Source organism: Neisseria sp. HMSC065C04 (genome assembly GCF_001815375.1).
Taxonomy (GTDB): Bacteria; Pseudomonadota; Gammaproteobacteria; order Burkholderiales; family Neisseriaceae; genus Neisseria; species Neisseria flavescens_D.
Window position 1 is genome coordinate 1 of sequence record NZ_KV820384.1, and the last position, 50,937, is coordinate 50,937.

Genomic DNA, 50,937 nt, shown 5'->3' on the forward strand with positions numbered 1-50,937 from the left:
GGATAGATGGAAAAAAGGCCGTCTGAAAGGTAATAAATCCAGTTGATTTTAATCCCCTTATCAACAAACCTTAAAACTCTCTCCAATTAAATTTTTAAGAAATTTGCGTGAATCAACTTCTAAATATAACTATTTTTTTAATAACTATACCGTCCGCTTATTTATGATACCATCCACTCATTTCTAATGAAAAAAGTACAAATTTAATGGAAAATACACACCTTCAAACTTAATTGCCTTTAAAAAAACGAATGCGCTCCTTTCTCCACATCCTCAAGAAAATCGGCAAAATAGCGCTGATTATCCCTATTTTTGCCCTATTGTATTTTTTATCTGCTTGGATGATGGCTTCGTTGCCTCTTAATGAAGAGCAGCCTAAAGGGGAAATTACTTTATTTTTAGTCAGTAACGGTGTGCATACTGATGTAGTCATGCCGCTGAAGAATGATATTTTTGATTGGTCGGATGTCGTCAATCCAAAAGACACGCTCACTGCTGATCCTCAGATAACGCATATCGGTTTAGGCTGGGGGGAGCGCAATTTTTATTTATACACGCCTGAGTGGAAAGATTTGACTTTCTCCAATGCGTTAGGTGCATTAAGCGGGCTGAACCGTACGCTGATTCATGTTACTTATTATCCTTTTGAACCACGAGAAAATAGCCACGTCGTCAAATTTTTGGTCACGCCTGAGCAATACAGGAATTTAACAAAATCGCTCTTGGCCGGTTTTCAACAAGAAAATGGGCAACCCATCTTGCTAAAAGGAATCCATCATCAGTCTAACGATGCTTTTTACGAAGCCAAAGGACGCTATCATTTATTCAATACTTGTAACACTTGGTTGAATGACAAATTGGTTGAAAGCGGCCTTAAAGGTGTGTATTGGACTCCTTTCTCTTCGCCCTTGCTGGAACAATACCGATAGCCTTCACGCTTCTCAATTTTTGGTCTATGTAAGACTTCAGGCCGTCTGAACATTTTCAGACGGCCTGTATTTTGATAAAAACCCAAAGCCCTTTATTATATAAATGAAATTTTTTAATAGCATTAAATATTAATTTTTACAAATAAACTAATTTTAAATTCTATAAAATAATTAAAATAAAGAAATTTTAGAATAAAATTGCTAAAACAAAAAACTAAGCCTTGTTTAATTCTGCTAAAACCTGTAACCTGTATCAAAAATAAACAAGAGAGTTCATCATGTCCCAACACCACCCTACCGACGATATTAAGATCAAGGAAGTCAAAGAGTTACTTCCCCCAATCGCACATTTGTATGAGCTGCCTGTTACGCCTCAGGTTGCCAATTTGGTTTATAAAACACGTCATGAAATTGCGGATTTGGTTCACGGCCGCGACAACCGTTTGCTGGTCATCATCGGCCCATGTTCAATTCACGATACCAAGGCGGCGGTTGAATATGCGCAAAAATTGCTGCCCTTGCGCAAAAAATATGAGAAAGAGCTGCTGATTGTAATGCGCGTGTATTTTGAAAAACCGCGTACAACCGTTGGCTGGAAAGGTCTCATTAACGATCCGCACTTGGACGGTACGTTTGACATCAACTACGGCCTACGCCAAGCGCGTCAGTTGTTGCTGACTTTGAACGAAATGGGCATGCCTGCTTCGACTGAATTCTTGGACATGATTACGCCGCAATACTACGCCGACCTGATTTCTTGGGGCGCGATTGGTGCGCGCACGACTGAAAGCCAGGTACACCGCGAATTGGCCAGCGGCCTCTCCTGCCCTGTCGGTTTTAAAAACGGTACGGACGGCAATCTGAAAATCGCCATCGACGCCATCGGCGCCGCCAATCATCCGCACCACTTCCTGTCTGTAACCAAAGCCGGTCATTCCGCGATTGTCCACACCAGCGGCAACCCTGACTGCCATGCGATTTTGCGTGGCGGTAAAGAGCCTAATTACAGCGCGGAACACGTTAAAGACGCGGTGGCACAGCTTCAAAAAGCCGGCGTGAGCAGCAACCTGATGGTGGACTGCAGCCATGCCAACAGCCGTAAAGACTTCCGCAAACAAATGGACGTGGCGCGCGATGTTGCGGCGCAACTGAAAGCCGGTGAAAAACACATTATGGGCGTGATGGTGGAAAGCCACTTGGTTGAAGGCCGCCAAGACAAGCCTGAAGTTTACGGTCAAAGTATTACGGATGCCTGCATCGGTTGGGATACGACTGAAGAATTGCTGGCCCTGCTTGCCGAAGCGAAAGGTTATCAAGCGTAAGTGCGACATCATTAAAAAGACCGGATATGTTCCGGTCTTTTTTGTGTCTGTCATTTTGATTTCTTCACTCGAGATACCGAGCAAATTTTAGTCAGGTTCAACATTAAAACAATATGAGAAAAAATTCAGGCCGTCTGAAAACCCGAACATTCAGGTTTTCAGACGGCCTCTCCTACTTTTCTTTTCAATTAAAACGTATGTTTAACCGTCGCAGTCACACTACGCGGCGTGCCGTAGACGTGAATATCCGGCATGGTGCGGTAGCGTTTGTTGAACACGTTTTCAAAGTCTAAACCGATGCGGGTGGATTTGCCGATTTTGTAATGCGCGGTCAAGTCCAGCGTAGCGTATGGGCGTTGGGTCAATGCAGCGGCGGCGGCCGGATTGATGTCTGCCGGGTATTCGTCCAGTGTGTGGCTGCGGCTTTGCCAGTTGACGTTGGCCCCCAGGTTCAAACGGTCGGTCACGTCATACGCGGTAAAGAGTTTGAACAAATGAACCGGATAAGACGGATGCAGTTGAACCCCTTCGCTGTCTTTGATTTTAGAACGTGCATAAGACGCATTCAGCAGCCATTTATCGCTCAGGCGGCCGCCGACAGAGAGTTCCACGCCTTTTGTTGTGGTGTTGTCGGCTGCACGGTAGTATTCCTCGCCATTCGCGAATTTGCCTGCGACAACGCCCAAATGGTCGCGTTTGTTCATAAAGACGGAGGCGGAAGCATTCAGACGGCCGTCAAACCATGAGGCTTTCAAACCGGTCTCGTAGGTTTTGCCTCGCTGCGGTTTGAGCGCTGCGCCGTCTTTGGTCAGGTAACGCACTTGCGGACGGAAAATGGTGGTGTAAGACGCATAGGCAGTCAGATTGTCGCCGATGTCGTAGGTTACGCCTAAATAAGGAATGAAAACATTTTGTTTGTGGCTGCTGTGTGCGAATTTGTTACGGCTGGTGCTGTAACGGTAACGCCAATCCACAAAACGGCTGCCGCCGATAAAGGCGAGCTTGTCGGTCAGTTTGAAACGGGTCGAGCCGTAAACCGACAGGTTTTTCATGCGTGAAAAACCATCGCGAAGATATGGCATATCGGGTTTGGCGATATTGCCGTTAAAGAGGCGCAAATCAGGAATCATCGACTCGCCCTCTTCATAGAAAGACAGGTTTTCTTTGTTGTCCTGATAGCTGATGCCGACATTGAACTCGTGCGAGCGGCCCAACGCCGGATAATGGCCGTCCAAGGCCAATGAAAAATTCTGGTCGCGGTATTTGCTGCGGTCGCGGTCGGATGTGAAAAGCGCAGAGTAATTGGTATTGATTTCGTATGTACCGGCAATGCCTGAAACGATGTCGTTTTTACCCGAAACATGGCTGTAATCACCAGTTAGTTTCCAGCCGTTGTCAAACTCATGGCTGAGGGAAGTGAATACTTCGGCACTGGTGTCTTTGCCGTATGCCCAGCGTGCGGAAGAATTGCTGCGCGGCGAAGACTCAAACGGTATGAATCCAGTACGGCGCGAACCTGCTGCGGTCAGATAGCTGAAACGCGAGCTGCCGGTATTGCGGAAACGGTGTATTTCCGTACCGAGGCGCCATTGGGTTTGCGGCGTAAGGTCGTAAGACAGAATGCCATAGAAAGTGTGATTATGGCGCGATGTGTTCGGCAGGTAATCGCCGCCGTGGTCGCTGACCAAAATGGCGCGGCCGCGCAAGGTATTGTCGGCATTCAGAGGATGATTGGCATCAAGGACGAAACGGTAGTGGTTCCACAAACCGACACCGGCTTCCACGCTGATGGCTGGCTTGGCAGTCGGTTTTTTACGTTCCAACGCAACCGTACCGCCCGGCTCGCCCATACCGCCGTTGGACAAACCGCTTGCGCCGCGCACTACTACGACTTGTTCGTACAATGCGCTGTCCAGATTGTTGGTGCCGCGGCGGATGGCTTTACCGTCGTAAAGGAATTTGGGCGCGCCGTCCACGGAAATGCTGTCAATCGCCTGACTGCGCGAAATAAATTGGCTGTGGCCGGAGACGTTGTTGCCCATTTTGCTGTGGAACACGCCCGGCGTTTGTTTCAACACGTCCTGCAAGGTATCCAAACCTTGGTCGTCCATTTGTTTTTCGGTAACGACAGACAAGGACTGCGGCGTTTCGCGCTGGGTCAGGCGGATGCCTGTCGCGGCGGAAGAAGCGGGAATGGTGTAGTTGGAAGTAGTCTGTTTTCCGACACCTTGGACGGTAACTGTCGGCAAATCGACACGTTCTTGCGGCTGGTTATTTTCTACTTCGGTTGCGAAAGAATACGCCGAACACAAAGCCAGACTGACGGCAAAGCTTAATTTGCCATAGGGAAATACGGGTAGTGACATAGCTTCTCCAGTTAGCTGATGTTTTAATTTGGTGGCAGATTCTATCAAAAAGATGTAGTCCGATGAAACTATGTTTCAATCCCTATTTTCTAAGTAGTTTGTTTAATTAGAAATATTTATTTGTTTGCTAGTTATAAATAACTAAAAAGGCCGTCTAAAAACTGAATCATCAGGTTTTCAGACGGCCTCAATCTTTTTATTACAAAAAATCAGTCTGCCAATTTTCGTGCCAATTCTGCCAAACGTTTACCTTGTGCAAAGGCAATGTCGTTCTCTTCGGCGGTCAATGCCGGCTTGCTGTCGTGGCCGGAAACATGGCTTGCGCCGTAAGGCGTACCGCCGCTTTGGGTATTGCTGAGCGCGGACTCGGTATAGGGAATGCCGCTGATGACCATGCCGTGGTGCAACAGGGGCAGTATCATGGTCAGCAGGGTAGTTTCTTGGCCGCCGTGCAGCGAAGATGTGCTGGTGAATACGGTGGCAGGCTTGCCGACGAGTTCTGCGCCGAGCCAAAGGGGAATGGTGCCGTCGATAAAGTATTTCATCGCGGCGGCCATATTGCCGAAACGTGTCGGGCTGCCGAGCGCGAGACCGGCGCAATTTTTGAGGTCGTCGGCAGTCGCGTAGGGCGCGCCTTCGTCGGGAACGGCTTTTTCAACGGCTTCGCAAACGGTGGAAACTTTGGGCACGGTACGCAATACGGCTTCGCAACCGTCCACGCTTTCGATACCGCGTGCGATTTGGCGGGCAAGGTTGCGCGTGCTGCCGTTTTGGGAATAAAAGAGGACGAGGATTTTCAGGGGATTTGGGTTCATTTGGGGTTTCCGTTACAATGCTGTCAGGTTTCAGACGGCCTTTTGAATACTCGGGCCGTCTGAAAAGAAAAATTTCTATTCAAAAGTGGGAAAAGGTTATGCCGTTTTCGCAATGGTGGCAAGATTTTTTGAAAAGTAAGGGCGTGGCGTTTGCTTGGTTTGTCGTGCGCCGTTTTGATGACGAGCGTGTGCCGCAGGTGGCGGCAAGCATGACGTTTACGACGCTTTTGGCTTTGGTGCCCGTATTGACGGTGATGGTCGTCATCGCTTCGGCCTTCCCCGTTTTCGACCAATGGTCGGGGGAATTTGTCTCTTTTATCAACCGCACCATTGTGCCGCAGGGTGCGGACATGGTGTTCGACTACATCAATGCGTTCCGCGATAAGGCCACCAAGCTGACGGCCATCGGCAGTGTGATGTTGGTCGTAACCTCGCTGATGCTGATTCGGACGATAGACAATGCGTTCAACCGGATTTGGCGCGTCAATTCGCAACGGCCCTGGATGATGCAGTTTTTGGTGTATTGGGCGTTGCTGACGTTTGGGCCTTTGTCTCTGGGCGTGGGCTTGTCGGTCGTGATCGGTCAGGTGCAAGTGGTGGGCGGCTCGGAATGGCTGAGGGTTATCACTACGGTTTCATTTATTACGCTGCTGCTGTGGGGCTTGTACCGCTTTGTGCCCAACCGTTTCGTGCCTGCCAGCCATGCTTTGGTCGGCGCGGCTGTAACGGCGTTTTGCTTGGAAACGGCACGCTTTTTGTTCGCTTGGTACATGGGCAACTTTGACGGCTACAAATCAATTTATGGCGCATTTGCCGCTGTACCGTTTTTCCTGTTGTGGCTCAACCTGTTATGGACGCTGGTATTGGGCGGCGCGGTTTTGACCTCGTCCCTGTCCTACTGGCGCGGCGAAGCGTTCCGCCGCAGTCTGGATGCGCGCGGCCGCTTTGACGATGTATTGAAAATCCTGCTGCTGCTCGATTCTGCCCAACAAAACGGCAAGGCATTGCCGGTGCAGGAGTTCAGACGGCATATCAATATGGGCTTCGACGAATTGGGCGAGCTTTTAGAAAAACTGGCGCGACACGGTTATGTCTATTCCGGCCGTCAGGGCTGGGTCTTGAAAATGGGGGCGGAGTCCATCGACTTGGCAGAGCTGTTCAAACTCTTCGTCTACCGTCCGCAAACGCTTAATAAAGACAAGGTCAATCAAACGGTTGACCACATTATGCAGCCCTGCTTGGAAACCTTGAATATGACGCTGGCCGAGTTCGGCGCCCATACGAAAAAACAATCCTCTTAAACCTGACGCCGTCTGAAACCAAAAATATCAAGTTTCAGACGGCCTTTGCTATAATCGGCACACTACTGAATACTACATTCGACCTACAAGGAAAAATAGATGAAAACACCAGCCCTACTCTCGCTGCTTGGTTTGATTCCATCTGCCGCCTTTGCCGCCCACGGCGTAGGCCTTGGCCAACCACCCAAATATCCGGCCAACTTCACCGCTTTCGAATACGTCAATCCCAACGCCCCAAAAGGCGGCTCATTTACCACGCCTTTCCTCGGTGCTTTTGACACGCTCAACCCCTTTACCCTCAAAGGCAATCACGAATACGGCATCAGCATGCTGACGCTCGACACCCTGACCGAGCAAAGCATGGACGAACCTTACGCCGTTTACGGGCTGATTGCCGAAGACATCGCCCTGGCGCCGGACGGCCTTTCCGTTACCTTCAAAATCAACCCCAAAGCCAAATTCCACAACGGCGACCCCGTTTTAGCCAAAGACGTTGCCGCTTCATTTAACATCCTGACCAAAGACAAAGCCGCCGCCCCCATGTACCACTTCTACTGGAGCGACGTGGCCAAAGTGGAAACGCCCAACGACCGCACCGTCGTGTTCCGCTTCAAGCAGCGCAACTCAGAATTGCACATGATTCTCGGCAGCCTGCCCGTCTTCTCGCATAAAAGCTATCCCAAAGGCCTGGCAGCCGCGCCCAACAGCCTGCCCATTGGCTCCGGCCCCTACCGTTTTGCCAAAGCCGAAAACGGCCGCATCAGCGAGTTTGTCCGCGACAAAAACTACTGGGCGCAAAACCTGCCCGTGCGCAAAGGCCGCTACAACTACGACCACATCCGCATCAAATACGTCAAAGACGAAGTTGTCCGCATCGAAGGGCTGAAAGGCGGCCAATATGACTTCGTACAAGAAAACGTCGCCCGCAACTGGGCGCGCGCCTACTCCGACGAAGTCCTCAAAAAACGCAATCTGTCCAAACACGAATGGGTACAAAACAGCACAGCCGGCATGCAAGGCTTCGTCATCAATATGCGCCACAAGCCCTTGGACAATATTTACGTCCGCCGCGCCTTGATTGAAAGCTTCGACTACGAAAGCGTCAACAGCCGCATCTTCTACGGCGCATACCGCCGCACCGACAGCTTCTTCACCAACAGCACCATGGCCGCAACCGGCAAGCCTGACAGCGCAGAAACTGCATTACTCAAATCATTGGGCACCAAGCTGCCCGACGGCGTATTGGATCAAGACGTCCCTATGCCGCCGGTTACCGACCCCAAACTGGGCGTGCGCCCGAACCTGCTCAAAGCACGCGCCTTGCTTGAAAAAGGCGGCTATCAATACAAAAACGGCAAAGCAGTCGACAAACAAGGCAAACCGCTGACCTTTGAATTCCTCGCCCCAAGCAAAAACTACGAACGCATTACCGCCAAATGGCAGCGCGACCTTGCCAAAATCGGCATTACCATGAACGTGCGCACCGCCGATTCCGCCGTGTACCAAAAACGCATGAACGACTTCGATTTTGACGTAACCACCGGCTACTACGGCAACAGCGAAAGTCCCGGCAACGAGCAATACGACTACTTCAGCTGCGCCGCCGCCAAAACCGAAGGCAGCCGCAATCTATCTGGCGTCTGTCATCCTGCGGTCGAAAAACTGCTGACCCATTTCAACAGCTTTACCAACCGCCAAGAGCTGCAAACCACCTCGCGCGCACTCGACCGACTGATCCGCCACCAATACACCATCGTTCCAAACTGGTTCGCCGACCGCTACCGCGTCGTGTACCGTAACGATGTAGGCATTCCGTCCAAGCTGCCGAAATACTACGACCCCATCACCTTCGCCATGACCGCAGGCTGGAAGAAAAAGTAGTTGCATTTCGACAACACGTACAAGCGTCTGACAAGCCCTTAGTGTGTAGTCCTAAGCATATAATCATAAAACCTTGTTGTTTGTTTAAAAACAATCAATCGACTGATTTCAAACAAACATAAAAGAAAAAAACAACTTAAAACCAAATCAAAGGCCGTCTGAAACATCCGTCAGCAAAATCATCTGCAACGGAACATTTCAGACGGCCTTTTCGTCTCTTTTCAATCCATTTTCGCAACCGAAGCAAAATATCGAAAATGAACAAAAAAATTGTAAAACAATGCCCTCAAATTTTACAAAACCGTGTACACTTCAAGGTAAGGATTTGAATTATAAGGTTAATCTTAATAAAAACTACAATCATCCAAATTTAACCTAAATCAAGCATTCATATAACAGACAAAAGGAACAATAATATGGAAATCAAGCGTCTCTCTACCATTCTCAAACTGATTGCCAACCCCGAACGTATGGCCATCCTTTTTCTACTGCTTGACGGCGACCGCAGCATTACCGAACTGGCACAAGCGCTCGACTCCTCCCCAACCGGCATTGCCAACCACCTCGCACGCCTGCGCACCGAAGGCATCATCGATTTCACGCGCTACCACCGCATCATCGAATACCGCATCATCTCCGAAGAAGCCACCACCATCCTCAATACCCTGCGCACGCTCAAAGACCAAGCCGAATAAACAAATTATTCCACATCACAACATCAAGGCCGTCTGAAACATCAGCTTTCAGACGGCCTGCCCCTTTCAGCCCATATCGAAAAATAAACCAATCCGCTATACAATACCGCCCATGCCCACAGGCGCAATCCGCCGCCTTCCCACCCAACAGCACACACGGAAACATCATGAAAATCGCCACTTGGAACGTCAATTCCCTCAACGTCCGCCTGCCCCAAGTACAAAACTGGCTGGCCGACCACCAAGCCGACATACTCGCCTTACAAGAACTCAAACTAGACCAAGACAAATTCCCGGCCGCTGCCCTGCAAATGATGGGCTGGCACTGCGTCTGGAGCGGCCAAAAAACCTACAACGGCGTCGCCATCATCAGCCGCTACGAACCACAAGACGTACATTGCGGCCTGCCCGCCCTCCCCAACGACCCGCAACGCCGCGTCATCGCCGCCACCATCAACGGCGTGCGCGTCATCAACGTCTATTGCGTCAACGGCGAAGCCCTGGACAGCCCAAAATTCCAATACAAAGAACAATGGTTTGCCGCATTGACCGAATTCGTCCGCGCCGAAATGGCCGCCCACCCCAAACTCGTCCTGCTCGGCGACTTCAATATCACCCCGGCCGATGCCGACTGCTACGACCCCGAAAAATGGCACGAAAAAATCCATTGCTCCTCCATCGAAAGACAATGGTTTAAAAACCTGCTCGACCTCGGTCTGACCGACAGCCTACGCAAAATCCACCCCGAAGGCGCGTTCTACACATGGTTCGACTACCGCGGCGCCATGTTCCAACGCAAACTCGGCCTGCGCATCGACCATATCCTCAGCAGCCCTGAACTTGCCGCCACCCTTACCGACGTCACCGTCGACTTAGAAACCCGCGCCCAAGAACGCCCCAGCGACCATGCGCCGGTAATTGCAGAGTTTGACTGTTAGATTTTGAAGCAATATAGACAATAAGGCCGTCTAAAAACTGGATTTCAGACGGCCTTGGTATTGTGCACAATAAAATATAGATTGAATTCTCAAATCTATTTGTTTTTGAGATTACAATAAGAACAAAGTTTGAAGATTTAGGAGTACATATGTTACTAGATATTAATGAGGATTTTAAATTAGTCTATGATCTTTCTATTGAAATAGAAAGAGATCCAAGCTTTATGCATCTGGTTCAACAAGTAACCCTAGACCCCAATAAGCCGCATGTTGGTTTAAAAGGGAATTTAGGGTTATATGGATCTGAACTCTGGTGGGAAAATATAAAAAACAAAGTGATGAAAACAAATATTATTAGAGGAGTAATAAAAAGATGCTATAAAGCAGGCCAAGATAGCCAAGACTCAGTTAATTCATTCGAACTGATATTGCCTGATGGCCGAACATGGAATGAAAGTATCTATACAAATAACAGAAAAGATATTAACCTTTTTAAAATTGGTCATGAAGTTATTATATTTTATGCACATGATGAAATAAAACCATCTAATGGTATTAATGAACAAATAAGATATGCTGATACAGTTATTGAAATGGCTATATCAAAAAATGTTGTTATGGGCTACGCTGATAAATCTAGGTTTGTAAGATTTTTAATGTCTTTACGTCTATTGAAAACCAAAATATGAAAAAAGGTCGTCTGTTAATATTCAGACGACCTTCTTATTTTTACCTTTCAGACGGCCTTTAATATCACCCATCAACCCAACGTTACCATCTCAATCTGCTCCATACTTCTGCCTAAGAAGCGTTCGCCGATGGTGCGGAAACGCAGTGGGATGTCGCTGACGTAGAAGCGGTAATCCGGATTGTCGTTTTCTGTATTTAGCAAACCTGCTTGCGCCAAGGCTTTGGCGGTGGCTTCGGCAGTGGTGATGGCGGAATCGACCAAGGTGACGTTTTGTGCTTCGCGGCCGATAAGCGGTTTGAGCAGTGGGAAGTGGGTACAACCCAACACCAGCGTGTCGATGTCGTCGGCCAAGAGTGGCTTCAGGTACTCGCGTACGGTCAGGCGGGTGACTTCGTGATCGAGCCAGCCCTCTTCTACCAATGGCACAAGCAAGGGCGCGGCTTGTGTGCGCACCAGCGTGTCATTGTTTTTCGAATGGATAGCGCGCGCGTAGGCATTGCTGTTGACGGTGGTATTGGTCGCGATAATGCCGATTCGGTTGTTTTTGGTGGTTTGCAAAGCGGCTTCCGCACCGGCTGAGATAACGTCCAATACGGGCATATTGCCTGCTTTTTGGCGGATTTTTTGTCCGGCAACGGCGGCGATGGTGTTGCACGCGATGACGAGTGCTTTGACATCGTTTTCCAGCAGGAAATCGACAATCTGCATGGCGAAGGTTTCGATGGTAGCGCGGGATTTGGTGCCGTAGGGAACGCGTGCGGTATCGCCGAAATAGATGATGTTTTCCATCGGCAGGCGTTCCATCAGGGCGCGGACGTTGGTCAAGCCGCCGACGCCGGAATCGAATACGCCGATGGGGCGTTGTTTGCTGGTACTCATGGTTAATTTCTTCAATATAAAGTTGAGGCCGTCTGAAACCGTTTTTCAGACGGCCTGAAGGTTAAACATATTCTTTTTTATCGTTTTCTACCCAAGCCTGATGCGAGCAAATCCACAACAGCACGATACCGCATATAGTCGAACTCAACATCATACCGGCCATTACCAAGGCAGAACCATTATGCAGCCAAGTCGTTGCCATGCCAACCGATGCGCCGATGAGGGATTGGAACACGCCTAAAACCGCATTTGCGCTGCCGCCCTCTGCACTGAAATAGCTCATAAAGCAGGCTTGAGTGTTCGCACCGACCAAGCCTTGCGTACCGACTGAAAACATCACGCACAGCACCAAAGCCCACAAAGGCGGCAAAGACAGCGACAACACCAAAACCGCCATCAGCAGATTGGCGGTAAATTGGACAATAATGCCCCATTTGAGGATGTTTTGCGGATGTGTACCGGTTTTCAAACGCCATGCGGTAATGCGGTTAAACGACATCATGGTAATGATATTGAGCGCAAATATCCAAGCATATTGGTTTGGTGAAACATGATACAGTTGTTGGTACACAAACGACGATTCGGTCAAAAAGGCAAACATCGAACCGAAACTGAAAGCTTGGAAAAACAAATAGCCCATCGCGGCGCGCGTCCTCAAAACGCGTTTAAACCTGCCGGCCACCACGCCGAACACGTCCATGCTGATTTTGCCTTTTTGGTGCGGCTTAGGTAGGAAATACCACATCAAACCCCAAAGCAGCAGCGAATAGCAGGCCAGAAAACCGAAAATCATGCGCCAGCCGCCCAAATTCTGCAAGCCTGCACCAATCATCGGCGCCAGCAGCGGCACAATCATCAGAATAATGCCGATTAAGGCAAACATCTGCGCGGCTTTGCGTCCGGAATAATAATCGCGCACCATCGCGCCGGAAATCACCACGGTCATCCCCGCGCCAAATGCCTGCAAGGCACGCAAGTTAAGCAGCTGCTCAACATTATTCACCATCGTCAAACCGACAACGGCGGCAAAGTAAATGCTCAAGCCCACCAAGGCGACAGGTTTGCGGCCTTTAATATCCGAAATCGAACCGCCGACCACCTGACCAAACGCCACGCCAAACATAAAAAAGCTCAGGCTTTGCTCAATACGGTGGATGTCCGAACCCAGCGACTTCGCCATTTCGGGAATCGCAGGCAGATAAGCATCGACAGAAAACGGCATCAGCGCGACCAACATCGCCATCAGCACGGCCATGGTTTTTTCGCCCAAAGGGGCTTGTTGTGCAGTCATTCCGACTTTCGCTTTCGTAAAAAATATTCAAAAAACAAAGAAAACAACCGCCTTGTCAGACGGTTGCAGATTGGATGGAATTATAGCAGATTTCAACCTTGTCCAATCACTGCAAAAAAACCTTTGCAAAACTTAAGGCCGTCTGAAACTTTGCTTGGTTGAATCCCCTCGCCGCAAACGTTAAAATGCTTGTTTTTTAAGACAACAAATTGTTTCACATCACGGATTCTAAGGAATAATCATGACTACATTTCAAATTGCGCGTACCGACGGGAAAACGCTCGAAATCCAAGGCAAAATGGCTAACCGCCACGGCTTGATCGCCGGCGCGACCGGTACGGGTAAAACCGTTACCCTGCGCCGCATGGCGGAAGCCTTCAGCAGCGAAGGCATCCCTGTATTCTTGGTCGATGTCAAAGGCGATTTGTCGGGCATCGCTCAGGCCGGTGCAAACAGCGGCAAAGTGGGCGAACGCATCGCCGAGTTTGGTTTGGGCGAACAATGGCTGCAAAGTTTCCCCGTGCGCTTTTGGGATGTTTACGGCGAAACCGGTATTCCGGTGCGCGTGACTGTTTCCGAAATGGGCCCTATGCTTTTGGCCCGCCTGATGAACCTGAACGACACGCAGGAAGGTCTGTTGAACCTCGTGTTCAAAGTTGCCGACGACAGAGGCTGGCACATTCTGGACTTGAAAGACCTGCGCAGCATGCTGAAACACGTTTCCGACCACGCTTCGGAATACCGCACGCAATACGGCAACGTCTCCGCCGCCAGTATTGGCGCGATTCAACGCCAACTGCTGACTTTGGAAAACGAAGGCGCAGAAAAATTCTTCGGCGAACCTTCCCTCAACCTGCAAGACTGGATGCAAACCGACAACGGCAAAGGCATCATCAACATCCTCAATTCCGAAAAACTGATGCGCTCGCCGCGTATGTACAGCGCGTTTTTACTGTGGATGCTGGCAGAATTGTTTGAAACCCTGCCTGAAGTCGGCGATTTGGACAAACCAAAATTCGTGATGTTCTTCGATGAAGCGCATTTAATGTTCGACAATGCCGCCAATGCACTGGTCGAACAAATCGAACAAGTCGTGCGCCTGATCCGCTCCAAAGGCGTGGGCGTCTATTTCGTCACCCAAAACCCGCTCGACTTACCCGACACCATTCTCGGCCAACTGGGTAACCGCGTACAACACGCCCTGCGCGCCTTCACACCGCGCGACCAAAAAGCAGTCAAAGCTGCTGCCGAAACCTTCCGCAGCAACCCAAACATCAAAGTTGCCGAAGCGATTGCCGAACTCGGCGTCGGCGAAGCCCTCGTTTCCTTCCTTGATGAAAAAGGTATGCCCGAGCCGGTAGAACGCGCTCTCATCCTGCCGCCGCAATCTTCCTTAACCCCGCTTGCCGCAGAGGAACGCAACCGCTTGTTCCAAAACGACGATTTGTATCCAACCTACAAAGACATGGTGGACAACTACTCCGCTTTTGAAGCATTGGCCGAAGCAGACAGCCAGGCTGCCGCTGAAAAAGAAGCCGCAAATGCCGCTAAAGAGCAGGAAAAAGCACAAAAAGCCGCAGAAAAAGAAGCTGCCAATGCCGATCCCGGCATCCTCGGCGGACTGATCGGCGGTTTGAGCGGCGGACGTAAAAAATCCGGCCAAGGTTTGGGCTACAACGTTGCCGACGCCATCGGCAGCCAAATCAACCGCCAAGTAACCAACGCCATTTCACGCAGCGTAATGGGCATTATTAAAAATATGTTCAAATAATCAGCCTGCAAACATACTGCCTTTATTGCAATAGCCGCAAGTCGGATACTTGTATCCGACACCTTGCTTTCAGACGGCCTCAAAGCAGCCTGAAAACAAGCCAAGTGCCCGCCAAACAGGAAAACACGCCATGCCCCAAACCGTTACCCTTGTGCTGTACGACCCCGCACACGCCGCCGATTTGGACTACCGTCTGCACGGAGAGCAAGCACAATACTCGGTTTCGCCCCAAGAGCGGCTGCAAAACGGCCGGTTCGCCGCGCCCGACTGTTTGGCCGTAACCATTTTGTGCCAAAACCGCCCCATCGGATTTTTCATCCTTGATAAAGGCAGCGACCGCCTTACTTACAGCGCCAACCCCCGCGCCGTATTGCTGCGCTCGATGTCGGTCAACCCCGCATATCAGGGTCAAGGCTGCGCCCGCGCGGCGCTGGCTGACGATAAATTGGCGCCGCTCATCCGCAGCATATTGCCCGACTGCGACGAAATCGTGTTCGGCGTACACCACGCCAACCGCGCCGCCATCGGCCTGTACCAAAGCTGCGGATTTGCCGATACGGGGCGAACCTTTATGGGCACAAAGGGGCTGCAATATATTTACAGCAAAACGATTCGGTAAAAGGCCGTCTGAAAAACTGAAAACGACCGGTTTCCAACTCCCTCTCCTGCGCTCGCGCGGGGGAGGGTTGGGGAGGGGGTGGCGTTTCACAGAAACGCTTTGCCGCCGCCTCGTAATGTTCCCGAAGCCGCAAACGCCCCCACCCTAGCTCTCCCCCGCAAGCAGGAGAGGGAACGAATAGGCCGTCCGCACCCAAAAGACCCCAAAAATGACCGCTAAAACCCTGTTCAAAGCCATCAAAAAACGCCTGCAAACGCTGCGCATCCGTGCGGGCAAGGCGTGGCTCAACCGTGCGCCGGTGCCGTCTGAAAAGCCGCTTGCGCCGGAGAATATCGGCGGCATTCTGTTTTTGCGCCAAGACGGCAAAATCGGCGACTACATCGTCAGCTCGTTTGCCTTTCGCGAAATCAAAAAATCCGCGCCGCACATCCGCATCGGCGTGGTCTGCACCGAGGCCAACCGCAGCCTGTTTGACGCCAATCCGCATATCGACGCGGTGCATATTGTCCAAGCCAAAAGCAGCCGCTCGTATCGGGAAACCGGCCGCTCGATTGCAGGGCAATATGATGTCGTTATCGATCCCACCGTATTGGTGCGCAACCGCGATTTGGTTTTAATCCGCAGCATCAGCGCGCCCTACAACATCGGCTTTGCCAAAGAAAACTACCACATTTTCAACCGCAACATCGCCGATAAAAAACAGCATTAAAGGCCGTCTGAAAATCAATTTCAGACGGCCTTTTATTTATCAATCCAATCAGTTTTTCATCGATTGAACCGGAGCCGGGATTCTACCGCCTCGGTTGACGAACACTTCGCATGAGCCTTCTTTGACCGGCATTACAGGCGCGTAGCCCAACAGGCCGCCGAACTCAACGCTGTCGCCGACGGTTTTGCCGGTTACCGGAATAATGCGCACGGCAGTGGTTTTGCTGTTGATCATGCCGATGGCGGCTTCGTCGGCGATGATGCCGGAAATGGTATGAGCAGGCGTATCGCCGGGTACAGCAATCATGTCTAAACCAACGGAGCAGACAGCGGTCATTGCTTCGAGTTTATCTAACGTCAGCACACCGGCTTCGGCAGCGGCAATCATGCCCTCGTCTTCTGAAACGGGGATAAATGCGCCGCTCAAACCGCCGACCGCACTGGAAGCCATCATGCCGCCTTTTTTTACGGCATCATTCAGCAAGGCCAAAGCCGCTGTCGTGCCATGCGTACCGCAGACGCTCAAGCCCATTTCTTCAAGAATGCGCGCCACCGAGTCGCCGACGGCGGGGGTTGGTGCCAACGATAAATCGAGAATACCAAACGGGATATTCAACATTTTTGAGGCTTCGCGGCCGATAAGTTCGCCCACGCGGGTAATCTTGAAAGCGGTTTTCTTCACAACTTCCGCAACTTCGGTCAATGTCGTTGCATCTGAATTTTCCAACGCGGCTTTTACGACACCCGGGCCGGATACGCCGACATTGATAACGGCATCCGCTTCGCCCGAACCATGAAACGCACCCGCCATAAACGGGTTGTCTTCCACCGCGTTGCAGAACACGACAATTTTAGCACAGCCGAAACCTTCGGGCGTGATTTCGGCCGTGCGTTTGATGGTTTCGCCTGCCAGCTTGACCGCATCCATATTGATACCGGCGCGCGTGCTGCCGATATTGATGGAGCTGCACACGATATCGGTGGTTTTCATCGCTTCGGGAATGGAACGGATCAGCACCTCATCCGAAGGCGACATGCCTTTTTGCACCAGCGCAGAAAAGCCGCCGATAAAGGACACGCCGATGGCTTTGGCAGCCTTATCCAAAGTTTGCGCCACGCTGACATAGGAATCGGCATGGGTGGCCGCCGCGATTTGGGCAATCGGCGTAACGGAAATGCGCTGATTCACAATCGGTACGCCGTATTTGGCAGACAGATATTTTGCCGTCTCCACCAAATCTTTGCCGACGGTGGTGATTTTGTTGTAAATATTTTGGTTCAACACATTGATATCGCTGCTGATGCAGTCGTGTAAATCAATGCCGATGGTAATGGTGCGCACGTCAAAATTCTGGTCGGCTACCATTTTGACGGTTTCTAAAATCTCGCCGGATTGAATACTCATGACTCTCCCTCCGACTTAAATACGGTGCATGGCTTGGAAAATTTCTTCGTTTTGCATACGGATATCAAGCGCGAGTTTTTTGCTCTCCTCCGCAAACAAATCCAAAACTTCTTGACGTGATTTGGTGCATTTTGAAGTGTCTACCAAAATAATCATGGTAAAAAAATCGTCCATCAGCTGTTGGCTGATGTTGAGAATATTGATTTGGTTTTCCGCTAAAATTTTGGAAACGTCGTACACAATGCCCACACGGTCTTTGCCGATGACGGTGATGACTGAATTGTTCATAACGCTGTTTCTCCTCATAGGATATTTGAAAAGTGTTGACAATTATAACACTCAGGCCGTCTGAAAAACTGTTTCAGACGGCCTGAGTATTCAAATTTCAATTTTGATTATCGCCCTGCTTTCAAAGCCTGCCACAGGCGAACGCTGAGTTTGCTCGCATCGGTTGACTTGGGAGAGACAATGAAACTTTTTTCCATCAATTCTTTATTCGGGAAAATCGATTCGTCAGAGGTGTACTTTTCATCCATCAAATCACGCGCCGGACGGCTGGCCGGAGCATAAGTCACATAGTTGCCGTTTTTGGCCGCTGTTTCCGGATTGAGCGTGTGATTGATGTATTTGTGTGCATTGGCCACGTTTTGCGCATCACGCGGAATCATCAGCGAATCCACCCAAATACCGACGCCGCTTTTCGGCGCCAATACTTCGACTTCGACGCCGTTTCCGGCTTCTTTGGCACGGGTTTTGGCAATATTGAGGTCGCCGCCGTAGCCTACCGATACACAAAGATTACCGGCAGCCATATCATCGATATAGCCGGACGAGGTAAAGCGTTTGATGTCGGGACGCACTTTTTTCATCATATCGACAGCTGCTTTGATGTCGTCAGGATTTTCGCTGTTCGGGTCTTTACCCAAATAATGCAAAGCCAAAGGAATCTGCTCGATGGCGCTGTCGAAATAGCTGATGCCGCAGGATTTCAGTTTTTGGGTGTATTCAGGGTTAAACACCAAATCCCATTCATTTTCAGGCAGCTTGTCCGTACCCAAAGCCTTTTGAACCTGCTGTTTGTTAATCGCCAGCGTATTGATGCCCCAGAAATAAGGGACGGCATATTCGTTGCCCGGATCGACGGTTTCCATCATTTTCAACAAATCGGGATCGATATTGGCGTAATCGGGAATTTGCGATTTGTCGATTTTTTGATACGCGCCTGCTTTAATCTGACGGCCGACATTAGCAATAGACGGCGCAACCAGGTCATAACCCGACTTGCCGGTCAGCAGCTTGGCTTCCAGCGCTTCGTTGCTGTCGTAGTAATCGTAGCGGACGTTGATATGTGTTTTGTTTTCAAACGCAGACAGCGTGGCCGGATCGACATAATCCGACCAGTTGTAGATATTGAGTTTATCGGTTTGGGAAGAGGAGGTTTGAGATGCGGAAGATTCTGCGGCGGTTCCTTGTCCGCCGCCGCACGCAGTCAAGACGAGGCTCACGATTGCCGCCGCCATCAAAGATTTTTTCATGGTTTCAGACCTTTTGTTCGGGGGGTAAAAATATTGCAGCGGTGGCAGATGCCACTTACAAAAGGGAAACTGTGGGGGCGGCCGGCATGTGTCCTTTGCCCTTGATTCAGCAAGGTTTGCATTAAACGGCAAAAAGCTTTTGAATGCAAGACCTTAAAGCAGAAAAAATTCTCCCTTTTCAGACGGCCTGAAGCTATGGTTTTATTCATAAACAACATTTTTTGAAAAACGGTTTCATGCCGTCTGGAAAAAACTGTGGGCTTATTCAGACGGCCTCAAGATTTGTCAAAACCGCCCAATTTGTGGGAAAATTGCACGATTGAATTTAATGAAGGGCGACACCGTGTTAGACAGAGAAGGCTATCGCCCCAATGTCGGTATTATCCTGATTAACGAACGTAACGAAGTCTTTTGGGGCAAACGCGTACGCGAACATTCATGGCAGTTTCCGCAAGGCGGCATCAAGCCAGGCGAAAGTCCTGAGACCGCCATGTACCGCGAATTGTACGAAGAAGTCGGCCTGTTGCCGCAACACATCAAAATCGTTGGCCGTACGCGCGACTGGTTGCGTTATGACGTTCCTAGTCATTGGGTGCGCCGCGAATGGCGCGGTTCGTATCGCGGACAAAAACAGATTTGGTATCTTTTGCGTTTGGTCGGCCGCGACAGCGACGTCAACCTCCGCGCCTGCCATCATCCTGAATTCGACGGCTGGCGCTGGCACCAATACTGGGCGCCGGTTGACGAAGTCATCGACTTCAAGCGCGGCGTGTATTTGGACGCATTGACCGAACTCTCCCGTTTCTTGCGCGGCATAGAAAGCTATGAAGACTTTATCCGGCGCAATCCAATAGAAAACCTATAACCCAAACGCTTTCAGGCCGTCTGAAAGCGTTGTTTTTCATCCTTTCAGACGGCCTTTACATTATTCCTATGGCTAAAAACAATCAATACAGCGAATCCAGCATTACCGTCCTCAAAGGCTTGGAGCCGGTCAAAGAACGTCCCGGCATGTACACCCGTACCGACAGCCCGACCCATATCTGTCAGGAAGTGATTGATAACGCGGCGGACGAGGCGTTGGGCGGTTTCGCTACTGAAATTGACGTACAAATTCATGAAGACGGTTCGCTTTCCGTCCGTGATAACGGTCGCGGTATTCCCGTCGGCCTGCACCCTGAAGAAGGCGTACCCGTAGTCGAACTCGTCTTCACCCGTCTGCACGCAGGTGGCAAGTTCAACAAAAAAGACGGCGGCAGCGCCTATGCCTTTTCAGGCGGTCTGCACGGCGTCGGCGTATCTGTTACCAACGCCCTTTCCACCCGCCTTGAAGTAACGGTCAAACGCGAAGGCAAAGTCCACCGCATCGTCTTTTCCGGTGGCGACGTCATTGAGCCATTGACTGAAGTGGGCAAATGCGCCGTCAAAGACAGCGGTACCGAAGTGCGCGTGTGGCCGGACGGCAAATATTTTGAAAGCCCGAATTACAGCATTCCCGAACTCGAACGCCTGCTGCGCGCCAAAGCCGTATTATTGCCGGGCGTACGCGTTTCACTGACCCGCCCAGTCAAAGGCGAAGACGAAGCACACACCCAAACCTGGCACTATCCAGACGGCCTGAAAAGCTATTTGACCGATCTGATTGCCGACGCTCAGGAAGCCGTACCTATCTTCTCTTGTGAAAACTACATTTCAGACGGCCACAACGGCGATTTCAGCATTGGCGAAGGTGCCGCGTTTGCCCTGACTTGGCTGGAAGAAGGCTCGTGTGCCAACGAAAGCTACGTCAACCTGATTCCCACCCCTTTGGGCGGCACGCATGAAGCAGGCTTGAAACAAGCCGTGTTCAACGCCGTAAACAACTTCATCAATCTGCACAACCTCTTGCCGCGCGGCGTGAAAGTGCAAAGCGACGACGTGTTCGGCAAAACCGCCTTCGTCCTCTCCGCCCGAGTCCTCGACCCGCAGTTCCAAGGTCAAACCAAAGACAAGCTGACCAACCGCGACGCGCTGAAACTCGTTGCCACCGTATCGGGCGACCCTTTGGAATTGTGGCTGAACCAAAACGTGGACTACGGCAAAAAAATCGCCGAACTCGCTATCCGTCAGGCACAAGCGCGGATGCGTTCGGTTAAAAAGATTGAAAAGAAAAAAGGTAGCGGCGTCGCCGTCCTGCCCGGCAAGCTAACCGACTGCGAAAGCGAAGACATCCGCGAAAACGAACTCTTCCTTGTCGAAGGCGATTCCGCCGGCGGCTCAGCCAAACTTGCCCGCGACAAAGCCACGCAGGCCATCCTGCCCTTGCGCGGTAAAGTGCTTAACAGCTTTGAAGTCCACCCAGACCAACTCTTCGGTAACGCCGAAATCCATGATATTTCCGTCGCCATCGGTGTCGATCCGCACGGCATCAACGACAATCCCGATTTAAGCGGCCTGCGCTACGGCAAAATCGCCATCCTATCCGATGCCGACGTGGACGGTTCGCATATTCAGGTTTTGCTGTTGACCCTGTTCTACCGCCACTTCCCGAAACTGGTCGCTGACGGACACATCTACGTCGCCCAGCCGCCGCTGTTCCGCGTCGATGTCAACGCACAAGGCAAAAGCAAACCCGCCCGCAAATTCTACGCCCTCGACCAAAACGAACTCGACAGCATTTTGGAGCGACTACAAAAAGAAGGCGTTAAAGAAACTGCTTATTCCATCAGCCGGTTCAAAGGCTTGGGCGAGATGAACCCCGATCAGCTCAAAGACACCACCATGCACCCTGACACCCGCCGTCTGTTGCAGGTACAAATCCCAGAAGGTGCAGATGACGAAACACGCGACATCTTCGTTAAACTGATGGGCAAAGGCGAAGCCGCCGCCCGCCGCGCATGGATGGAAAAAGAAGGCGATACGGCAGAATTGGATATTTAATCTATTGTTTCAATAGACTAAAGGCCGTCTGAAACTTTAAAAGTTTCAGACGGCCTTTTTTAAATCATAAGAAACTAAGGTTAAACAGTATTTCAATACCCCGTTACTTACCTATTCCTATTTTTGTAGCTTGATTGAGTTGTTAAGACAAATAAAAAAGCACTGATATAATCAGTGCTTTTTAAATAATGGCGCGGCGGACGGGGCTCGAACCCGCGACCCCCGGCGTGACAGGCCGGTACTCTAACCAACTGAGCTACCACCGCGCATCCACTGTCAAAGACAATGAAAGGAAACTTGGTGGGTGATGACGGAGTCGAACCGCCGACATTCTGCTTGTAAGGCAGACGCTCTACCAACTGAGCTAATCACCCGATAAGCCGACATTAAATCAAAAAATCAGGCTAGGCGCAAGGTTTTTATTTAAATAAAAATATATCCCATTGAAAGAATATAGAATATTTTATTTGCCCGCAAAAATTACTGTTATACCGTTCTATCAATCGAAAATCAAATGCCCCAATTTATCCGCTTTAGTATGCAGATAACGTTCATTTTCCACATTTTCGCCGACATGTAATGCAATCCGTTCGACCACATTAATACCGGAATCTTTCAACGTTTGGATTTTTTCAGGATTATTGGTCAACAATCTGACCTCACGAATATGCAGATAATCATAAATCTGCTTGGCCAAAGTAAAGTCGCGTGCATCAACAGGAAGACCGAGCGCTACATTGGCCTCAACCGTATCCAAGCCCTGATCTTGCAGACGATAAGCACGGATTTTGTTTATCAAACCAATGCCCCTGCCTTCTTGGCGCAAATATACGATAACGCCACGCCCTTCTTTCTGAACGGCCTGCATCGCCGCTTGAAGCTGAGGGCCGCAATCACATTTCACTGAAAATAAAGCATCGCCGGTCAAGCACTCGGAATGAATACGCGACAACACCGGCAGGCCGTCTGAAACATCGCCCATCGTCAATGCGACATGTTCCTGCCCGCCCTCTTCTTCGAAGCCGTGCATGGTAAATTCGCCCCATTCCGTAGGCAAACGGCATGACGCGACAAACTTCAACGCGTTACTCATTTTCCGCTTCCTCGTTTTCAGCTACGCCCAAGAGGTTTTTCAAAGGTTCTGCCAAGGCTAATGCAAGGGCAATCCAGGCCACCAACACTTCGTCAGGCGCACCGTCCTTGACATCAAATTCAGCATATACCACGCCTAAAACTGCACCGCTGGGCATACAGACAGGAACAGAAATCTGGCTCAAACCGGGATGATTGCGTTCGGCCGACAATTCACCAATTTCCTGCCAATACGCCACATTCTGACAAACATTCATCCAACCGCTTTGCGCCGTACGCACAGCCAAAAAAGCCTGTCCGGCCTGCTCGTCGATTGGAATCACATTTTCCAACGGCACGCCCCAACGGCTCAGTCGAACCAGCGACAACGCACCATCTTTCGGAAACGCAGTATAAACGGTTGCGCTTTTCAAATGCTCGGTGCGCTCGGCAACCGAATCCAAAGCCATAAAAATCTGTTTCAGCAACAATTCATGTTCGGCATCGACATAATCCGCCAACTGCCAACCATTTTCAGACGGCCACAAAATCGAACGCTCAACCGAAGCATTGCCCATTTTAATCACAGCCTGGGCAGTCAAATAAGCAACATGTATCTCATCCGCAGGCAGCTTCAAACCTTGCGTCTGCAAAAAATCTTTAATTAATAAAGCAGGCATCTGCCCTTCCTCACCAATAGTAAAGTTGAGGCCGTCTGAAAACAAACCCTGCTTTCAGACGGCCGGAATAAATCATTATATAAGGGATAAACCGAAAAATTCAAGCAAACAAGACTTTGCGCCCCCATTAATCTTGTGTATAATCCACGATTCAAATTAGTGCGGACGTGGCGAAATTGGTAGACGCACCAGATTTAGGTTCTGGCGCCGCAAGGTGTGAGAGTTCGAGTCTCTCCGTCCGCACCACACTCAAAATGAGCAGCTTTCGGGCTGCTTTTTTTACATCTATTCCACTATATGCCCTATTCAAAATCAAAACTGCTTTTAATTTTTTGACCTTTGCAAAAAAGGGGTTTATTTGGGGGTATAACAGACGTTTCCATTTTATCTTTCAGACGGCCTATCATTTATGTTGAATCCATCGCAAAAACTTGTCGAATTGGTCCGTATCCTTGAAGAACGTGCCTATATTTTTCCGGGAGATCCTGTGCAGGCGACGGAAGCGTTGCGACATATTGATGGCAGCAATGAGGAAAAACTGATACGCCGCGCCCAAATTATCGACCGCGACCAGCATTTGAAATATGTGTTGCAACAAGTGGAGACAGGCTCGTTTTGGCTTTGGATTGTTGCGGCGACGTTGTTGTTTACGGTCGGTTTTTCCAGCACTTATCTTTTGATGGACAATCAGGGGCTGAACTTTTTTCTGGTATTGGCCGGGATTTTGGGCATGAATACAGTCATGCTGCTGGTGTGGCTGGCGACTTTATTCCTGCGTTTGAAAAATGTGCACTTTATCAGCAGTCCGACAACTTGGTTCCGAGGTAAAGACCCGGTCAATCAGGCAATTTTGCGGCTTTATGTGGATGAATGGCGCAAACCGCAAACGCGTTGGCTGATTGGTGCAACTTCACACGGCCTGTGGCTTTGCACGCTGTCGGGAATGTTGGTTTCTGTTTTGCTGCTGCTTTTGGTGCGTCAATATACGTTCAACTGGGAAAGTACGCTTTTAAGCAATACGGCATTGGTGAAAACGGTTGAGGCTTTGTCATGGCTGCCGGAACGTTTGGGCTTTCCTGTTCCTGACAGTCAGGCTGTGATTGCAGGCCGTCTGAACAATCATATCGAAGATGCACGCGCTTGGGCGGGTTTACTCATCGGCAGCATTATCTGCTATGGCATTCTGCCGCGCTTGCTTGCTTGGCTGGCTTGCAAGATTACTTTAAAAACCCTTCGCGAACGTTTGGATTTGAATCAGCCCTACTATCAAAATATTCTCCGCACATGGCAAACGAAGATTGTTGATGCCGATGATTTTCAGGAAAACATCGTTCCCGTTTCATCTAAAATTACGCTGAATAATGCGCCCAAATGGGCCGTTACACTGGAAACGGAATGGCCTGAGCCGCTTTGGTTTTCCGGCGTTTTGGCGCAAGAGTGGATAGACAAAGGCGTAGTCGCCGGCAGAAAAGATTTGGAACAATTGGAAGCCGAATTGAAACAAACTCCGGTGCAACTTCTCATCGGCGTACGCACGCAAACGGTTCCCGACCGCGGCATTTTGCGTCAAATCAGCCGCTTGGCCGAAGCCACGGATGGTGGTGTTATCATTCAGCTTTTGAATCAAGACAGTTTCTCTGAAGATTTGGATACCAAACTGGATTATTGGCGCGATGCGCTGGCAGAAAGAAACATTGCCTGGCTGGAGCCGACCCGTTTGGCACAAGAAAAACGGCAAAGCGCTATTTGACAGATAAACCGAAGGCCGTCTGAAAACTGATGTTTGGGTTTCAGACGGCCTTATATATTGTTGAGGATTCATCTTAATGAGGTTCGTGGCGATGCTCTTGATGATGTTTGGGCTTGGCTGCGTGGTGTTTGGCTTTAGGTGCAGGTTTTTTCATTTTGTGCGGTTTGGCTTTTTCGTGCATACGCTCTTGTTTCGGATGCATGTCGTGCCTGCCATACGCAGAAGCGACTGGAGTCAAGACCAAACCTGCAGCGGCAACCATCAAAGAGGTCATTTGAATCATTTTTTTCATATTTATCTTCTTTCAAGAGGTTGATTTGAGGTAAAAATAAGCATTTATTCGCACTCAAGCGATGGACAAATATTAATGGCTTTGACTGTCAGCTGCTGTCAGCATTCGGCGAAATCTGTTCAAAATTCAGTAATAGAAGTATGACAACGCGATGATGTAGCAAGGTTTTGAAAGTTTACCGTTAATTTTGACAAAGCGTCTTTACACATTCCCCAAACAACAAATTGCAAAACACCCTTGTCCACACTGGCATGTAGCTACTGCCAAAATGGATAGAAATCTTATTCAAAAAAGAAATAATGGGAATCGTACATTTTCTTGGGAGCAATACAAAGATAATGTAACCTTACAACATAGGAAATAGTATCATGACAACTTTAGAAGATAAGATCTTTACTTTAAAACAGAATAATATAATGAAAAAAATGAAAGAAATTCATTTTTTAAATAATTTAATTTCAGATTCTGAAAAAATCATTCCATATCCACTCTCATGTAAAATAATAATTCGTACTTTTATACCCTATAGAAATATAGAATTATCAAAAGAAAATTTTAGTTTATCGATAAAAAATGAAATATTAAATTTTTTTACACCAGAGGAAAATGATATTGCTTATGTATACTTTTATGGAGGCATAAATGATTCGGCTGAAATACCAATAGAATTATTCCCCTTGTTTATTATCAAAATAAAAAATATTAGCAATTGGCTAGAATTAATAAACAAACCTAATTTTTATTGTTTAAAATTATTTAGTAATAAAATAGATAAAGTTATCGATATATCTCTACTCGACAATGAGGAAGATGTGTTATCTATTTCTATTGGAGTGAACGCTTAACTATTTTAAAAATAAATAAACTATTCCAGCAGAAGCTAGCTTTGTATAACTGAAAGGTATTTAGCATGAAAGAATTATTAGAAAAACTTGAAAAAGCGCGAACCTTTCGATTCGCGCTTTTTTTCAGACGGCATCAATTATTTTTTGTCGTCTTTTACTTCTTCAAAGTCGGCATCTACAACGTCGTCGTCTTTCTTAGCAGAAGATTCGGCTTGTGCGCCCTCGCCTGCTTGTGCTTCGGCTTGCGCTTGAGCGTAAACCATTTCGCCCAGTTTTTGGCTGGCTGTACCTAAAGCTTCGGCTTTAGCATCGATAGCGGCTTTGTCGTCGCCTTTAACGGCTTCTTCAGCCTCTTTCAACGCAGCTTCGATTTTTTCTTTCTCTGCCGCATCGAGTTTGTCGCCGTAGTCGGCCAAAGATTTTTTCACGGAGTGAATCAGAGCTTCGGCTTGGTTGCGTGAAGCGACCAATTCAGTCAGTTTTTTATCTTCTTCAGCGTTGGCTTCGGCATCTTTCACCATGCGTTCGATTTCTTCTTCGCTCAAACCTGAAGAACCTTGGATGGTGATGTTGGCGGCTTTGCCGGTGCCTTTGTCTTTGGCAGAAACGTGCAAGATACCGTTGGCGTCAATGTCGAAAGTAACTTCAATTTGAGGCATACCGCGTGGTGCAGGTGCGATGTCGGTCAAGTTGAACTGACCCAAAGACTTGTTGGCAGAAGCGCGTTCGCGTTCGCCTTGCAGTACATGGATGGTTACTGCGCTTTGGTTGTCTTCGGCAGTAGAGAACACTTGAGACGCTTTAGTCGGAATAGTAGTGTTCTTTTGAATCAGCTTGGTCATCACGCCGCCCATGGTTTCGATACCCAAAGACAGAGGAGTTACGTCCAGCAGCAATACGTCGCTACGGCCGCCGCTCAATACTTCGCCTTGAATCGCTGCGCCTACGGCAACAGCTTCGTCAGGGTTCACGTCTTTACGAGGCTCTTTACCGAAGAAGGCTTTAACGGCTTCTTGTACTTTCGGCATACGGCTTTGACCACCGACCAAAATCACGTCGTCGATGTCGCTGGTGCTCAAGCCGGCATCTTTCAATGCGATTTTGCAAGGCTCGATAGAACGTTGGATCAAATCTTCAACCAGGCTTTCAAATTTGGCACGGGTAATTTTCATGGCCAAGTGTTTAGGGCCGGTTGCGTCCATAGTGATGTACGGCAGGTTGATTTCGGTTTGCTGGCCGCTGGACAATTCGATTTTGGCTTTTTCAGCAGCTTCTTTCAGACGTTGCAGAGCCATTACGTCTTGTTTCAAATCAATGCCTTGTTCTTTTTTGAACTCGTCAATGATGTAGTCGATCAAGCGTTGGTCGAAGTCTTCACCGCCCAAGAAGGTATCGCCGTTGGTAGCCAATACTTCGAATTGTTTGTCGCCGTCGAGGTTAGCGATTTCGATGATGGAGATATCGAAAGTACCGCCACCCAAGTCATATACGGCTACTTTGCGGTCTTTGTTGTCGCCTTTGTCCATACCGAATGCCAAAGCGGCTGCGGTTGGTTCGTTGATGATACGTTTTACTTCCAAACCTGCGATACGGCCTGCGTCTTTAGTCGCTTGACGTTGGCTGTCGTTGAAGTATGCAGGCACAGTAATCACAGCTTCAGTGACTTTCTCGCCCAAGTAAGCTTCAGCGGCTTCTTTCATTTTACGCAAAACTTCTGCGGAAATTTGAGGAGGAGACAGCTCTTTACCTTGCGCTTTCACCCATGCGTCGCCGTTGCTGGCTTTGATAATTTCGAAAGGCATAGATTCGATGTCGCGTTGAACTTCTTTGTCTTCAAATTTGTGGCCGATCAAACGTTTGGCGGCGTAAATAGTGTTTTTAGCGTTGGTTACCGCTTGGCGTTTTGCAGGCGCGCCGACGAGGATTTCGCCACCGTCCAAATAAGCGATAACGGAAGGAGTGGTGCGTGCACCTTCTGCATTTTCGATCACTTTGGTTTGACCATTTTCAGAAATGGCCAAACAAGAGTTGGTTGTACCTAAGTCAATACCGATTACTTTTGCCATATTATGTTGCTCCTAATAAATAAACTTTTCTAAATTAATATTCCTGTGGAACATTTCGTTCCGATGGCTTGTAAATAAGGTTGCTTCATTTTTTTTCAAGGCTTAATTTGAATTTTTTTTAAAATTAAATTCAAGTACTTGATTTATTTATCCACAAGCTGTTTATTCTTTTTTCAGACGGCCGGTTTTAATTTTCCGATTCCGGTTTATCGGAATGATTTTCCAATAGCGGAACATCAGGCTTTGAAACCGGATAAGGCCGTCTGAAGATTTTATGCTTGATAAACTTTATCAAGCGGTGCCTTCAACCTTCTTTTTTCGCCACGACAACCATCGCAGGACGCAGCACGCGGTCGGATAATGTGTAGCCTTTTTTCATTACGCTGACGATGGTATTCGGCTCTTGCTCGCTGACGACTGCCTGCATCGCTTGATGTTGGTGCGGATCGAGTTTGTCTCCCGGCTGTGGGTTGATTTCTTTAATGTGTGTGGCATCAAATGCTTTTTGCAGCTCGTTCAAAGTCATTTGCACGCCCATTTTCAGCGCATCGAAATTACCGCTTTGGTCGAGCAGCGCCATTTCGAGATAATCTTTAACCGGCAACATTTCTGCTGCAAATTTTTGTCCGGCGAATTTATGGGTGTCGGCGATTTCCTGCTGATGGCGGCGACGCAGGTTTTGCTCATTTGCCAAACCGCGCAGCTCGCTGTCTTTGAGCTGACCTTCCAACTCGGCGACACGCGCCTGAAGCTCTTCGTAAGTCGGTTCTGCTTGTTCGGTTTCAACGGTTTTGGCAGTTTCTACGGCTGCCGCTTCTTCTGCTTCGTGTTGATGTTGTTCGTTATGCTCCGTCATTTCTGACATCCTTTTAGCGTGTTGATATTCGATGTTTCAATATATAAGGCCGTCTGAAAAAACTTCAAGCATTTGAACGTCGATTATCAAATACCTTGTTAAAAGACGTTGGAAAACGGTAAGATAGCCATCTGATTTTATTCTTCAGACGGCCTCGAATATGAAAAAAGACCATTTGAATTCAACCGATTTTAATCTGTGGCACACCATCCGCGAAGAAACCGAAGCGGCCGCCGCGGCCGAACCGATGCTGGCAAGCTTCCTGCATCAAACCGTGTTGCGCCACGATTCGCTCGATTCGGTACTTGCCTACCATCTTTCCAGCAAACTCGGCAGCCCGATTATGGACGTGCGCGCGCTGTTTGAAATTTATCAGCAGGCTTTGAGCGTGGACACCCGTATCAGCAAATGTGTCGAGGCCGACTTGAAAGCTATTTACGAGCGCGACCCGGCTTGTGATGAATATTCACTGCCGCTGTTGTATTTCAAAGGCTTCCACGCCGTACAGGCACACCGCATCAACCACTGGCTCTATCAAAACGGCCGTAAAACGCTGGCGTATTTCCTGCAAAACCGCATGTCGGAAGTGTTCGGCGTCGATATCCACCCGGCCGCCCGTTTCGGTCATGGTTTGATGCTCGACCATGCCACCGGTTTTGTTGCCGGCGAAACCGCTGTCTTGGGCAACAATATTTCCATCCTCCACGGCGTAACGCTGGGCGGCTCGGGCAAAGAAAGCGGCGACCGCCATCCGAAAATCGGCGACGGCGTGATGATTGGTGCGAACGCTTCGATTTTGGGCAACATCCGCATCGGCAAAAATGCCAAAATCGGCGCAGGCAGCGTGGTGGTTGCCGACGTACCGTCTTCGATTACCGTCGTCGGCGTACCGGCCAAACCGGTCGGCCGCTCTTCCAAAACCCCGTCTGCCGATATGGATCAAAGCATTCAATTATCATCTACGGATTTTGTGATTTAAACCGTCTGTCATTAAAAAGGCCGTCTGAAAAAACAAATCTTTCAGACGGCCTTTTAATGGTTTAAAAATTCATGGAAATGATGAAGTGGTAATCTGATTTTATAGAGAAAAATAATTCTTTGCTGGGAGAAGATAAAGAAAATGGAAGAAATTCTCGTATTGAAGGGGTTTTACGAACAGGCAAAGGCATATGTTTTGAGATACTATGTCCATAAAACTAGTTGCTCAATAAAAGTGGTATAAATAAGGTAAAAAGGCGGTTTGATTATGATAGATTATTTTTTGATTGGGATAAAATCGATGATGAAAAGCTCGGTTTTGACTTTTGCTATTTACTTTGTGTCCTTCCTTCTTTTACTGATTCTATGGCGCCGTTATATCATTGTGCGTCAAAGTGGTGGAAACTTTTTTGCCCCATTTCATATTGCTAAGGGAAGATTTTATATCCATAATGCTTATGTTTTTAGAAAGCGAATTATACCACTGAATAATATTAAAAAGATTGAGGTCCATTTTATTCCAAGTGTTAAATTGAATGGAGCTAGATATTTTTTGAGTATCCAACAAAAGAACGGAAAAGCTCTGGCCTTTTTCTTTGGCCAATCAAAAGAGAATGATAAGCTTGTCAGAAATCTAAAAAATGAAACGAAAAACTATCATATCAAAGTCATCATTCACTGACAATTCCAAATATTGGAGAGGGATAAAGATGGATAGGCTACAAATAATCAGAAATAATCAGCATTTAAAAAGATTACTTTTAGATGAGTGTGATATTTACTTTTATGATCACATTAGAGAGGTGCAGTTTTCTAACAACGATGAGGAATATTCTCTAGCTTGTCAGGCCTTTGCCCAGGACGGTAGTGGGGGAGAAATTGGCTTTATAGGGAGTGAAGGCCAAGTTGGTCGGGATGAAAACAGGCTTGAACTTCTATGTTTTGAATCTTGGCGTCAACCGCGTTTGCGCAAGGCTTCCAAATGCGTTTTAACCTGCTTGACTTTCTCTTCGGTAAACAGCTTGGCAATGTTTTTCCAAATGCTGTGATAACCGTAAGGACCGTGTTGCATTTCGGCTTTTGTCTCTTCCACCGGCCAGCCTTGATAAATGATGCGGTACATTCCGGCAATCAAACCGGTACGGTCCGCGCCGTGATAACAATGGATAAGCACTGCGCCGTTTTGCTGTTGTTTTTCAATCAGGTATAGGATTTCCGCAATCTCTTTCGGCTTAATGCTCCATGACAGTAACGGACGGTTTAGCAAGGTCAAACCATACGCTTTCAAATGGTCGTCATCGTTGCGGTCGAAAAAGCGCAGGTTGATCACGCTTTGAATGCCCAGCTTGACGATGGCTTCGCCATCTTCGGCAACAGGCTGCTCGCTGCGGTAAAGCTTGTCGTCGATGCGATAAAGGTTGGCATCGTGTTTGACAGGCGTTGCCCAGCGTTCGGACTGAACGGCTTTGTTGCCGTTATCCGGCGGCGCGGACGAACAAGCGATGGGCAAGCCGGAGGCGAGAAGGCACAATAAAAGACGGCGCATAAAATTCCTGTATGAAAATCAATTGGAAATCAAAATATCATGCGATTCTATCAAAACCCGTTCGGATATTCTATCCGCGCAAACCGCGTTACAATAAAGCCTCTTTTTTCAGACGGCCTTTCATCATGACCTGCCTTGCTTGGAACACCACACCCACCCTTGCCGACCTTTGCCGCGCCATCGAACAACATACCGCGCCGCTTTATTTGATTGTCTGCCTGCCTGAAAACCATATTCCCGATTTTCCATTATCGAATCATCCCTCCGAGCTTGAAGGCCGTCTGAATAACCGCCTCGTTCAAGCCATGAAATGCCTTCAGTTCAACAGCGTCAATGTTTTAGAAAACCTATTGCCTGATGTACATCTCTGGCTGGTTCCGCCACACCGCGCCGACCGCTTACACGAACATTTCCATCATATCGAATGGCAAACCGAAGCCATACCCCAATCCACCCCAACTCCCCTAAAACCTTGGTTCAGACGGCCTGAACATCAAGCCGCGCCCGAACACGTCCTGATTATCGGCGCAGGCATTGCCGGCGCAGCGACCGCACGCAAACTGGCGGAACACGGCGTACGCGTTACGGTTTTGGAGGCCGGAAAAGCGGCGCAGGCAGGCAGCGGCAACCGCCAAGGCTTGCTCTACGCCAAAATCTCGCCACACGATACCGAACAAACCGAGCTGCTGCTGACAGGCTACGGCCACACGCGCCGATTGCTGGAAGACTTACTGCCCGATTCCGACGCATGGGGCGGCGACGGCGTATTGCATTTAAACTTTGACGACAGCGAACGCAAACGCAATCAGGCCTTGGGTTTGCAACACCAGCATAAACACCTTTACCGCAGCGTATCCACCGAAGAAGCCGCACACATTGCAGGCATGGACGTATTTTCAGACGGCCTTTACTGGCCGCAAGGCGTATGGCTGAATCCGCCCGCCGTCGTGCATGCCTTATTGAACCATCCGCTGATCGAGTTACACGAACACTCGCCGCTGACCGCCGTATCGCATGACGGCGCACAATGGATAGCACACACGCCAAACGCACATTTCAACGCCAGCCATATCGTTTACTGCATGGGCGCGCACAGCCCGACTGCCGCCGACACCAACGTCTCCGCCCTGCCTTTCCGTCAAATCCGCGGCCAAACCGGTGTTGTGTCCGCCAGCCCGTTTTCACAAAAACTGCGTTGCGCCATTTCCGGCGAAAGCTACATCAGCCCAAGCTGGCAAGACCGCCACTGCTACGGCGCGACATTTGTCCTCAACAGCAACGATGAAACTTGGTATCCAAACGAAGAAACCGAAAACCGCGCCGCTCTGCAACAGCTCAATCCCCCATTGGCACAATCCCTATTTGAGCAAGATTCGTTTTCAGACAGCCTTCAAGACACACAAGGCCATGCCGCCCTGCGTTGCGACAGCCTCGACCACTTGCCCGTTGTCGGCGCACTCGGCCACATCGTCGCCATGCAGTCCGCTTACGCCAAGCTGGCATTGGACAAAAACTACCGCCTCGACAATATCCCCTGCCCTTACCTGCCCAATGCCTACATCAATACGGCACACGGCACGCGCGGACTGGCGACAGCCCCCATCTGCGCCGCCGCCATTGCGGCCGAAATACTCGGTTTGCCGCATCCACTATCGCAAAGGCTGAGAACCGCGCTACACCCCAACCGCGCCATCATCCGCGCGATTGTTCGGCAGCAGCCGTTGTTATCCGTTTAAAGATTTCGTTTTAAATAAAAAAGGCCGTCTGAAAGTCATCAAAACTTTCAGACGGCCTTTAGCTATCCGTTAACTGCTTAGAATTTCCATTCCAGCGATACAGCGTAATTGCGGCCTGGGGCGCGGTAGCGGTCTAAGCCTTTGCCATCGCGGTCAACGCCGTTGGTGGTGCTGTAGCTGTACAGACCGCGCAGGGAATCCCAAGTGGTGTATTTGCGGTTGAACACATTGTACACGCCGGCACGCAAAGTCAGGTTTTTAGCCGGTTTGTAGAAGCCGTACATATCAAACACATAAGCCGATTTGTTCAGCCATGGGTAATCTACTACTTTTTCTTGCAAAGGCGTACCCCAACCAGTGTTTTCAAACACGGTATATTGAGCGTCTTTGGCTTTTTTCGCACCCAAATAAGTCAGGCGGGAGAACACACCCCATTTTTCGCTCGGGCTTTCGTAATCGACACCGGCAATCACTTTCAGAGGCTGAGTGGACAGCAGGCTGTTGTTGCCTGACAGTTTGCTCTTCGCGTAACCGACAGAACCAAACAATTTCCAGCCTTCAGGTACAAAAGAAACCACTTGACCTAAATTCAGACGGCCTGTCAGCTCAAGACCACGGATTCGGGCCTTGTCGATGTTTTGCATCTGCCATTCCAGTTTTTCGGAATAAGGATTGCTACAAATACCATAGTAGTAATTCATCTGAGTACAGCCGACATCGCCACTGGTGGTCAGCTTCTGCTCTTCAGACAAGAAGTTGCGGTAATTGCTTTGATACAGGTTGGCATCCAAAGTACCTTTTTCGCTGCGGCCTTGCAGAGAAAGGGTATGGGTGGTGCTGCGCTCGGCTTTCAGGTTCGGATTAGGCAACCAGGTACCTGAGCCGTGGTTGTAAGTGAAATACACTTCAGACGCATTCGGCACGCGGAAACCGGAAGTTACATCGTAACCCAAACGCCATGTCTGACTCAGCTGTGCAGCCAAGCCGACAAAACCGCTCCAGCCTTTATAAGTGTTGGCTGCAGGTGGTGTTTTGTCACAAGCATGACACTCGGCATTCAGTTGCTGCGGCGTCATTTTGGTGTAGTCGTAACGGATACCTGCGCGGCTGCTGAACACATCGTTCCATTGGATTTGGTCAGACAGCGAGAAACCGTAGTTGTTGGTTTTCACTGGATGCTGAATCGTGCTGGACGTGCGTAAAATACGGCCGCTGAAGTAGTAGTCGTCGCGGTTTAAGTTTTCAAACTCACGCTGGCTGGCGAAAGTTTTAAACGACAAGCGATGTTGGCCGCCTATTTGCAATGGTTGACTGTCCATACGCAATGTAATGCGTTTGAAGGTTGTATCCATGCTGCGGTTGTAGATTTCGTCCAAATCCTTCTGATTGTAGTTGCGCGTCCAGGTAGAATAATCCATCGGGAACGAGCCTTTGTTGTTAACCGCCGCTACTTTGGTTTTCTGATAATCGAAGTCCGCTTTCAACAACGACAACCAATTCGAATCGGGCGTCCACTCGTAAAACAGGTTAGCATTGCGCCGTCTGTTTACGTCATCGGCTTCGCGCCAAGAAGAAGCGGTCAGGTTATAAGACTCTTCGATCGTGTAATTGTGGCCCTGCTGACCGTTGAGAGATGCGCCGATACGATGGTTGTCGTTGATTTGATAAGCAATCTTACCCAAGAAGCTATGGTATTTGTGTTTGGACGGATCAGGAATACCACGCGCAGAACCACGGATATTCGCTCCGCTGCCGGCGCCCTCTACCGGATAACCACGCTCGCCCGCGCTTTCAGTCTCATGACCGCGACGTTGCGAATACAGCAAAGCGGCATCCACGCGGTCGTTGTTCAAACCGAACCCAAGTGTATTTGTCCATTCGCGGTTGCGGCTGCTGTAACCGTTTTTCATCATCACGCCGAACTGACGCTCAGGCAACAGCAAATCATGACCTTGCAGGGTTTGGTAATTTACGCCGCCACCCAATGCACCGCTACCGGTATTGAAAGAGTCTGCGCCCTTCACGATTTCGATGTTGCGCACGAGTTCGGGGTCGATAGACAGACGCGAGCTGTTGAAGTTGCCATAACGGGCATACAGCGAGTTTTCTTCGGAATCAGGCAGGTTTACGCCGTCAATGCTGACGCCGACACGGTTGCCTTCCACGCCGCGTACGGCAAAGCCTTTTTGATGGCGGCCACTGTCGCTCAAGCCAACGTCGGTGGAATAACGTACCAAGTCTTTGTTGTCACGTACCATTTCTTGTTGGATACGGCCAAGGTTGACACGTTCCACGGCTGCAGGCGCATTGCGCTGACCTTTAACGCGGACTTCTTTTATCTCTGCTTTAACGGGTGTGGTTTCAGTTGCAGCTTCATCTGCTGCCAAGACTGGATTGCCGAAAATACTGCCGACCAGCGCGGCAATAGGGAGCATTTGTAATGGTTTCATATTATCAACTCAAGATGTAATGGATTGTTCATCCATCAGTTAATGCATAAAAAATTTCTGATAATCATTAATGATTAATAAGACAGCAACCCGTTCAAACAAAACTTTGTTGTGTAATTAAAGGTCCCTGCAAACATCTACGCTGAGACCTTGTCTGTTTGATTTAATTATTTTTTAGAGTCTGTGCGGCGTCATACCTTCAGGCGCTTCCGCACCTTCCGGCAAACCGAAGGTTTCACGCAGAATCACTTTATAGAATTCAAAAGCTTCGCGCGCGCCTTGAATGGCTTCCGCCTCGGCTTCCGGAGTCAAGTTCAAAGCATTCAGATGCTCGACAAAAGCGCGCCAGTGTTTGCCGCGGCCGTTCGGATGAGGAGCCAGGTGGCGTGCGCCGAATTCGCCGGTGTATTCGAGTTTTTGAGCGTGTTTGAACAAGAATGCCGCGCCCAAATTAGAACCTTCGGCGCAATACAGCCAGCCGATGGCTTTATTACCGGTTTCGTGTGGCAATTCTTTGTCAAATTTGTAAGGCTCTTCGCCCAAGTCTTTCAAGTCTTGAGTCACGGCATCATAACGCGCCATGTATTCAAGCTCTGGAATGGCTTTGTTCAATTCGGCATCTTTATAGATGTGATCGACAGCCTTGTGGAAAACAGATTGAAGTTTCAAGAATTTGATGTAGTTTTCTTTGCTGGAAAAAGGTTGAACGGACATAACCAAGTTATCAACGCTGTCGTGCGTTGTCGTGGTTTGCTCTTTCAAGCGTTTGGCGAAAGTCAGCTCTTGTGTTTCACTCATGATGTTTCCTTTGAATTAAAAGACTAATGGTTTCAGACGGCCTTTATGTTTAAAAATCCGTCTAATTTGAAAAGAATTGTTTTAAAAACAAAGAAGATAATTTTTAGCCTACTTCAGGTTCGTTGACCGTGTACCTTCCACAAATCTACAAGGATTATCGTGTTTTTAAATATTGAGAATATATCTTATTTTTAATATAATAACAATAAACCAAACTAAGACCTATTAATAAAATTTAACAGCCCATAGCAATAACCTTCTAAACCCTTTTCAAACTTTTCAGACGGCCCAAACCTTATTAAGCAGCCGCCATTCAATCAAATATCGACCTAAATTTGGGCTATCCTTCTGTTTTCCTTTATAATGCAACACTCTTTGCACCTTCTTTATCCCCTGCCGAACCATGAAACGGATTCCTGCCTACCATCGCTGGTGGCGCTACAAGTCTTATCTTCCTGATGCGACGCTGCCTGCACATACGGTGGAATGCCCGGATTGCGGCTGCCGTATGGATATTCCGCGCCTGCGTCAGGGACAGGAAGCGCATTGTCCGGTGTGCAACCATGAAATTGTGGAGGTGGAAAACAATCCGTATATCGCGCCAATTGCCTATGCGCTGACAACCTTGATTCTGATGGCGTTCGCGTACAATATGGTGTATATCCGCGTCGATTTGTTCGGCGTGACATCGATTTTGTCGTTGCCGCAAATGATGCGCCTTTTAATTTCGCTGGATTACGGTTTTCTGGCGGAAGTGATGTTTATCCTCACCTTTGGTGCGCCTTTACTGTTTTTACTGCTCTGCCTGTATGTTTATACGGCTTTGATACGCGAAAAGGCCTACCCTGCGCTGCGCTTTGCGACGCGTGTATTGGTTCGGCTGCGTCATTGGATTATGGTGGATGTGTTTTTCATTTCCACTTTGGTGGCATATATCAAGCTCTCGTCCGTTGCTACAGTGGAATTCGGCTCAGCGTTTTATCTGATGTTTCCGTTGTCGGTCATGCTAATTCGGACTTCGGTATCGATTCCGCAGCATTGGGTTTATTATAAGATTCACCGTTTAACCGGCGGCCATGCGGTTCAGACGGCCACTGAAAACAAAATCTGTTGCAGCCGCTGCCTGTATTTCCGCAATAAAGACGAGCAGCCTTGCGGCGTATGCGGCGCAGACTTATACCGCCGCCGCCCGAAAAGCCTGAGCATTTCGCTGGCATTTTTAATGGCGGCGTTTATCCTGTATTTCCCTGCCAACATCCTGCCGATTATGATTTCGTCCAATCCGACGGCTTTGGAGATCAACACGATTTTTAACGGCATTGTTTATATGTGGAACGACGGCGACAGGTTGATTGCGGTAATTATTTTCAGCGCCAGTATTATGGTGCCGGTATTGAAGATTATTGCGATGGCGGTTTTGATTTATTCCGCATACTTCAAACCCGTGATGAGCGCGGACAAAATGTCGGTTTTGTATCGGATTACCGAATCCATCGGCCGCTGGTCGATGATTGATATTTTTGTGATTATTATTTTGATGAGTTCGTTCCACACCAATATGGCGCGCGTCGTGCCGGGTGGTGCGGCGATTTACTTCTGCCTGGTCGTTATTTTGACCATGCTTTCGGCCTATTATTTCGATCCCCGTCTGATTTGGGACAAGCAACAGCAGCTTTCAGACGGCCTTGATTCTGAGCAGACCTTAAAACAATGAAAAAACACGATTCTTCACCCAATTATCACGCCCCGGCGCGTGTCAAGAAAACCAATGTCTTCACTTCTATCGTGTGGCTGATTCCGCTGATTGCGCTGATTGCCGGCGGCTGGCTTTTGATTAAAGACATCCGCAACCGCGGCCCTGTCGTTACGCTGTTGATGGACAGCGCCGAAGGCATCGAAGTCAACAACACCGTTATTAAGGTGTTGAACGTCGATGTCGGACGCGTTACCCGCATCAAATTACGCGACGACCAAAAAGGCGTGGAAGTCACTGCTCAGCTCAGCGCCGACGCCAAAGACCTTATCCGCAGCGATACCCAATTTTGGGTGGTCAAACCGCGTATCGACCAAAGCGGCGTTACCGGCTTGGGAACCTTGCTTTCCGGCTCATATATTGCATTTACACCGGGCAAAAGCCAAGAAACCAAAGATGTATTTGTCGTCCAAGACATTCCGCCGATTGCCGCCATCGGTCAAAGCGGCCTGCGCCTGAATTTGATCGGTAAAAACGACCGCATCCTCAACGTCAGCAGCCCTGTTTTGTATGAAAACTTTATGGTCGGTCAAGTAGAAAGCGCGCATTTTGACCCGTCCGACCAAAGCGTGCATTACACCATTTTCATCCAAAGCCCCAACGACAAACTGATTAATTCCGCCAGCCGTTTTTGGCTGGAAAGCGGCATTAATATCGAAACTACGGGCAGCGGTGTCAAACTCAATTCCGCTCCGCTTCCTGCCCTGCTGTCCGGCGCGATTTCGTTTGATTCGCCTAAAACAAGCGACAGCAAAAACGTCAAGAGCGAAGACAGCTTCACGCTTTATGACAGCCGCAGCGAAGTGGCCAATCTGCCTGACGACCGCTCACTGTATTACACTGCATTCTTCAAACAATCCGTACGCGGCCTGACTGCCGGTTCGCCTGTCGAATACAAAGGCCTGAATGTCGGCGTGGTTTCCGATGTCCCTTATTTCGACCGCAACGACAGCCTGCATTTGTTTGAAAACGGTTGGATTCCCGTACGCATCCGCATCGAGCCTTCCCGTTTGGAAATCAATGCCGACGAACAAAGCAAAGAACATTGGAAACAACAATTTCAGACGGCCCTAAACAAAGGCCTGACTGCCACCATCTCCAGCAACAACCTGCTGACCGGCAGCAAAATGATTGAGTTGAACGATCAGCCTTCCGCCTCGCCTAAGCTGCGACCGCATACCGTTTATGCAGGCGATACCGTTATCGCAACCCAAGGCGGCGGCTTGGACGATTTGCAGGCAAAAGTGGCTGACTTGTTAGACAAGTTCAACAATCTGCCATTGGATAAAACCGTTGCCGGCTTGAACGGTTCGCTTGCCGAACTCAAGTCCACACTCAAATCTGCCAATGCCGCCCTAAGCTCCATTGACAAACTGGTCGGCAAACCACAAACGCAAAACATTCCGAACGAGTTGAACCAAACTCTGAAAGAGTTGCGTCAAACCCTGCAAGGCGTATCGCCTCAATCGCCTATCTACGGCGACGTACAAAATACGCTGCAAAGTTTGGACAAAACCTTAAAAGACGTTCAACCCGTGATTAATACTTTGAAAGAAAAACCCAACGCACTGATTTTTAACAACAGCAGCAAAGACCCTATCCCGAAAGGAAGCCGATAATGCGCCTCTTCCCGATTGCCGCCGCCCTGACGCTTGCCGCCTGCGGTACTGCGCAAAGCACACAATATTTCGTTCTGCCCGACAGCCAGTACATCCGACCTGCTGCGCATGGCAACGAAATCGCGGTCAAAGTCAACCTTGCCGAACCGCTTGCCAACGGCGGCCTCGTTTACCAAACCGATGCCTATCATGTGAATCTGGCGAAAAACCACCTGTGGGCGGCACCGCTCGATGGCGCGTTGGCAGCAAATCTCAGCAACAAGCTCAACCGCCTCAATCCGCATCGCACCTTCGTGCCTGCTTCACGCAGCCAAAGCAGCCAAACCCTGAAAGTCTATATCGAAGCCTTCCAAGGCAGCTATCAGGGGCAGACCACCATCAGCGGTTATGCACAATGGCCGGACGGACGCAGCAAACCGTTTAACGCCATCACGCCGCAGCAAGGCGACGGCTATACCGCCATGCTCGAATCGTTGGAAAACGGTTTGTCACAGGTTGCCGATACGATTGCCTATTAAACCAAAAGGCCGTCTGAAAAAACTTTCAGACGGCCTTTTTTATGTTTCAAACATTCATTACAACGCGCGGTCAAAATACAAAGCCACGCCGGAACTCTCGCTCATCGCCAACAAATAATCCATCAATTTTTGCGGCCATTGAATACCGCGCACAACAGTCAGGTTGCGCAAAATAGGGAACGTCAGGATATCTTCCAAACTGATTTCACCGCCCAAGCCCTCGCCTTCGCACACCAGCGCTTCCAGTTCGGCCAAGTCTTGATGCAGACGCGCCAGATATTGCGCCGTTTTATTCAGATTAGTCTCGAAATTGCCGATACTTTTCTCTTTTTTGTCGATAAAGTATTTTTTCGCTTCATCGGTCTCAAATTCGGGCAAACCGATTTTGACCATGCGCGGCTGTACCAATTTGTTATTGTATTCGCCCACTTTATCCAACCAAGCCTGCACTTCAGGACGAACTTCTTCTTTCAGACGGCCTTGATCGATGTAACGGACAATATCCAAACTCTCGCCCATAAACGAACCGTCTTCTTTTTGCAAAATCGGCACTTGTTTTGAGCCAATCATACCAATAGGCGTAGCTTCGTCATCGTTTGCCAAGACAACTTCTTCCACCGCCACATCGCGCAAGCAGAAAATCATCCGCGCACGGACGCAAAACGGGCAATGGTCGTAAATATACAGCTTCATCAAAATGTTCCTTAAAATTTCAAAACGGTTAACCATAACACCCAAGGCCGTCTGAAACAAGGCTTCCTGAAACATAGTGCAGCATTCGCATACAAATCTAGGGCTGTCGGCAATAAACTGTTACAATAGCAACGTTTTTATCAGAAAGAAAAAAACGCACGCCATGACCACTATTCGCCAAACGCCCCAAACATCGAGCGTAACGCTGGAAGGCCTCCTCGCATGGTTCGACGGCTATGTTGCCGCGCTGCCTGATCCCGATAAAAACCTGATTCAGACGGCCTTTGACCTGTCTAAAGAACATTATCCTGCCGATGCCCTAACGACTTACGGCGAGCCATTGCTGGAACATTTCCTCGGCTCGATGCAAATCGTCAGCGAACTCGACCTCTTGCCCGATGCCGTGGCGGCTACGATTTTGTCCGACATCGGCAAATACGTTCCCACTTGGCAAGAATTGGTTGCCGAACGCTGCAACAGCACCGTTTGCGAGCTGGTCAAAGGTGTGGACGAAGTGCAGAAACTGACCCAATTCGCACGCGTGGACAGCCTTGCCACGCCGGAAGAACGCAGCCAACAGGCCGAAACCATGCGCAAAATGCTGTTGGCGATGGTTACCGACATCCGCGTCGTCCTGATCAAACTGGCCATGCGTACGCGCACCCTCCAATTCTTAAGCAACATTCCCGACAATCCTGAAAAACGCGCCGTTGCCAAAGAAACCCTCGACATTTTTGCCCCGCTCGCCAACCGCTTGGGCGTGTGGCAACTCAAATGGCAGCTCGAAGATTTGGGCTTCCGTCATCAAGAGCCGGAAAAATACCGCGAAATCTCCCTGCTTTTGGACGAAAAACGCACCGAGCGCCTCGAATACATCGAAAACTTCCTCAATATCCTGCGTACGGAACTGAAAAAATACAATATTCATTTTGAAGTTGCCGGAAGACCGAAGCATATCTACTCCATTTACAAAAAAATGGTGAAGAAAAAGCTCACTTTCGACGGCTTGTTCGACATCCGCGCCGTACGGATTTTGGTGGACACCATTCCCGAGTGTTACACCACGTTGGGCATTGTCCACAGCCTCTGGCAGCCGATTCCGGGCGAGTTCGACGACTATATCGCCAACCCAAAAGGCAACGGCTATAAAAGTTTGCACACTGTCATCGTCGGCCCGGAAGACAAAGGTGTGGAAGTCCAAATCCGCACCTTCGACATGCACCAATTCAACGAATTCGGTGTTGCCGCCCACTGGCGTTATAAAGAAGGTGGCAAGGGTGATTCCGCCTACGAACAGAAAATCGCTTGGTTGCGCCAACTCCTAGACTGGCGCGAAAACATGGCCGAAAGCGGCAAAGAAGACCTTGCCGCCGCCTTTAAAACCGAGCTGTTCAACGATACGATTTACGTTTTAACTCCGCACGGCAAAGTCCTCTCCCTGCCTACGGGCGCCACGCCCATCGACTTTGCCTATGCCCTGCACAGCAGCGTGGGCGACCGTTGCCGCGGCGCAAAAGTCGAAGGACAAATCGTGCCGCTGTCAACGCCGTTGGAAAACGGTCAACGCGTTGAAATCATTACCGCCAAAGAGGGGAACCCTTCCGTCAACTGGCTCTACGAAGGCTGGGTCAAATCCAACCGCGCCATCAGCAAAATCCGTGCCTACATCCGCCAGCAAAATGCGGATACCGTGCGCGAAGAAGGCCGCGCCCAGCTGGACAAACAGTTGTCAAAAATCTTCCCCAAACCCAATCTGCAAGCATTGGCGGAAAAACTCGGCTTCAAAAAAACCGATGAACTCTATACGGCCATCGGTCAGGGCGAAGTTTCCAACCGCGCCATCCACAAAGCCTGCGGCGCGCTGAATGAACCGCCTCCTGTGCCGATTGATGAAACCAATATCGTCAAGCAGTCCAAAATCAAAAAAGGCGGCAAAAACGGTATTTTGATTGACGGCGAAGACGGCTTGATGACCACGCTTGCCAAATGCTGCAAACCGGCACCTCCGGACGATATTGTGGGCTTTGTTACGCGCGACCGCGGTATTTCCGTCCACCGCAATACCTGCCCTTCTTTCCGCCACCTTGCCGAACAGGCTCCGGAAAAAGTGTTGAATGCAAGCTGGGCAGCCTTGCAAGAAGGACAAGTATTTGCCGTCGATGTTGAAATCCGCGCCCAAGACCGCTCCGGTTTGCTGCGCGACGTTTCGGATGCGCTGGCGCGTCATAAACTCAACGTTACCGCGGTGCAAACCCAATCGCGCGATTTGGAAGCCAGTATGCGCTTTACCCTTGAAGTCCGCCAAGTCAATGACCTGCCGCGCGTATTAGCCAGCTTGGGCGACATCAAAGGCGTTTTAAGCGTAACGCGCTTATAATTCCTATTCCCCCATCTAAAGGCCGTCTGAAAGTATTGCTTTCAGACGGCCTTTCACACATCGGCTGCCAATATATAACCTACGCTTCTATCCTTACAATCAGCCGTTATTTCCTGTCCGCCATATTCTCAGGCAAACTCGCCATCCGCATGATAAAGAAAGATATTTTTACTCTTATATTAACCTTAAGGAAACTTCATGGACACACGAGACCTGTTCCCTCATGAAATTTTGCAGGACGCCATCGGCAAAAGTTGCGCCAAATCCGAGTTCAGCATCAAAATGTTGGTGATTTTGAGTTTCTTAGGCGGCGGTTATGTCGGCTTCGGCTATCTTGCCTGCCTGCGCGTCATCAGCGGCATTCCGGCCGAATGGAACGGCCTGGCCGCCCTTTTGGGCGCATCCGTGTTCCCTATCGCACTGATTTGTATCTTAATCGGCGGCGGCGAGTTGGCAACAGGCAATATGATGATTATGGCTTTGGGCAGATTGACCGGCCGCGTCAGCACCCACAAACTGGTGCGCAACTGGCTGATTGTCAGCTTGGGCAATCTGGCAGGCGCCGTTGCCATGGCCTATTTTCTCGGCCACTACGTCGGCCTTGCCGAAGGGCCGGCCACAGCGAAAACCATTGCCATTGCCGAAGCTAAAGTCAATATGGACTTCGGCCGCGCATTCGTTTCTGCCATCGCATGTAACTGGATGGTGTGTATGGGCATCTGGTTTTACTTCGGCGCACGCCATACTTCAGGACGAATCTTAGCCATGTGGTTCCCGGTTATGATCTTCGTATTAATCGGCTTTCAACACTTTGTTGCCAATATGTTCATCATTCCGGCCGGCATTTGGGCGGGCGCAAACGTCAGTTGGGGTCAATTTTTCTACAACATGATTCCCGTTTTCTTAGGCAACGTCCTGGGCGGGTCATCCTTTGTCGCAGCCTCTTATCTCTTTGCTTATAAACATTTACTAAAAGACGATTTTTCTATTTAATGTAGTCTTTTTTTTCTAAAAACCCCGTATCTGCCCGACACAGATACGGGGTTTCTGCACAGGGCCGTCTGAAAGTCCAAGTCGTTTAATTACTTTTTCTCTTTAATCCCCAAAAAACATCAGGAAAGATAGTTTCACACACTTTCCTTCGTCATCATCAGTAAAAATTTATATATTTTTATGTTTTTAAATGACTTAGCCAAAAGGTGGCATCAATTTCGAATAAAGGCTGAGTTCTTCGCTTTGCAAAAGCGACTTTTTGCGGTATGCTGGTTTAAATTATTTACAATTTAATGCATTAAGATTTCGTATTTTATTGTATTTGAAAATAATTTATCCTGTCTCTCTCGCAAAAAACAGGATTTTTAAGCTGTATTTTTATTAGAAAAAAGTTTGGGTATGAATTGCTTGCAATTTCAAACCCGTTTTAAAAGTTAGATGAGGAATAAGTACATGAATCCCATGTATATCACTTTCGCGATCTATTTGGTCGCCGTATTACTGATCGGCCTCGCCGCCTATTTTTCAACACGAAACTTCGACGACTACATTCTCGGCGGCCGCAGCTTAGGTCCGTTCGTGACCGCGATGTCTGCCGGTGCTTCCGATATGTCAGGTTGGCTTTTGATGGGCTTGCCAGGTGCCATTTACCTGAGCGGTTTGAATGAAGCTTGGATTGCCATTGGTCTGATTGTGGGTGCATACCTCAACTGGCTCTTGGTTGCAGGCCGTCTGCGCGTGCACACCGAATATGCCAACAACGCACTGACGCTTCCTGATTACTTCTTCCACCGCTTCGGTGCCGGCGGTCACTTGATGAAAGTGGTTTCCGCACTGATTATCTTGTTCTTCTTCACTATTTACTGTGCTTCGGGCATCGTAGCCGGTGCTACCCTGTTCCAAAGCCTGTTCCACGGTATGTCTTACACTCAAGCCATGTGGCTGGGTGCCGGTGCAACCATCGCCTATACCTTCTTGGGCGGTTTCTTGGCAGTAAGCTGGACCGATACCCTGCAAGCTTCTTTGATGATTTTTGCATTGGTACTGACTCCTGTAATGGTGTACTTGGGTTTGGGCGGTGCAGATCAAATGAACGCTGCCATCCAACAAGTTGCCGCTTCTACCGGTAAAGAATACGGCAGCCTGTTTGCCGGTACTACTTTCATCGGCATTATCTCTACCGCCGCTTGGGGCTTGGGCTATTTCGGCCAACCACACATCTTGGCCCGTTTCATGGCTGCTGAAAGCGCTAAATCTCTGGTTTCAGCACGCCGTATCGGTATGACTTGGATGATTCTGTGTATGGCCGGTGCCGTGGCTGTCGGCTACTTCGGTATCGCTTACTTCGGTGCCAACCCTGCCCACGTTGATGAAATGAACGGCAACCACGAACGTATCTTCATCGCTTTGGCTACCCTGCTTTTCAACCCTTGGATTGCCGGTATCATCTTGAGTGCGATTCTCGCCGCCGTAATGTCCACCCTGTCCTGCCAATTGTTGGTTTGCTCCAGCGCGATTACCGAAGACTTCTACAAAGGCTTCCTGCGTAAAAAAGCACAACAAGCCGAGTTGGTATGGATCGGCCGTCTGATGGTTTTGGCGATTGCCGTAATTTCCATCCTGATTGCTTCTGACCCTGAAAGCAAAGTATTGGGCTTGGTAGCTTACGCATGGGCCGGCTTTGGTGCCGCATTCGGTCCGGTTGTTATCCTGTCTGTACTGTGGAAACGCATTACTGCCTACGGCGCACTCTCCGGCATGATTGCTGGTGCACTGACTGTAGTGGTTTGGGCCGAGTGGATCAAAAAACCTGCTTTGGCCGCACAAGAAACAGGTTTCGCTACTGTCTATGAAATCGTCCCCGGCTTTATCATTTGCACACTCGTGATTGTTTTGGTGTCCCTGATCGACAAAAAACCTTCACGCGAATTGCAAGAACGCTTTGAAAAAGCAGACGCAGAATACCGCGCCTCTAAATAAGACGTTTTCAGACGGCCTGCATGATTCCGTGCAGGCCGTCTTTACGACATAAACTGTTTCAAAATAATCTGAGCCTTATCAGAAAAAACAGCAATTTATGCGGATGCATCTTGTATCCGCATCATAATTTTATTACGATATTACTATCCTTCAGAATGCTTGTTTTGGCAGTCTTAATTCAGGCCGTCTGAAACCATGAAAAAACCTTTGGAGAACATAAATAATGTTTAACTTCGCTTTTCCAACACAAACTCCTCTGCGTCAAGCTGTAACTGATGCCTACCGCCGCGATGAAATCGAGGCCGTTCAGGATATGTTGCAACGTGCACAGATGACCGACGAAGAACGCAATGCAGCCTCCGAGCTTGCCCGTCGTTTGGTTACCCAAGTCCGTGCCAGCCGTACCAAAGCCAGCGGTGTAGATGCTTTGATGCACGAGTTCTCTCTCTCCAGTGAAGAAGGTGTTGCACTGATGTGTCTGGCTGAAGCCCTGCTGCGCATTCCGGACAATGCCACCCGTGACCGCCTGATTGCCGATAAAATCTCTGAAGGCAACTGGAAAAGCCACTTGAACAACAGCCCTTCCCTCTTCGTTAACGCGGCCGCATGGGGTCTGCTGATTACCGGCAAACTGACCGCAACAAACGACAAACAGATGAGTTCCGCATTGAGCCGTCTGATCAGCAAAGGCGGCGCGCCCCTGATCCGTCAAGGTGTGAACTACGCAATGCGCCTGTTGGGCAAACAGTTCGTAACTGGCCAAACCATTGAAGAAGCGCTGCAAAACGGTAAAGAGCGCGAGAAAATGGGTTACCGCTTCTCCTTCGATATGTTGGGTGAAGCCGCATACACCGAAGAAGATGCCAACCGCTACTACAACGACTACGTTCAAGCCATTCACGCCATCGGTAAAGATGCCGCAGGCCAAGGCGTTTACGAAGGCAACGGTATTTCCGTCAAACTTTCCGCCATCCACCCACGCTACTCACGCGCCCAACACGAACGCGTTATGAGCGAATTGTTGCCGCGCCTGAAAGAATTGTTCCTTTTGGGTAAAAAATACGATATCGGTATCAACATCGACGCCGAAGAAGCCAACCGTCTCGAATTGTCTTTGGACTTGATGGAAGCTTTAGTTTCCGACCCTGACTTGGCCGGCTACAAAGGTATCGGTTTCGTTGTTCAGGCCTACCAAAAACGTTGCCCGTTCGTTATCGACTATCTGATTGACCTGGCTCGCCGCAACAACCAAAAACTGATGATCCGTTTGGTTAAAGGCGCATACTGGGACAGCGAAGTGAAATGGGCTCAAGTAGACGGCATGGACGGCTACCCGACTTACACCCGTAAAGTCCACACCGACATCTCCTACCTCGCCTGCGCACGCAAACTCTTGGATGCGCAAGATGCCGTGTTCCCACAATTTGCCACCCACAACGCCTACACTTTGGGCGCAATCTACCAAATGGGTAAAGGCAAAGACTTCGAACACCAATGTCTGCACGGCATGGGCGAAACCCTGTACGACCAAGTGGTCGGCCCGCAAAACTTAGGCCGCCGCGTACGCGTGTATGCCCCGGTCGGCACACACGAAACCCTGCTTGCCTACTTGGTACGCCGCCTGTTGGAAAACGGTGCGAACTCTTCTTTCGTGAACCAAATCGTTGACGAAAACATCAGCATCGACCGTCTGATTAAGAGCCCGTTCGACACCATCGCCGAACAAGGCATCCACCTGCATCCGGCATTGCCTCTGCCGCGCGATTTGTATGGCAAAGGCCGTCTGAACTCCCAAGGCGTCGATTTCAGCAACGAAAACGTATTGCAAAACCTGCAAGAAAAACTCAACCAAGCTTCTTCCGAAGACTTCCACGCCGCGTCTATCGTCAATGGCGAAGCGCGTAACGTGGGCGAAGCTCAACCCGTCCGCAACCCTGCAGACCACAACGATGTTGTCGGCACTGTCAGCTTTGCCGATGCGGCATTGGCTCAAGAAGCTATTGGTGCAGCCGTTGCCGCCCTGCCGGAGTGGAGCGCCAAACCTGCTTCAGAACGCGCCGACTGCCTGCGCCGTTTTGCCGATTTGTTGGAACAACACACGCCTGCATTGATGATGCTGGCCGTCCGCGAAGCCGGTAAAACCCTGAACAACGCCGTTGCCGAAGTACGAGAAGCCGTTGACTTCTGCCGCTACTATGCCAACGAAGCTGAAAACACCCTGCCTAAAGATGCCAAAGCTGTCGGCGCAATCGTTGCCATCAGCCCATGGAACTTCCCATTGGCCATCTTTACCGGCGAAGTCGTTTCTGCCCTGGCTGCCGGTAACACTGTTATCGCCAAACCTGCCGAACAAACCAGCCTGATTGCTACTTACGCCGTTTCCTTGATGCATCAAGCCGGTATTCCGACTTCTGCACTGCAACTCGTACTCGGCGCAGGCGATGTCGGCTCTGCCCTGACCGGCGATGCCCGCATCGGCGGCGTGATCTTTACCGGTTCTACCGAAGTAGCGCGCCTGATCAACAAAGCGCTGTCCAAACGCGACGACAGCCCTGTCCTGATTGCCGAGACCGGCGGTCAAAACGCGATGATCGTGGACTCTACCGCCCTGCCGGAACAAGTCTGCCTCGACGTATTGAACTCTGCCTTCGACAGCGCGGGTCAACGTTGTTCCGCCCTGCGTATCTTGTGCGTTCAAGAAGATGTTGCCGATAAAATGGTCAACATCATCAAAGGCGCAATGGACGAGCTGGTTGTCGGCAAACCGACCCAACTGACCACAGACATCGGCCCTGTCATCGATGCTGAAGCCCAACAAAACCTGTTGGCCCACATCAACAAAATGAAAGGCGTAGCAAAGGCTTACCACGAAATCAAAACTGCCACCGACGTTGATGACAACAACTCTACCTTCGTTCGTCCAATCCTGTTTGAATTGAACAACTTGAACGAGTTGCAACGCGAAGTGTTCGGTCCTGTACTGCACGTTGTCCGCTACCGCGCCAGCGAATTGGATCAACTCATCGACCAAATCAACGCCAAAGGCTATGCTCTGACCAGCGGTGTACACAGCCGTATCGAAGGCACTGTCGACCATATCCGCGACCGCATCGAAGCCGGTAACATCTACGTTAACCGCAACATCGTTGGTGCTGTTGTCGGCGTACAACCTTTCGGCGGTCACGGCTTGTCTGGTACCGGTCCAAAAGCAGGCGGTTCATTCTATCTGCAACGCCTGGTTCGTACTCCTGAATGGGTTGCCCCAACCCTCAGCCGCATCGGCCAAGCAGACGAAGACGCACTCAAACGTTTGGAAACCCTGGTTCACAAACTGCCGTTTAATGTAGAAGAGAAGAAAACTGCAGCCGCAGCTTTGGGTCACGCACGAGTTCGCACTCTGCGCAAAGCCGAAACCGTATTGGTCGGCCCGACCGGCGAACGCAACTCATTGAGCTGGCGCTCTCCAAAACGTGTTTGGGTACATGGCGGCAATCTGCTGCAAGCCTTCTCTGCCCTGACCGAGCTGGCAGCCGCAGGCATTCAAACCGTTGTTGAGCCAAACAGCCCACTGGCTTCCTACTCAGCCGATTTGGACGGTTTGTTGCAAGTCAACAGCAAACCTGAAAACGCAGGCATCAGCCATGTTGCCGCTATCGAGCCTTTGAGCAGCGAGCGCAAACAAGAGTTGGCCGGCCGCGACGGTGCGCTCATCCGCATTCTGCCTTCCGAACAAGGTTTGGATATCCTGCAAGTATTTGAAGAAATCTCTTGCAGTATCAATACTACCGCTGCCGGTGGTAACGCCAGCCTGATGGCAGTTGCCGACTAATCGTAGCCAAATCAAAGGCCGTCTGAAATTCAGACGGCCTTT

40 protein-coding genes and 3 tRNA genes are annotated in these 50,937 nt (G+C 49.5%); 25 read left to right on the forward strand and 18 right to left on the reverse strand.

Translation table 11 applies throughout. The features are described 5' to 3' along the window. Positions 1-251: 251 nt before the first annotated feature. Together HMPREF3022_RS01500 and aroG are read left to right on the forward strand one after the other, a co-directional pair. Positions 252-929: a TIGR02117 family protein gene (locus HMPREF3022_RS01500; protein WP_049332207.1), complete on the forward strand. Its 678-nt coding sequence runs from the start codon at positions 252-254 to the stop codon at positions 927-929. Between the two features lie 278 nt (positions 930-1,207). Beyond that, positions 1,208-2,251 (forward strand): 3-deoxy-7-phosphoheptulonate synthase AroG, encoded by a 1,044-nt coding sequence (gene aroG, locus HMPREF3022_RS01505; protein ID WP_070765032.1) that lies wholly within the window; start codon positions 1,208-1,210, stop codon positions 2,249-2,251. Between the two features lie 188 nt (positions 2,252-2,439). On the opposite strand, the gene HMPREF3022_RS01510 is transcribed toward aroG, so the two are convergent. Then, positions 2,440-4,617: a TonB-dependent siderophore receptor gene (locus HMPREF3022_RS01510; RefSeq protein ID WP_070765033.1), complete on the reverse strand. Its 2,178-nt coding sequence runs from the start codon at positions 4,615-4,617 to the stop codon at positions 2,440-2,442. Positions 4,618-4,826: 209 nt separating this feature from the next. Beyond that, positions 4,827-5,432, reverse strand: coding sequence for an NAD(P)H:quinone oxidoreductase (gene wrbA, locus HMPREF3022_RS01515; protein WP_070765034.1), 606 nt, complete (start codon positions 5,430-5,432; stop codon positions 4,827-4,829). Positions 5,433-5,530: 98 nt separating this feature from the next. Here wrbA and HMPREF3022_RS01520 point away from each other — a divergent pair, with 98 nt between their 5' ends. The 5 genes from HMPREF3022_RS01520 to HMPREF3022_RS01540 all read left to right on the forward strand — a co-directional run bounded on the left by HMPREF3022_RS01520 (position 5,531) and on the right by HMPREF3022_RS01540 (position 10,936). Beyond that, positions 5,531-6,733 (forward strand): YihY family inner membrane protein, encoded by a 1,203-nt coding sequence (locus HMPREF3022_RS01520; RefSeq protein ID WP_070765035.1) that lies wholly within the window; start codon positions 5,531-5,533, stop codon positions 6,731-6,733. A 99-nt stretch (positions 6,734-6,832) separates the two neighbouring features. Continuing rightward, positions 6,833-8,614, forward strand: a complete 1,782-nt coding sequence (locus HMPREF3022_RS01525; RefSeq protein ID WP_070607349.1) for an extracellular solute-binding protein — start codon at positions 6,833-6,835, stop codon at positions 8,612-8,614. A gap of 416 nt (positions 8,615-9,030) precedes the next feature. Next, complete coding sequence (locus tag HMPREF3022_RS01530) at positions 9,031-9,309, forward strand: ArsR/SmtB family transcription factor (protein ID WP_049331758.1); 279 nt, start codon at positions 9,031-9,033, stop codon at positions 9,307-9,309. Positions 9,310-9,476: 167 nt separating this feature from the next. Beyond that, entirely contained in the window at positions 9,477-10,247 is a 771-nt protein-coding gene (gene xth / locus HMPREF3022_RS01535) for an exodeoxyribonuclease III (RefSeq protein ID WP_049331756.1), read from the forward strand. Positions 10,248-10,396: 149 nt separating this feature from the next. Continuing rightward, entirely contained in the window at positions 10,397-10,936 is a 540-nt protein-coding gene (locus tag HMPREF3022_RS01540) for a hypothetical protein (protein WP_049331754.1), read from the forward strand. 71 nt (positions 10,937-11,007) lie between these two features. Here the strand turns inward: HMPREF3022_RS01540 and murI are convergent, their stop codons facing one another. Further along, on the reverse strand, positions 11,008-11,817 hold the full coding sequence (gene murI / locus HMPREF3022_RS01545; protein ID WP_049331752.1) for a glutamate racemase: 810 nt from the start codon (positions 11,815-11,817) through the stop codon (positions 11,008-11,010). Between the two features lie 61 nt (positions 11,818-11,878). Further along, entirely contained in the window at positions 11,879-13,108 is a 1,230-nt protein-coding gene (locus HMPREF3022_RS01550; protein WP_049331748.1) for a multidrug effflux MFS transporter, read from the reverse strand. 241 nt (positions 13,109-13,349) lie between these two features. Here HMPREF3022_RS01550 and HMPREF3022_RS01555 point away from each other — a divergent pair, with 241 nt between their 5' ends. The 3 genes from HMPREF3022_RS01555 to HMPREF3022_RS01565 all read left to right on the forward strand — a co-directional run bounded on the left by HMPREF3022_RS01555 (position 13,350) and on the right by HMPREF3022_RS01565 (position 16,207). Then, positions 13,350-14,879 carry a helicase HerA-like domain-containing protein gene (locus tag HMPREF3022_RS01555; RefSeq protein WP_049331744.1) on the forward strand — a complete coding sequence of 510 codons (1,530 nt, stop codon included), beginning with the start codon at positions 13,350-13,352 and terminating at the stop codon, positions 14,877-14,879. A 130-nt stretch (positions 14,880-15,009) separates the two neighbouring features. Continuing rightward, positions 15,010-15,498, forward strand: a complete 489-nt coding sequence (locus HMPREF3022_RS01560) for a GNAT family N-acetyltransferase (RefSeq protein ID WP_036472879.1) — start codon at positions 15,010-15,012, stop codon at positions 15,496-15,498. Positions 15,499-15,706: 208 nt separating this feature from the next. After that, the gene (locus HMPREF3022_RS01565) at positions 15,707-16,207 is read left to right on the forward strand and encodes a glycosyltransferase family 9 protein (protein ID WP_210399648.1); all 501 of its coding nucleotides are present in this window, start codon (positions 15,707-15,709) and stop codon (positions 16,205-16,207) included. 48 nt (positions 16,208-16,255) lie between these two features. Here HMPREF3022_RS01565 and HMPREF3022_RS01570 read toward each other — a convergent pair whose 3' ends face one another. The 3 genes from HMPREF3022_RS01570 to HMPREF3022_RS01580 form a co-directional block, all read right to left on the reverse strand. Next, on the reverse strand, positions 16,256-17,611 hold the full coding sequence (locus tag HMPREF3022_RS01570; protein ID WP_070503808.1) for a PFL family protein: 1,356 nt from the start codon (positions 17,609-17,611) through the stop codon (positions 16,256-16,258). Positions 17,612-17,626: 15 nt separating this feature from the next. After that, a complete protein-coding gene (locus HMPREF3022_RS01575; RefSeq protein ID WP_003680574.1) occupies positions 17,627-17,899 on the reverse strand; it encodes an ACT domain-containing protein in 273 nt (90 codons plus the stop codon). A 107-nt stretch (positions 17,900-18,006) separates the two neighbouring features. Next, positions 18,007-19,146, reverse strand: coding sequence for a polyamine ABC transporter substrate-binding protein (locus HMPREF3022_RS01580; RefSeq protein ID WP_070624788.1), 1,140 nt, complete (start codon positions 19,144-19,146; stop codon positions 18,007-18,009). A 328-nt stretch (positions 19,147-19,474) separates the two neighbouring features. Between HMPREF3022_RS01580 and HMPREF3022_RS01585 the strand changes: the two genes are divergently transcribed. Continuing rightward, complete coding sequence (locus HMPREF3022_RS01585; RefSeq protein ID WP_004520487.1) at positions 19,475-20,011, forward strand: RNA pyrophosphohydrolase; 537 nt, start codon at positions 19,475-19,477, stop codon at positions 20,009-20,011. Positions 20,012-20,079: 68 nt separating this feature from the next. Further along, positions 20,080-22,065: a DNA topoisomerase IV subunit B gene (gene parE, locus HMPREF3022_RS01590; RefSeq protein WP_049331735.1), complete on the forward strand. Its 1,986-nt coding sequence runs from the start codon at positions 20,080-20,082 to the stop codon at positions 22,063-22,065. A gap of 189 nt (positions 22,066-22,254) precedes the next feature. On the opposite strand, the gene HMPREF3022_RS01595 is transcribed toward parE, so the two are convergent. The 4 genes from HMPREF3022_RS01595 to HMPREF3022_RS01610 form a co-directional block, all read right to left on the reverse strand. Next, positions 22,255-22,331: transfer RNA gene (locus HMPREF3022_RS01595), tRNA-Asp, on the reverse strand. Positions 22,332-22,363: 32 nt separating this feature from the next. Further along, a tRNA-Val gene (locus tag HMPREF3022_RS01600) sits at positions 22,364-22,439 on the reverse strand. Positions 22,440-22,564: 125 nt separating this feature from the next. Further along, positions 22,565-23,158 carry a GTP cyclohydrolase II gene (gene ribA / locus HMPREF3022_RS01605; protein WP_003685106.1) on the reverse strand — a complete coding sequence of 198 codons (594 nt, stop codon included), beginning with the start codon at positions 23,156-23,158 and terminating at the stop codon, positions 22,565-22,567. After that, on the reverse strand, positions 23,151-23,816 hold the full coding sequence (locus tag HMPREF3022_RS01610; RefSeq protein WP_049331041.1) for a hypothetical protein: 666 nt from the start codon (positions 23,814-23,816) through the stop codon (positions 23,151-23,153). The genes ribA and HMPREF3022_RS01610 overlap by 8 nt, the downstream gene beginning before the upstream one ends. Positions 23,817-23,977: 161 nt before the next feature. On the opposite strand from HMPREF3022_RS01610, the gene HMPREF3022_RS01615 reads away from it, so the two are divergent. Together HMPREF3022_RS01615 and HMPREF3022_RS01620 are read left to right on the forward strand one after the other, a co-directional pair. After that, positions 23,978-24,062, forward strand: a tRNA-Leu gene (locus HMPREF3022_RS01615). 163 nt (positions 24,063-24,225) lie between these two features. Continuing rightward, positions 24,226-25,566, forward strand: coding sequence for a DUF2868 domain-containing protein (locus HMPREF3022_RS01620; protein ID WP_049331052.1), 1,341 nt, complete (start codon positions 24,226-24,228; stop codon positions 25,564-25,566). A 73-nt stretch (positions 25,567-25,639) separates the two neighbouring features. On the opposite strand, the gene HMPREF3022_RS01625 is transcribed toward HMPREF3022_RS01620, so the two are convergent. After that, positions 25,640-25,858 carry a hypothetical protein gene (locus tag HMPREF3022_RS01625; RefSeq protein WP_049331054.1) on the reverse strand — a complete coding sequence of 73 codons (219 nt, stop codon included), beginning with the start codon at positions 25,856-25,858 and terminating at the stop codon, positions 25,640-25,642. 368 nt (positions 25,859-26,226) lie between these two features. Between HMPREF3022_RS01625 and HMPREF3022_RS01630 the strand changes: the two genes are divergently transcribed. Next, positions 26,227-26,703 carry a hypothetical protein gene (locus HMPREF3022_RS01630; protein ID WP_049331056.1) on the forward strand — a complete coding sequence of 159 codons (477 nt, stop codon included), beginning with the start codon at positions 26,227-26,229 and terminating at the stop codon, positions 26,701-26,703. Positions 26,704-26,840: 137 nt separating this feature from the next. On the opposite strand, the gene dnaK is transcribed toward HMPREF3022_RS01630, so the two are convergent. After that, the gene (gene dnaK / locus HMPREF3022_RS01635; protein WP_049331058.1) at positions 26,841-28,769 is read right to left on the reverse strand and encodes a molecular chaperone DnaK; all 1,929 of its coding nucleotides are present in this window, start codon (positions 28,767-28,769) and stop codon (positions 26,841-26,843) included. A 304-nt stretch (positions 28,770-29,073) separates the two neighbouring features. Continuing rightward, a complete protein-coding gene (grpE, locus tag HMPREF3022_RS01640) occupies positions 29,074-29,634 on the reverse strand; it encodes a nucleotide exchange factor GrpE (protein WP_049331059.1) in 561 nt (186 codons plus the stop codon). A gap of 151 nt (positions 29,635-29,785) precedes the next feature. On the opposite strand from grpE, the gene cysE reads away from it, so the two are divergent. Further along, positions 29,786-30,604 (forward strand): serine O-acetyltransferase, encoded by an 819-nt coding sequence (cysE, locus tag HMPREF3022_RS01645; protein WP_049331061.1) that lies wholly within the window; start codon positions 29,786-29,788, stop codon positions 30,602-30,604. Positions 30,605-30,871: 267 nt separating this feature from the next. Beyond that, a complete protein-coding gene (locus HMPREF3022_RS01650) occupies positions 30,872-31,285 on the forward strand; it encodes a hypothetical protein (RefSeq protein WP_049331062.1) in 414 nt (137 codons plus the stop codon). Positions 31,286-31,558: 273 nt separating this feature from the next. Here HMPREF3022_RS01650 and HMPREF3022_RS01655 read toward each other — a convergent pair whose 3' ends face one another. After that, complete coding sequence (locus HMPREF3022_RS01655) at positions 31,559-32,149, reverse strand: tyrosine-protein phosphatase (protein WP_049331064.1); 591 nt, start codon at positions 32,147-32,149, stop codon at positions 31,559-31,561. Between the two features lie 125 nt (positions 32,150-32,274). Between HMPREF3022_RS01655 and mnmC the strand changes: the two genes are divergently transcribed. Further along, on the forward strand, positions 32,275-33,885 hold the full coding sequence (gene mnmC, locus HMPREF3022_RS01660; RefSeq protein ID WP_070765036.1) for an FAD-dependent 5-carboxymethylaminomethyl-2-thiouridine(34) oxidoreductase MnmC1: 1,611 nt from the start codon (positions 32,275-32,277) through the stop codon (positions 33,883-33,885). 77 nt (positions 33,886-33,962) lie between these two features. Here mnmC and HMPREF3022_RS01665 read toward each other — a convergent pair whose 3' ends face one another. Next, complete coding sequence (locus HMPREF3022_RS01665) at positions 33,963-36,335, reverse strand: TonB-dependent hemoglobin/transferrin/lactoferrin family receptor (protein WP_070765037.1); 2,373 nt, start codon at positions 36,333-36,335, stop codon at positions 33,963-33,965. A 174-nt stretch (positions 36,336-36,509) separates the two neighbouring features. Next, positions 36,510-37,133: a biliverdin-producing heme oxygenase gene (locus HMPREF3022_RS01670; protein ID WP_049329094.1), complete on the reverse strand. Its 624-nt coding sequence runs from the start codon at positions 37,131-37,133 to the stop codon at positions 36,510-36,512. A gap of 403 nt (positions 37,134-37,536) precedes the next feature. Between HMPREF3022_RS01670 and HMPREF3022_RS01675 the strand changes: the two genes are divergently transcribed. From HMPREF3022_RS01675 to HMPREF3022_RS01685, 3 genes are read left to right on the forward strand one after another with little or no spacing between them, the layout of a single operon-like run. Beyond that, positions 37,537-38,847 (forward strand): paraquat-inducible protein A, encoded by a 1,311-nt coding sequence (locus tag HMPREF3022_RS01675; RefSeq protein ID WP_079454222.1) that lies wholly within the window; start codon positions 37,537-37,539, stop codon positions 38,845-38,847. Beyond that, positions 38,844-40,505 (forward strand): intermembrane transport protein PqiB, encoded by a 1,662-nt coding sequence (pqiB, locus tag HMPREF3022_RS01680; protein WP_049331070.1) that lies wholly within the window; start codon positions 38,844-38,846, stop codon positions 40,503-40,505. Before HMPREF3022_RS01675 ends, pqiB begins: the two co-directional genes overlap by 4 nt. Continuing rightward, complete coding sequence (locus HMPREF3022_RS01685; RefSeq protein ID WP_049331071.1) at positions 40,505-41,023, forward strand: PqiC family protein; 519 nt, start codon at positions 40,505-40,507, stop codon at positions 41,021-41,023. Before pqiB ends, HMPREF3022_RS01685 begins: the two co-directional genes overlap by 1 nt. 57 nt (positions 41,024-41,080) lie before the next feature. On the opposite strand, the gene grxB is transcribed toward HMPREF3022_RS01685, so the two are convergent. Beyond that, the gene (grxB, locus tag HMPREF3022_RS01690) at positions 41,081-41,791 is read right to left on the reverse strand and encodes a glutaredoxin 2 (protein WP_070765038.1); all 711 of its coding nucleotides are present in this window, start codon (positions 41,789-41,791) and stop codon (positions 41,081-41,083) included. Between the two features lie 88 nt (positions 41,792-41,879). On the opposite strand from grxB, the gene HMPREF3022_RS01695 reads away from it, so the two are divergent. The 4 genes from HMPREF3022_RS01695 (at position 41,880) to putA (ending at position 50,895) form a co-directional block, all read left to right on the forward strand. Further along, positions 41,880-44,093, forward strand: a complete 2,214-nt coding sequence (locus HMPREF3022_RS01695) for a RelA/SpoT family protein (protein ID WP_070765039.1) — start codon at positions 41,880-41,882, stop codon at positions 44,091-44,093. A 198-nt stretch (positions 44,094-44,291) separates the two neighbouring features. After that, positions 44,292-45,086 (forward strand): formate/nitrite transporter family protein, encoded by a 795-nt coding sequence (locus tag HMPREF3022_RS01700; RefSeq protein ID WP_036493807.1) that lies wholly within the window; start codon positions 44,292-44,294, stop codon positions 45,084-45,086. A 453-nt stretch (positions 45,087-45,539) separates the two neighbouring features. After that, a complete protein-coding gene (gene putP, locus HMPREF3022_RS01705; RefSeq protein ID WP_049331075.1) occupies positions 45,540-47,066 on the forward strand; it encodes a sodium/proline symporter PutP in 1,527 nt (508 codons plus the stop codon). A gap of 223 nt (positions 47,067-47,289) precedes the next feature. Further along, positions 47,290-50,895, forward strand: a complete 3,606-nt coding sequence (gene putA / locus HMPREF3022_RS01710; protein ID WP_049331077.1) for a bifunctional proline dehydrogenase/L-glutamate gamma-semialdehyde dehydrogenase PutA — start codon at positions 47,290-47,292, stop codon at positions 50,893-50,895. Positions 50,896-50,937 lie beyond the last annotated feature (42 nt).

Coding starts and splice junctions, on each gene's coding strand:
- HMPREF3022_RS01500 (WP_049332207.1), top strand. CDS start 252: ATGCGCTCCTTTCTCCACATCCTCAAGAAAATCGGCAAAATAGCGCTG.
- aroG (WP_070765032.1), top strand. CDS start 1,208: ATGTCCCAACACCACCCTACCGACGATATTAAGATCAAGGAAGTCAAA.
- HMPREF3022_RS01510 (WP_070765033.1), bottom strand. CDS start 4,617: ATGTCACTACCCGTATTTCCCTATGGCAAATTAAGCTTTGCCGTCAGT.
- wrbA (WP_070765034.1), bottom strand. CDS start 5,432: ATGAACCCAAATCCCCTGAAAATCCTCGTCCTCTTTTATTCCCAAAAC.
- HMPREF3022_RS01520 (WP_070765035.1), top strand. CDS start 5,531: ATGCCGTTTTCGCAATGGTGGCAAGATTTTTTGAAAAGTAAGGGCGTG.
- HMPREF3022_RS01525 (WP_070607349.1), top strand. CDS start 6,833: ATGAAAACACCAGCCCTACTCTCGCTGCTTGGTTTGATTCCATCTGCC.
- HMPREF3022_RS01530 (WP_049331758.1), top strand. CDS start 9,031: ATGGAAATCAAGCGTCTCTCTACCATTCTCAAACTGATTGCCAACCCC.
- xth (WP_049331756.1), top strand. CDS start 9,477: ATGAAAATCGCCACTTGGAACGTCAATTCCCTCAACGTCCGCCTGCCC.
- HMPREF3022_RS01540 (WP_049331754.1), top strand. CDS start 10,397: ATGTTACTAGATATTAATGAGGATTTTAAATTAGTCTATGATCTTTCT.
- murI (WP_049331752.1), bottom strand. CDS start 11,817: ATGAGTACCAGCAAACAACGCCCCATCGGCGTATTCGATTCCGGCGTC.
- HMPREF3022_RS01550 (WP_049331748.1), bottom strand. CDS start 13,108: ATGACTGCACAACAAGCCCCTTTGGGCGAAAAAACCATGGCCGTGCTG.
- HMPREF3022_RS01555 (WP_049331744.1), top strand. CDS start 13,350: ATGACTACATTTCAAATTGCGCGTACCGACGGGAAAACGCTCGAAATC.
- HMPREF3022_RS01560 (WP_036472879.1), top strand. CDS start 15,010: ATGCCCCAAACCGTTACCCTTGTGCTGTACGACCCCGCACACGCCGCC.
- HMPREF3022_RS01565 (WP_210399648.1), top strand. CDS start 15,707: ATGACCGCTAAAACCCTGTTCAAAGCCATCAAAAAACGCCTGCAAACG.
- HMPREF3022_RS01570 (WP_070503808.1), bottom strand. CDS start 17,611: ATGAGTATTCAATCCGGCGAGATTTTAGAAACCGTCAAAATGGTAGCC.
- HMPREF3022_RS01575 (WP_003680574.1), bottom strand. CDS start 17,899: ATGAACAATTCAGTCATCACCGTCATCGGCAAAGACCGTGTGGGCATT.
- HMPREF3022_RS01580 (WP_070624788.1), bottom strand. CDS start 19,146: ATGAAAAAATCTTTGATGGCGGCGGCAATCGTGAGCCTCGTCTTGACT.
- HMPREF3022_RS01585 (WP_004520487.1), top strand. CDS start 19,475: ATGAAGGGCGACACCGTGTTAGACAGAGAAGGCTATCGCCCCAATGTC.
- parE (WP_049331735.1), top strand. CDS start 20,080: ATGGCTAAAAACAATCAATACAGCGAATCCAGCATTACCGTCCTCAAA.
- ribA (WP_003685106.1), bottom strand. CDS start 23,158: ATGAGTAACGCGTTGAAGTTTGTCGCGTCATGCCGTTTGCCTACGGAA.
- HMPREF3022_RS01610 (WP_049331041.1), bottom strand. CDS start 23,816: ATGCCTGCTTTATTAATTAAAGATTTTTTGCAGACGCAAGGTTTGAAG.
- HMPREF3022_RS01620 (WP_049331052.1), top strand. CDS start 24,226: ATGTTGAATCCATCGCAAAAACTTGTCGAATTGGTCCGTATCCTTGAA.
- HMPREF3022_RS01625 (WP_049331054.1), bottom strand. CDS start 25,858: ATGAAAAAAATGATTCAAATGACCTCTTTGATGGTTGCCGCTGCAGGT.
- HMPREF3022_RS01630 (WP_049331056.1), top strand. CDS start 26,227: ATGACAACTTTAGAAGATAAGATCTTTACTTTAAAACAGAATAATATA.
- dnaK (WP_049331058.1), bottom strand. CDS start 28,769: ATGGCAAAAGTAATCGGTATTGACTTAGGTACAACCAACTCTTGTTTG.
- grpE (WP_049331059.1), bottom strand. CDS start 29,634: ATGTCAGAAATGACGGAGCATAACGAACAACATCAACACGAAGCAGAA.
- cysE (WP_049331061.1), top strand. CDS start 29,786: ATGAAAAAAGACCATTTGAATTCAACCGATTTTAATCTGTGGCACACC.
- HMPREF3022_RS01650 (WP_049331062.1), top strand. CDS start 30,872: ATGATAGATTATTTTTTGATTGGGATAAAATCGATGATGAAAAGCTCG.
- HMPREF3022_RS01655 (WP_049331064.1), bottom strand. CDS start 32,149: ATGCGCCGTCTTTTATTGTGCCTTCTCGCCTCCGGCTTGCCCATCGCT.
- mnmC (WP_070765036.1), top strand. CDS start 32,275: ATGACCTGCCTTGCTTGGAACACCACACCCACCCTTGCCGACCTTTGC.
- HMPREF3022_RS01665 (WP_070765037.1), bottom strand. CDS start 36,335: ATGAAACCATTACAAATGCTCCCTATTGCCGCGCTGGTCGGCAGTATT.
- HMPREF3022_RS01670 (WP_049329094.1), bottom strand. CDS start 37,133: ATGAGTGAAACACAAGAGCTGACTTTCGCCAAACGCTTGAAAGAGCAA.
- HMPREF3022_RS01675 (WP_079454222.1), top strand. CDS start 37,537: ATGAAACGGATTCCTGCCTACCATCGCTGGTGGCGCTACAAGTCTTAT.
- pqiB (WP_049331070.1), top strand. CDS start 38,844: ATGAAAAAACACGATTCTTCACCCAATTATCACGCCCCGGCGCGTGTC.
- HMPREF3022_RS01685 (WP_049331071.1), top strand. CDS start 40,505: ATGCGCCTCTTCCCGATTGCCGCCGCCCTGACGCTTGCCGCCTGCGGT.
- grxB (WP_070765038.1), bottom strand. CDS start 41,791: ATGTTTCAGGAAGCCTTGTTTCAGACGGCCTTGGGTGTTATGGTTAAC.
- HMPREF3022_RS01695 (WP_070765039.1), top strand. CDS start 41,880: ATGACCACTATTCGCCAAACGCCCCAAACATCGAGCGTAACGCTGGAA.
- HMPREF3022_RS01700 (WP_036493807.1), top strand. CDS start 44,292: ATGGACACACGAGACCTGTTCCCTCATGAAATTTTGCAGGACGCCATC.
- putP (WP_049331075.1), top strand. CDS start 45,540: ATGAATCCCATGTATATCACTTTCGCGATCTATTTGGTCGCCGTATTA.
- putA (WP_049331077.1), top strand. CDS start 47,290: ATGTTTAACTTCGCTTTTCCAACACAAACTCCTCTGCGTCAAGCTGTA.